The 56,601-nt window shown below is 71.5% G+C and carries 48 protein-coding genes and 2 pseudogenes (2 of these 50 cut by a window edge); 26 read left to right on the top strand and 24 right to left on the bottom strand.

Annotation, left to right across the window (positions count from 1 at the left end; translation table 11 throughout):
- The 6 genes from ACIHCL_RS17485 to ACIHCL_RS17510 form a co-directional block, all read right to left on the bottom strand.
- On the bottom strand, positions 1-523 hold the 5' portion of the coding sequence (locus ACIHCL_RS17485) for a transketolase family protein (protein ID WP_399862786.1). It extends 1,487 nt beyond the left edge of the window; 523 of the gene's 2,010 nt are visible here — the first part of the coding sequence; its start codon is at positions 521-523; the stop codon falls past the left edge of the window.
- Between the two features lie 95 nt (positions 524-618).
- Positions 619-1,386: an SDR family NAD(P)-dependent oxidoreductase gene (locus ACIHCL_RS17490; RefSeq protein ID WP_399862573.1), complete on the bottom strand. Its 768-nt coding sequence runs from the start codon at positions 1,384-1,386 to the stop codon at positions 619-621.
- Positions 1,383-2,090 (bottom strand): nucleoside/nucleotide kinase family protein, encoded by a 708-nt coding sequence (locus tag ACIHCL_RS17495; RefSeq protein ID WP_399862574.1) that lies wholly within the window; start codon positions 2,088-2,090, stop codon positions 1,383-1,385. Before ACIHCL_RS17495 ends, ACIHCL_RS17490 begins: the two co-directional genes overlap by 4 nt.
- Positions 2,087-2,941, bottom strand: coding sequence for an ATP-binding cassette domain-containing protein (locus tag ACIHCL_RS17500; protein ID WP_399862575.1), 855 nt, complete (start codon positions 2,939-2,941; stop codon positions 2,087-2,089). Before ACIHCL_RS17500 ends, ACIHCL_RS17495 begins: the two co-directional genes overlap by 4 nt.
- Entirely contained in the window at positions 2,938-3,951 is a 1,014-nt protein-coding gene (locus tag ACIHCL_RS17505; RefSeq protein WP_399862576.1) for an ABC transporter permease, read from the bottom strand. The genes ACIHCL_RS17500 and ACIHCL_RS17505 overlap by 4 nt, the downstream gene beginning before the upstream one ends.
- Positions 3,948-4,961: a substrate-binding domain-containing protein gene (locus tag ACIHCL_RS17510; RefSeq protein ID WP_399862577.1), complete on the bottom strand. Its 1,014-nt coding sequence runs from the start codon at positions 4,959-4,961 to the stop codon at positions 3,948-3,950. Before ACIHCL_RS17510 ends, ACIHCL_RS17505 begins: the two co-directional genes overlap by 4 nt.
- A 196-nt stretch (positions 4,962-5,157) precedes the next feature.
- Between ACIHCL_RS17510 and ACIHCL_RS17515 the strand changes: the two genes are divergently transcribed.
- The 6 genes and pseudogenes from ACIHCL_RS17515 (at position 5,158) to ACIHCL_RS17540 (ending at position 11,919) form a co-directional block, all read left to right on the top strand.
- Complete coding sequence (locus ACIHCL_RS17515) at positions 5,158-6,390, top strand: ROK family protein (RefSeq protein WP_399862578.1); 1,233 nt, start codon at positions 5,158-5,160, stop codon at positions 6,388-6,390.
- Positions 6,391-7,119: 729 nt separating this feature from the next.
- Positions 7,120-8,097, top strand: coding sequence for a peptidoglycan-binding protein (locus ACIHCL_RS17520; protein WP_399862579.1), 978 nt, complete (start codon positions 7,120-7,122; stop codon positions 8,095-8,097).
- A gap of 449 nt (positions 8,098-8,546) precedes the next feature.
- Positions 8,547-9,128: pseudogene (locus ACIHCL_RS17525) on the top strand (LysE family translocator).
- Between the two features lie 472 nt (positions 9,129-9,600).
- On the top strand, positions 9,601-9,846 hold the full coding sequence (locus ACIHCL_RS17530; protein ID WP_399862581.1) for a hypothetical protein: 246 nt from the start codon (positions 9,601-9,603) through the stop codon (positions 9,844-9,846).
- On the top strand, positions 9,846-11,189 hold the full coding sequence (locus tag ACIHCL_RS17535; RefSeq protein ID WP_399862583.1) for a nucleotide sugar dehydrogenase: 1,344 nt from the start codon (positions 9,846-9,848) through the stop codon (positions 11,187-11,189). Before ACIHCL_RS17530 ends, ACIHCL_RS17535 begins: the two co-directional genes overlap by 1 nt.
- A 196-nt stretch (positions 11,190-11,385) precedes the next feature.
- Positions 11,386-11,919: an EF-hand domain-containing protein gene (locus tag ACIHCL_RS17540; RefSeq protein ID WP_399862585.1), complete on the top strand. Its 534-nt coding sequence runs from the start codon at positions 11,386-11,388 to the stop codon at positions 11,917-11,919.
- Between the two features lie 134 nt (positions 11,920-12,053).
- On the opposite strand, the gene ACIHCL_RS17545 is transcribed toward ACIHCL_RS17540, so the two are convergent.
- Genes ACIHCL_RS17545 through ACIHCL_RS17570 form a run of 6 tightly spaced genes read right to left on the bottom strand, consistent with a single transcriptional unit; the run spans position 12,054 to position 18,294 of the window.
- Positions 12,054-12,479: a DUF6917 domain-containing protein gene (locus ACIHCL_RS17545; RefSeq protein ID WP_399862587.1), complete on the bottom strand. Its 426-nt coding sequence runs from the start codon at positions 12,477-12,479 to the stop codon at positions 12,054-12,056.
- A complete protein-coding gene (locus tag ACIHCL_RS17550) occupies positions 12,476-13,534 on the bottom strand; it encodes a Gfo/Idh/MocA family protein (RefSeq protein ID WP_399862589.1) in 1,059 nt (352 codons plus the stop codon). Before ACIHCL_RS17550 ends, ACIHCL_RS17545 begins: the two co-directional genes overlap by 4 nt.
- Entirely contained in the window at positions 13,531-14,793 is a 1,263-nt protein-coding gene (locus tag ACIHCL_RS17555) for an Ldh family oxidoreductase (protein ID WP_399862591.1), read from the bottom strand. The genes ACIHCL_RS17550 and ACIHCL_RS17555 overlap by 4 nt, the downstream gene beginning before the upstream one ends.
- Positions 14,793-16,316, bottom strand: coding sequence for a M20/M25/M40 family metallo-hydrolase (locus ACIHCL_RS17560; RefSeq protein WP_399862593.1), 1,524 nt, complete (start codon positions 16,314-16,316; stop codon positions 14,793-14,795). Before ACIHCL_RS17560 ends, ACIHCL_RS17555 begins: the two co-directional genes overlap by 1 nt.
- Positions 16,313-17,326, bottom strand: a complete 1,014-nt coding sequence (locus tag ACIHCL_RS17565) for a sugar phosphate isomerase/epimerase family protein (protein ID WP_399862595.1) — start codon at positions 17,324-17,326, stop codon at positions 16,313-16,315. Before ACIHCL_RS17565 ends, ACIHCL_RS17560 begins: the two co-directional genes overlap by 4 nt.
- A complete protein-coding gene (locus ACIHCL_RS17570; RefSeq protein ID WP_399862596.1) occupies positions 17,323-18,294 on the bottom strand; it encodes a Gfo/Idh/MocA family oxidoreductase in 972 nt (323 codons plus the stop codon). Before ACIHCL_RS17570 ends, ACIHCL_RS17565 begins: the two co-directional genes overlap by 4 nt.
- Positions 18,295-18,992: 698 nt before the next feature.
- Between ACIHCL_RS17570 and ACIHCL_RS17575 the strand changes: the two genes are divergently transcribed.
- From ACIHCL_RS17575 to ACIHCL_RS17605, 7 genes are all read left to right on the top strand, one after another.
- Positions 18,993-21,443: a DegT/DnrJ/EryC1/StrS family aminotransferase gene (locus tag ACIHCL_RS17575; RefSeq protein WP_399862598.1), complete on the top strand. Its 2,451-nt coding sequence runs from the start codon at positions 18,993-18,995 to the stop codon at positions 21,441-21,443.
- Between the two features lie 337 nt (positions 21,444-21,780).
- A complete protein-coding gene (locus ACIHCL_RS17580) occupies positions 21,781-22,761 on the top strand; it encodes a UbiA family prenyltransferase (protein ID WP_399862600.1) in 981 nt (326 codons plus the stop codon).
- Entirely contained in the window at positions 22,758-24,137 is a 1,380-nt protein-coding gene (locus ACIHCL_RS17585) for a flavin monoamine oxidase family protein (protein ID WP_399862602.1), read from the top strand. Before ACIHCL_RS17580 ends, ACIHCL_RS17585 begins: the two co-directional genes overlap by 4 nt.
- Complete coding sequence (locus ACIHCL_RS17590) at positions 24,134-25,771, top strand: AMP-binding protein (protein ID WP_399862604.1); 1,638 nt, start codon at positions 24,134-24,136, stop codon at positions 25,769-25,771. The genes ACIHCL_RS17585 and ACIHCL_RS17590 overlap by 4 nt, the downstream gene beginning before the upstream one ends.
- 243 nt (positions 25,772-26,014) lie before the next feature.
- The gene (locus tag ACIHCL_RS17595; protein ID WP_399862606.1) at positions 26,015-26,950 is read left to right on the top strand and encodes a class I SAM-dependent methyltransferase; all 936 of its coding nucleotides are present in this window, start codon (positions 26,015-26,017) and stop codon (positions 26,948-26,950) included.
- Positions 26,947-28,785 (top strand): CoA transferase, encoded by a 1,839-nt coding sequence (locus ACIHCL_RS17600; protein WP_399862608.1) that lies wholly within the window; start codon positions 26,947-26,949, stop codon positions 28,783-28,785. Before ACIHCL_RS17595 ends, ACIHCL_RS17600 begins: the two co-directional genes overlap by 4 nt.
- Before the next feature lie 14 nt (positions 28,786-28,799).
- Complete coding sequence (locus tag ACIHCL_RS17605; protein ID WP_399862610.1) at positions 28,800-30,614, top strand: class I adenylate-forming enzyme family protein; 1,815 nt, start codon at positions 28,800-28,802, stop codon at positions 30,612-30,614.
- On the opposite strand, the pseudogene ACIHCL_RS17610 reads toward ACIHCL_RS17605, so the two are convergent.
- Positions 30,540-30,883: pseudogene (locus ACIHCL_RS17610) on the bottom strand (hypothetical protein); the annotation flags it as partial. The gene ACIHCL_RS17605 and the pseudogene ACIHCL_RS17610 overlap by 75 nt on opposite strands.
- Positions 30,884-31,271: 388 nt before the next feature.
- Here ACIHCL_RS17610 and uppS point away from each other — a divergent pair.
- The 4 genes from uppS (at position 31,272) to ACIHCL_RS17630 (ending at position 35,629) form a co-directional block, all read left to right on the top strand.
- Positions 31,272-32,285: a polyprenyl diphosphate synthase gene (gene uppS, locus ACIHCL_RS17615; RefSeq protein ID WP_399862612.1), complete on the top strand. Its 1,014-nt coding sequence runs from the start codon at positions 31,272-31,274 to the stop codon at positions 32,283-32,285.
- A complete protein-coding gene (locus ACIHCL_RS17620) occupies positions 32,282-33,250 on the top strand; it encodes a hypothetical protein (RefSeq protein WP_399862614.1) in 969 nt (322 codons plus the stop codon). The genes uppS and ACIHCL_RS17620 overlap by 4 nt, the downstream gene beginning before the upstream one ends.
- Positions 33,251-33,267: 17 nt before the next feature.
- The gene (locus tag ACIHCL_RS17625; protein WP_399862616.1) at positions 33,268-34,623 is read left to right on the top strand and encodes a protoporphyrinogen/coproporphyrinogen oxidase; all 1,356 of its coding nucleotides are present in this window, start codon (positions 33,268-33,270) and stop codon (positions 34,621-34,623) included.
- A 733-nt stretch (positions 34,624-35,356) separates the two neighbouring features.
- Positions 35,357-35,629 carry a hypothetical protein gene (locus tag ACIHCL_RS17630; protein WP_399862618.1) on the top strand — a complete coding sequence of 91 codons (273 nt, stop codon included), beginning with the start codon at positions 35,357-35,359 and terminating at the stop codon, positions 35,627-35,629.
- 184 nt (positions 35,630-35,813) lie between these two features.
- Here the strand turns inward: ACIHCL_RS17630 and ACIHCL_RS17635 are convergent, their stop codons facing one another.
- From ACIHCL_RS17635 to ACIHCL_RS17655, 5 genes are all read right to left on the bottom strand, one after another.
- On the bottom strand, positions 35,814-38,636 hold the full coding sequence (locus ACIHCL_RS17635) for a hypothetical protein (protein ID WP_399862619.1): 2,823 nt from the start codon (positions 38,634-38,636) through the stop codon (positions 35,814-35,816).
- Positions 38,633-39,745 carry an AAA family ATPase gene (locus ACIHCL_RS17640; RefSeq protein WP_399862621.1) on the bottom strand — a complete coding sequence of 371 codons (1,113 nt, stop codon included), beginning with the start codon at positions 39,743-39,745 and terminating at the stop codon, positions 38,633-38,635. The genes ACIHCL_RS17635 and ACIHCL_RS17640 overlap by 4 nt, the downstream gene beginning before the upstream one ends.
- Positions 39,746-40,073: 328 nt before the next feature.
- Positions 40,074-41,699 (bottom strand): VWA domain-containing protein, encoded by a 1,626-nt coding sequence (locus tag ACIHCL_RS17645; protein ID WP_399862624.1) that lies wholly within the window; start codon positions 41,697-41,699, stop codon positions 40,074-40,076.
- Positions 41,696-43,114, bottom strand: coding sequence for a hypothetical protein (locus tag ACIHCL_RS17650; RefSeq protein ID WP_399862626.1), 1,419 nt, complete (start codon positions 43,112-43,114; stop codon positions 41,696-41,698). Before ACIHCL_RS17650 ends, ACIHCL_RS17645 begins: the two co-directional genes overlap by 4 nt.
- Positions 43,084-43,587: a hypothetical protein gene (locus ACIHCL_RS17655; RefSeq protein ID WP_399862628.1), complete on the bottom strand. Its 504-nt coding sequence runs from the start codon at positions 43,585-43,587 to the stop codon at positions 43,084-43,086. Before ACIHCL_RS17655 ends, ACIHCL_RS17650 begins: the two co-directional genes overlap by 31 nt.
- A gap of 167 nt (positions 43,588-43,754) precedes the next feature.
- Here ACIHCL_RS17655 and ACIHCL_RS17660 point away from each other — a divergent pair, with 167 nt between their 5' ends.
- The 4 genes from ACIHCL_RS17660 (at position 43,755) to ACIHCL_RS17675 (ending at position 46,766) form a co-directional block, all read left to right on the top strand.
- Positions 43,755-43,952 carry a hypothetical protein gene (locus ACIHCL_RS17660; protein WP_399862629.1) on the top strand — a complete coding sequence of 66 codons (198 nt, stop codon included), beginning with the start codon at positions 43,755-43,757 and terminating at the stop codon, positions 43,950-43,952.
- A gap of 19 nt (positions 43,953-43,971) precedes the next feature.
- Positions 43,972-44,556 (top strand): TetR/AcrR family transcriptional regulator, encoded by a 585-nt coding sequence (locus tag ACIHCL_RS17665; RefSeq protein ID WP_399862632.1) that lies wholly within the window; start codon positions 43,972-43,974, stop codon positions 44,554-44,556.
- Between the two features lie 79 nt (positions 44,557-44,635).
- Positions 44,636-45,982: an MFS transporter gene (locus tag ACIHCL_RS17670; protein WP_399862634.1), complete on the top strand. Its 1,347-nt coding sequence runs from the start codon at positions 44,636-44,638 to the stop codon at positions 45,980-45,982.
- Positions 45,983-46,007: 25 nt separating this feature from the next.
- Positions 46,008-46,766, top strand: a complete 759-nt coding sequence (locus ACIHCL_RS17675) for an SDR family NAD(P)-dependent oxidoreductase (protein ID WP_399862636.1) — start codon at positions 46,008-46,010, stop codon at positions 46,764-46,766.
- A 19-nt stretch (positions 46,767-46,785) separates the two neighbouring features.
- Here the strand turns inward: ACIHCL_RS17675 and ACIHCL_RS17680 are convergent, their stop codons facing one another.
- The 3 genes from ACIHCL_RS17680 to ACIHCL_RS17690 form a co-directional block, all read right to left on the bottom strand.
- Entirely contained in the window at positions 46,786-48,003 is a 1,218-nt protein-coding gene (locus tag ACIHCL_RS17680; protein ID WP_399862637.1) for a PQQ-binding-like beta-propeller repeat protein, read from the bottom strand.
- 436 nt (positions 48,004-48,439) lie between these two features.
- The gene (locus ACIHCL_RS17685; protein WP_399862639.1) at positions 48,440-48,667 is read right to left on the bottom strand and encodes a helix-turn-helix domain-containing protein; all 228 of its coding nucleotides are present in this window, start codon (positions 48,665-48,667) and stop codon (positions 48,440-48,442) included.
- Positions 48,664-49,278, bottom strand: coding sequence for a DUF2975 domain-containing protein (locus ACIHCL_RS17690; RefSeq protein ID WP_399862641.1), 615 nt, complete (start codon positions 49,276-49,278; stop codon positions 48,664-48,666). Before ACIHCL_RS17690 ends, ACIHCL_RS17685 begins: the two co-directional genes overlap by 4 nt.
- Positions 49,279-49,712: 434 nt before the next feature.
- Between ACIHCL_RS17690 and ACIHCL_RS17695 the strand changes: the two genes are divergently transcribed.
- Complete coding sequence (locus ACIHCL_RS17695; protein ID WP_399862643.1) at positions 49,713-51,410, top strand: ABC-F family ATP-binding cassette domain-containing protein; 1,698 nt, start codon at positions 49,713-49,715, stop codon at positions 51,408-51,410.
- A gap of 264 nt (positions 51,411-51,674) precedes the next feature.
- Here ACIHCL_RS17695 and ACIHCL_RS17700 read toward each other — a convergent pair whose 3' ends face one another.
- Together ACIHCL_RS17700 and ACIHCL_RS17705 are read right to left on the bottom strand one after the other, a co-directional pair.
- On the bottom strand, positions 51,675-52,316 hold the full coding sequence (locus ACIHCL_RS17700) for a nucleotidyltransferase domain-containing protein (RefSeq protein ID WP_399862645.1): 642 nt from the start codon (positions 52,314-52,316) through the stop codon (positions 51,675-51,677).
- A 35-nt stretch (positions 52,317-52,351) separates the two neighbouring features.
- Complete coding sequence (locus ACIHCL_RS17705) at positions 52,352-52,780, bottom strand: hypothetical protein (protein ID WP_399862647.1); 429 nt, start codon at positions 52,778-52,780, stop codon at positions 52,352-52,354.
- A 63-nt stretch (positions 52,781-52,843) separates the two neighbouring features.
- Here ACIHCL_RS17705 and ACIHCL_RS17710 point away from each other — a divergent pair, with 63 nt between their 5' ends.
- The 4 genes from ACIHCL_RS17710 (at position 52,844) to ACIHCL_RS17725 (ending at position 56,359) form a co-directional block, all read left to right on the top strand.
- Positions 52,844-53,515, top strand: a complete 672-nt coding sequence (locus tag ACIHCL_RS17710) for a nuclear transport factor 2 family protein (RefSeq protein WP_399862649.1) — start codon at positions 52,844-52,846, stop codon at positions 53,513-53,515.
- Positions 53,512-53,709, top strand: coding sequence for a ferredoxin (locus ACIHCL_RS17715; RefSeq protein WP_399862651.1), 198 nt, complete (start codon positions 53,512-53,514; stop codon positions 53,707-53,709). Before ACIHCL_RS17710 ends, ACIHCL_RS17715 begins: the two co-directional genes overlap by 4 nt.
- 2 nt (positions 53,710-53,711) lie before the next feature.
- Positions 53,712-54,908: an NAD(P)/FAD-dependent oxidoreductase gene (locus ACIHCL_RS17720; protein WP_399862653.1), complete on the top strand. Its 1,197-nt coding sequence runs from the start codon at positions 53,712-53,714 to the stop codon at positions 54,906-54,908.
- Positions 54,909-55,009: 101 nt separating this feature from the next.
- The gene (locus ACIHCL_RS17725; RefSeq protein ID WP_399862655.1) at positions 55,010-56,359 is read left to right on the top strand and encodes a Rieske 2Fe-2S domain-containing protein; all 1,350 of its coding nucleotides are present in this window, start codon (positions 55,010-55,012) and stop codon (positions 56,357-56,359) included.
- A gap of 56 nt (positions 56,360-56,415) precedes the next feature.
- On the opposite strand, the gene ACIHCL_RS17730 is transcribed toward ACIHCL_RS17725, so the two are convergent.
- Positions 56,416-56,601, bottom strand: partial view of a hypothetical protein gene (locus tag ACIHCL_RS17730; protein WP_399862657.1) — the 3' portion only. Its footprint extends 72 nt past the window's final position; the window shows 186 of its 258 coding nt (coding positions 73-258); its start codon lies off the right edge, out of view; the stop codon is at positions 56,416-56,418.

Below are 56,601 nucleotides of genomic sequence, written 5' to 3' on the forward strand. Positions count from 1 at the left end.
TGCGATTGTCGTCGTAGACGACGACGAGGTTGCCGAGTTGCTGGTGACCGGCGAAGGCCGCGGCCTCCGCGCTGATGCCCTCCTGGATGTCGCCGTCGGAGCAGAGCACGAAGACACGGTGGTCGAAGGGGCTGGTGCCCTCCGGCGCGTCGGGGTCGAACAGCCCGCGTTCCCGCCGGGCGGACATGGCCATGCCTACCGCAGTGGCGATGCCCTGGCCGAGGGGTCCGGTGGTGGTCTCGACGCCGGGTGTGTGCCCCCACTCCGGGTGGGCCGGGGTGAGGCTGCCCTTCTTCCGGTAGTTCCTGAGGTCGTCGAGGGTGAGGGGGTAGCCGGTGAGGTGGAGCTGTATGTAGAGGGTGAGGCTGGAGTGGCCGCATGAAAGCACGAAGCGGTCACGGCCCGGCCATGCCGGGTCGGCGGGATCGTGCCGGAGGAAACGCTGGAAGATCAGGTGGGCGGCCGGGGCCAGGCTGATCGCGGTGCCGGGGTGGCCGTGTCCCGCTTCCTCGACGGCGTCCATGGCGAGGACTCGGGCGGCGACGACGGCACGCCTGTCCAGATCGGTCCACGGGAAGCGGGCGGGGGCGGCCGAGGTCCGCCCCTCGGATGTTCTCTCTACCACAGCGTGTAACCGCCATCCACGACAAGGACCTCGCCCGTGACGAAGGACGAGGCCGGGCTCGCCAGGTACAGCGCGGCCGGGGCGATCTCGGAGGCCTGCGCGTATCTCCGCATGGGCACTTCATCGATCCAGTAGTGCTTGTACTCGGGGCGGTCGATGTCGGAGATCTCGGTCTTGGTGTATCCCGGCGCGATCGCGTTCACCCGCACCGAGTGCGGCGCCCACTCCGCGGCAAGAGACCTCGTCATGTGATGCACACCGGCTTTGGAGACCGCGTACGGGGCGTGCCACTGCGGCCGGTTGATGATCATCCCTGACATGGATCCGACGTTGACGATCGCGCCGGCGCCGCGCTCGACCATGGAAGCGCCGAACACCTGGCTCGCCTTCCACACCGCGTTCAGGTTGGTGGCGAGCACCCGGTCCCAGTCCTCGTCGCTCAGGGACAGGGACTCGCCGTGGATGCCGATCCCGGCATTGTTGACGAGGATGTCGGCGGGGCCGAGCTGCCGGGCCACCTCATCGCGCAGGGCCGTCAAGTCGGCCCGGCTGGTGACATCGGTCCTCATCGCCACGGCCGTCGCTCCGGCGGCGACGAGTTCGGCCGCGGTCCGGCTGTTGCGCTCCTCGTCCCGGCCCGCGATGGCCACGGCGGCGCCCGCCTCGGCGAACGCCGTGGCGATGGCCTTGCCGATTCCGCGGTTCCCTCCTGTGACGACGGCGACCTTGCCGTCCAGGCGGAATCTGTCCAGTACGTTCATGTGGTGCGCTCCTTGATGGGGTGGGCCATGTCGTCCGACGCCACGACACATATGACACGGTCGGCACGGCGCCCGGTGCGTCCGATCAGCTCGGCATTGGTCTGGTCGGAACCGTGTGAACGGTCGTACGCCTCTTCGGCGGAGCGCCCGTACGACATGTGCCGCGCGATGAGCCGCTGCAGACGGGTCTCCTCCCCGGGCTCCAGGAACCAGCACGTGTCGAGCAGCCCGCGTACCTGGGCCCATGGCCCGTCCTCGACCAGCAGATAGTTGCCCTCGGTGATGACGAGGGGGACCTCACGGGGCACCGGTACGGCGCAGGCTATGGATTCCTCCAGGCTCCGGTCGAACAGGGAGGCGTACACGACCTCTTCGTCCCGCGCCCGGAGCCTGCGCAGAAGATTGACGTAGCCGGCGGCGTCGAATGTGTCGACCGCGCCCTTGCGAGGGCGCCTGTTCAGCCGGTCCAGTTCGGCGTTGGACAGGTGGAAACCGTCCAGGCCCACGAGAACCGCCTGTTCGCCGAGCGCGGACGCCAGGACCTCACCGAGCGTGGACTTGCCCGAGCCCGGTGCGCCGACGATGCCCAGAATGGTGCGGTGTCCGGGGACGATCAACGATCGCGCGGCGGCTACGAGGGCCGCCCGGTCGGTCTCCTCCACCATGGGCGGGGGGCTCCCGCCGGTACCGCTGCTCCGGCTCATCGCCGTTCTCCCTTCTTCTCCGCAGCGGCCTCCGCCGTCCTGCCGGTCGCTGGGGCGTGAGTGCCTCCGGTGTGGACGGGATCGGGCTGTTTGGCCCCGGTCATGATCGCGACGGCCTCCTCCATGGAGATGTTCTTCGGCTCGACGAGCGCGATGCGGCGCCCCAACCGATGGATGTGGATACGGTCGGAGACCTGGAACACATTGGGCATGTTGTGGCTGATGAGCACGACCGGCAGCCCGCGGTCCCGCACCCGCAGGATGAGGTCCAGGACCTGGTTGGTCTCGCGCACCCCCAGGGCCGCCGTCGGCTCGTCCATCACCACCACACGTCTCGCCCACGCGGCGACCCGCGCGACCGCGACGGCTTGGCGCTGCCCTCCGGACAGGGTCTCCACCTTCTGGGCGATGGACTGCACCCGGATGCCCAGGTCCGCCATCTGGCGGGCGGACTCGTGCCGCATACCGCGCCTGTCGAGTTGCCGGAAGACGGTGCCGAGCACTCCCTTGCGGCGCTGCTCCCGACCCAGGTACAGGTTCTGCGCGATGTCGAGGGCAGGGGCGACCCCCAGCTCTTGGTAGACGGTCTCGATGCCGGCCCGTCGCGCGTCCAGCGGGTTGCGGAACTGCACGGGCTCCCCGTCGAGGCGCAGGGTCCCCGAGTCGGGGACGACCGCGCCCGTCAGCGACTTGATAAGGGTGGACTTGCCGGCGCCGTTGTCGCCGATCACGGAGAGGATTTCGCCGGGACGCAGGTCGAAGTCGCAGTTGTCCATGGCGACGACGTGCCCGTAGCGCTTGGTCAGCCCGCGTGCCTCCAGCACGTGGGCTGTGGGATCGGTGCCGGTCATCGCACCTGCCTCCTTCGCGCGAGGCGGTCCACGCTCACCGCGACGATCACCAGGACGCCCGTCGCGACCTGCTGGTAGAGCGAGTCGATGCCCGCCTGGGTGAGTCCGTTCTGCAACACGGTCACGATCAGAGCCCCGATGAAGGTCCCCACGACGCCGCCCCGGCCCCCGAAGAGGCTGGTGCCGCCGATGACGACCGCGGTGATGCTGTCGAGATTGCCGTTCACGTACCCGCTGGGGTCGGCGGTCGGTGTGCGGCCCAGTGCCTGCCACGCCGCCAGGGCATAGATCATCCCGGCGACCACGTAGACGCTCAGCAGAACCCGCCGCACCTTGATTCCGGCGAGTTCGGCCGACCTCAAGTTGTCGCCGACGGCATAGACGCGCACGCCCCAGGAGGTCTGGGTGAGGGCGTATCCCAGAAACGCGGTGAGCCCGATCCAGAGCATCACCCCGTAGGTGATGGTGACCCCGCCGATCACCGGCCCGTTGTTCAGGGCGGTGAGGAAGTCGGAGGTGATGGGGAAGCTCTGCGAGTTGGTGTAGAGACGGGCCGCGGCCATGACCACCGACATGACGCCGAGGGTCACGATGAACGGAGGCAGCTTCAGCCACGACACCAGGGCCCCGTTGACCGCTCCGAGTGCCAGGCAGACGACCACGCCGAGCATGGCCGCGAGAACCGGGTCGTGGCCGACGGCCATCTTCCCGATGACCACCGAGCCCAGCACCATGATGGCGCCGTTGGCCAGGTCGATTCCCGATGTCAGGATGATCAGGGTCTGACCGAGCGCCAGGGTGCCGACCACGACGGACTGCTGGGCGATCAGCGCCAGGTTGTCGGGGTTGAAGAACGTGGTCGTCGTGAGGCTGAACACGATGATCGCCGTCACCAGGGCGAGCAGCGGTCCGAAGATCTGGTGAGCGACCAGGCCACGCAGGTCGCGTTGTGCCTGGAGCGGTGTTTCCAGCGCGGCGATCTCGGTCTCCCGCGTGGAGGACGTCGTCACTTCGGTCCCCAGCAGTGCTCAAGACCCCATTCCGAGGTCTGCGACGCGAGGCCCTTCACCGGGGTGTCGGTGACGAGCGCCGTACCGGAGTCGATGATCCCGCCCTGCGGCTTCGTCCCGTCCTTGAGGTAGGCGGCGACGGCCTCGACCGCCTTCTCACCCATCTTGTCGGGGAACTGCATCGCGGTGGCACCGATCACGCCCTTCTTGACGTCCTGTACGCCGCTGCACGCGCCGTCGACCGAGACCAGCAGGGTCTTGCCGCTCAGTCCCTTGTTCTTGATGGCGGTGTGGGCACCGCGCGCGACCGGCTCGTTGATGGTGTACACGACGTTGATGTCGGAGTGCGCCGACAGCAGGTTCTCCATTTCCTGCTGCCCGGTGTCCTCGGTGCCCTTGGTCAGGGCGCTGCCGGCCAGAGCCGACGCGGAGATGCCGTATCCGGCCAGGAATCCCTTGTGCCGGTCGGCCGCCGGCGCGTCCGACAGGTCGAAGTCCAGCATCGCGACGCGGGGCTTCGCCGGTGCGGACGCCTTGGCCCACTGCCCGATGAGCTTTCCGGCGGCGACGTTGTCGGTGGCGAACGTCGCGTCCGCGACGCTGTCGGGACTGAGCGGCGCGTTGACCGCCAGGACCAGGATGCCTTGGTCCTTGGCCCGCTTGAGGACTCCGTTGAGAGCGGTGGCGCTGGCCGGGGTGACCACGATCGCCTTCACCTTGTTGGCGATCATGTTCTCGATGGCCGTCACCTGCGTCGCGGAGTCGCCGGGCGTCTTGGCCTCCGCCTTCATGACCTTCCAGCCCTTGGCCTTGGCGGCATCCTCCGTCGCCTTCTCCAGCGTGCCGAAGAACGGGTTGCTGAGGTTCAGGGCGACGACGCCGATGGTCGGCTTTCCGTCGGCGTCGCCTCCACCGTTCCCGCCACAGGCCACGGCGGCGAGGGCACAGGTGAGGGTGAGGGCCGAAACTCTGAACCCGGTGGAGCGAGGAGCACATCTGATGTTCTTCATTGACCCGGTCCTCATCAATTGGGGCTGCCCGTTGGGCCCGAAGGGGCTCCCGATGTCCTGTGATCGGCGTGACGGGATGTAACGTCGATGCTGCGCATCATTAAGTTGACTGTCAAGCATAAGTATAGGATTTATGCGTGTTGGCCGACATAATAGGGTCGTTCACTGTGCCGATCGAATACGGAACGGGAGCACGATGACCGATAGAACGCCTGCGGCCTCCTCGGGTCCGGTGCCCTGGCACCCCCATGACGGACCAGGCCACATCCTGGAACTGATCACGACCGGTCGGGCACAGACGCGCAGCGGTATCGCACGGATCACGGGGCTCTCCCGGTCGACCGTGAGCCAGCGCCTCGACGCCCTGCTCGAGGCCGGTCTGGTTTGGGAGGGCGGCACCAGCGCGTCCTCGCGCGGGCGCCCCTCGCGCGCGCTCCATCTGAACGCTGCCGCAGGAATCATCATCGCCGTCGACATCGGCGAATCGCGTACGCGCGTGGCGGTCACCGACCTTGAGGCGAAGGTCCTCTCCGACAGTGTGGAGCCGCTCGTTCTGAGCGAGGGGCCCCGGACGCTGCTCGGCAGGATCACGGCCACGGTGCACGAGGTCATCCGGGACGCCGGCGCCGAGGGGAAGCCGGTCGCGGGCATCGGCCTCGGGCTGCCCGCCCCCGTCGACTACGAAGCCGGACACGTGCTCGGCTGGTCCATCATGACCGGCTGGGACAACTACGACATCCGTGCCCACCTTCGTGCCGACTGGCCGGTACCCATCCTCATCGACAACGACGTCAACCTGCTCACCCTCGCGGAGCACCGGCGGTTCTGGAGCGACCAGCGGAATCTGCTCTACATCAAGGCCGGGACGGGCGTGGGCAGCGGAATGGTGATCGACGGCCATGTCCATCGGGGAACCCAGGGGGCGGCGGGGGACATAGGGCACGCGCATGTGAGCGGATTCGGCGACCCTCAGTGCCGATGCGGCAACCAGGGGTGCCTGGAATCACTCGTCGGCGGCTGGGCGCTGGCCCGTGATCTGCGCGAGGGCCGGGATGCCCAGGGAGGGGACGCCCGTTATGTCGTGGACCGCGTCAGGCATGGTGACAGTCGTGCGCTCGCCGCGCTCAGGAGGGCCGGCCGGGTACTGGGCGAGTCCGCCGCCTACGCCACCAGCCTTCTCAACCCTGACGTCATCGTCCTGGGAGGACTCCTCGGCACCACGGGGGGCCATCTGATGGCTGGCGTCCGCGAGGTCGTGTACCAGCGCTCGCTGCCGCTGGCCACACGGCAACTGCAGATCGTCACCACCAGATACAAGTCCCACGCCGGGATCACCGGAGCCGCCTTCCTCGTGCGCGACCACGTACTGGCGCCCTCCACCCTCGACTCGGCGCTGGCGGCGGGGAGTTCGCCGTTCTCCGCGCCGTGATGCCGGCCTCGGCGCGGGCACGTCGCGGACCGGGGCCCTGCCCTCCGTGAGGCCGGCCCGCCGGCGACCGCAGGGCGGGGCGCCCGGAGGGCCCGGCGGGGATCGAGCACCGGCGGCGCCGGGGGCGCGGCCACGAGGCGGCGGGACTCAGGACACGGCTGTCCGCCGAGGTCGCCCGCCGCCCGAGCGGGTCCGGGCTCCAGGCCCAGGCGGTGTGAGTGATCCCGGGGAATGCTCCGGAGCTCGGCGCTCCTCCGCAGCAACGGCGCTACGTCTGGCCAGAGCCACGTAAGTGTGTGCGCCGACAGATCCCCGGATCAGCGGCGACCCGCCGGATCGTCGCCTCGGGCCGCGACGCGTACAACGCAACCGCGTCCGCCCTGAACTCCGACGGATGGTTCTTCATGACCACGAGATGTCCGTTCACAGTGTGAACCCCCGCACTTCTCAGGGTACTTGGTGCCTGCTTCTACGGTGGCGGCATGGCAGATCAGCGGGACGCGGAAGAGTCCGCCGCACAGGTCACCGCCGTCTGGGAGCGCATCGAGAAATGGCTGAACACCCATGCCCCGGCGCCCGCCGCACCGCTCCGTCCTACGGCCGGTGATCCGACTGCCGCCGACGTACCGGGCTCGTTACCCCACGCCTCTGGAGCACCACCTCGATCTCTGGCATGCTCTCGTCAACGCAACGCGCGTAGAGCTGATCAGACCTCAAGGAGGACAGAACATGTGCCAGCAATGCGGTCCGGCCGACTGCGCGTCCGGCGAGCGGGGGAACCAGCGGTCCACGGGACCGTCTCGCAGAAGCCTGCTGCTCGGCGCCGGGGCCGGGCTCGGGGTGGTGCTGACGGGGCTGCCGAGCCTGACCCCGGCGGCCTCGGCGGCAACGCTCAAGGACGGCCAGTGGTGCAACCCCGCCCAGGGCCGATTCCCCGCGGGCGGGCAGTACGGCGCGCCGCGCGGCGGAGTCCCGCACGCCGGCCAGGACGTCTCCAACCCGACGGGGACAGCCGTCTACGCCGCCGCGGCCGGAACCGTGATACGGCGCGGCTCCAACGTCCTCACCGGACGCACCGGGAACGGCCTGGTCATCTCGCACGGCGGTAATCGGTACACCTATTACGGGCATCTCAATGCGTTCCGGGTGGCCCTCAACGCCAAGGTCGCCGCCGGCCAGCGCATCGGCGACATGGGTGCCACGGGCAACGTGACCGGGCCTCACCTGCATTTCGAGACCCACACGGGAGCGCTCGGGTCCACGACCAACCCCGTCACCTTCCTCTCCGCACGCGGTGTGCGCCTGGGCGGCGGCTGGCCCACCCTCGACCCCGGAGCCGCGGGGGCGACCGTTCGGGTCGTCCAGTACCTGATCACCCAGCGCGGCACCGCGTTGACCGCCGATGGTGACTACGGCTCGCTGTCGGTCAACGCGGTCAAGAAGTTCCAGTCCTCCAAGGGTCTGGTGGCGGATGGTCAGGTCGGCCCCAAGACCTGGCCGGTGCTGGTCTATTCACTTCAGCGGGGCGGCTCGGGATCACACGTGCGCGCCCTTCAGACGGCGCTGAACAAGCACAGTGCGGGGCTGGCCATCGACGGCGACTTCGGGTCGGTGACCGACTCCGCCGTACGCTCCTACCAGAGCGTCAACCGCCTGACCGTCGACGGCCAGGCGGGCCCGAAGACCTGGGAGGCACTGGTCGGGTGACGGCCCGGCTGACAGGCACCGACGGATTGCGTCCTCCCGGCCGCGGACGACCGGCCCCGAACGACCAGCCGCGAACACCTTCCGCTCGGAAGGCCGGAACGCACAGGGGCCGGTGACACCTCGGCCCTGACGGGCCGGGGGCAAGGGAGAACGGCGCAGCCGCGGGGCCCACAGGGCCCGGCGGCACCACCCCGGCCGACCCCCTCGCGCAGCCGCGGGCAAAGCGCCTCATGGTTCGCGCGAGGGCGCGGAGAGCGAACGGGCCGGGCCACCGGGCACACCGACCGGCTCGGCCCCGACGGAACCGCCCTGGCCCAGTTCCTCCTCACCACCTGCCGAGGGCCGCTGCCGGAAGGCCGTACCGCCGCTTCCGCCACCGAGGGGCGTTCGACCCGATGATCAGCCCGGAGGCGACGGCCTCCTATGCCGGTGTGGCCCTGCTGGGAGCGATGTCTCCTGGTCCGGACTTCGCTCTGGTCAGCCGATTCGCGGCGCTCAACGGCCGGGCCGCGGGACTCGGTGCCGGCGCGGGGGTCGCAGCCGGTATGGCGGTGAACACGGTCGCAGCCGTGGTCGGCGTCGGCGCGGCGCTCGCGGCCTCGCCGTCCCTCTTCCGCGCCATTAGCCTGGCCGGCGCCGCATATCTCGTGTACCTGGGCGTCCGCTCGCTGCTCGCGATCCGCACGGTGGCAGGCGGTGCGCTCCAGGCAGCCGGTGCGCGGAACGCGGGCGCACATGTGCCGTGAGTCGCCTTCCGGCAGGGTCTGGTCACCAATGTGCTCAACCCCAAGTCCGTCGTGTTCCTGGTCGCACTGCTCCCGCAGTTCCTGACGGACCACTCGACCTGGACGGACAAGGCCGTGCTCGGCACGGTCACCGTCCTGGCGGTGCTTGTCTGGTTCACCGCGGTCGCCCTCGCCGTCGGCGCCTTCCAATCCGTATTCCGGTGCCCGGGTGCCCGGCGCGTCTTGAACGCCGCCACGGGTCTGGTTCTCATCGGACTCGCGGGGTACCTCGTCCTGTCCGCATAGCCCCATGCTCCGCCTGAACACGCTCCACATCGGAGCCGATGAGGAAGGTGCCGCGTCGTTGGCACGTCCGGTACCTTCCGGCCCTGCATCGCGGGACGATCCGCGGCCGGCTCCGCTGTCCCATGGCGCTTCCTTCCCACCCGCATGCGAACCTCCTGAGCGACGGCGCCGCGGCTGCAAGACCGCTGGGTATCCGCCGTCGAGAGCGATGGGTGGTATTTCGGCCACCGGACCCGGAACGGAAACGGGCGGAGCGTAGCCGCTGCCGTTCCCGTATTGATGTCACTACCGGATCTCGTCACCCATACGGGTGCATATTCCCAGCGGCGGCCATGAAATCCATCCGCGAGCCTCAAGATATTCATTGTCCACGAACTCTTCGCGGGCATCGCTACAGGAGGTTTGGAAATTGCATCGTTTCGGGGCCGCAACCGTACTCGCTGCCGCGGGTGCGCTTTCCGTATTCGCGCCAGTGGCCTATGCCGCTCCTGCGGACGGCGGTGACGTCGTCGTATTCCGGACCGAAGTCACTCCGGTCACCGCGTACGAGAATCCGCGGGGTTGCCACAAGCTCCCGATCGACTCCCATGTCCTGGTGAACCGGAGCGACCGCCCGGTGACCGTGCACGGGGACCCGTTCTGCCTCACGCCGGGGCTGGTCGTACAACCGGGGTACGGGGCCCACGTCGTGCCCGGCAGCGGCAGCTTCTCCGCCTGATGAACGACTCGACACGCGCGGCCCCCGCGAGTGACGAGGTGCGACTGCCTCGGCAGGCCCCGTCGCCGGGAGCGGGGGGCGGCCGGCCCGCCGAGCTGGTGGTCGTCGGACTGGGGCACGTCGGGCTGCCGCTGGCGCGCGCCGCCTGCACCGCCGGGATCCGGACCGTCGGACTCGATGTCTCCTCCCGGGTCGTGTCCGCTCTCGCCTCCGGTCGTTCACATGTCGGCGGTGTCGCGGACGACGAGGTCGCGGAGATGGTGGAGCGAGGCTTCCGCGCCACGGTCGATCCCGGTGTCCTGCGTGGAGCGCGCACCGTGGTCATCTGTGTGCCCACCGGGCTCACCTCGGACGGTGGACCGGACCTCTCAGCGATCGAGACGGCCACCGCGGAAGTGGGCCGCGCGCTCACCGCCGGAACTCTCGTGGTCCTGGAATCAACAAGCCACCCGGGTACCACGGAAGGCATCGTCAAACCACTGTTGGAAAGGGGGAGCGGACTTGTCGCGGGACAGGACTTCCAACTCGCCTACTCCCCCCAGCGCATTGACCCAGGAAATCTGGAATGGGGAGTGGAGAACACGCCGAAAATCGTCGGCGGATACACCCCGGAATGCGCGAGACGCGCGGTCGCCTTCTATTCCGGATTCATTCGAAATCTCGTTCTCGCAAAAGGTGTCGACGAGGCCGAGATGGCCAAACTCCTGGAGAACACCTACCGCTATGTCAATATCGCCCTGATCGACGAGGTGGCGCTTTACTGCCACCAGGTCGGGATCGATGTCTGGGACGTCCTGCACTGCGCTGGGACGAAACCTTTCGGTTTCGACCGATTCACCCCCGGGCCGGGCGTGGGAGGACACTGCATCCCCGTCGATCCGCGCTACCTGGCCGCCCAGGCCGAACGACAGGGCTACTCCTTCCGGTTGCTGGCCGCCGCCCGGGAAGTGCTCGACGCCATGCCGAGTCATGTCGCCGGGCGGGTGCTCGAACTGCTCGACGCCCACGGCATCAAGGCCGAGGGGGCCCGGGTGCTGCTCCTCGGTGTCACCTACAAACCGGACGTGGCCGACACCCGTGAGACACCGGCCCGCTCCATCGCGGCCCGCCTGCTGGAGGCCGGGGTCCAGGTCAGCTACCACGACCCGTACGTGGAGGACTTCCGCGTACGCGAGGACCCGCTCCCCCGGGCCACCGGACTGCGGGAGGCGGTCGGCACGGCCGACCTCGTCGTCCTCCTGCAACCCCACTCCTGCTACGACCCCCAGGCACTGAGCCGCTGCGGTCGGCCCGTGCTCGACACCCGGGGTGCACTCACCGGGCGGCTCGTCACCCCGCTCTGAACCCGCCGGCACGCCTACGTATCCACGTTCCTGTTTTCGCGACCCCACCCCTTGCAGCGGGTGGTGGCCCCCCTGCTCGCACGCCGGTCCGGCGTGCGCGGCCGGGCACCGTTCCTCCGGTCCGCCGGTGACCGGGCCCGGTTCTTCACCGCGACACCGCGCGCGGTTTCCGAGAAACATGAGAAGGAGTACAGACATGAGCAATGCCCTGGCCAAGGACCGACTGCGCAAGCGTTTCGCCCGCTGGGACGTGGACGGCAACGGCCTGCTGGAGCTGGAGGACTTCAAGCAGGAGGCCGCCCGCATCGCCGCCGGGTTCGGCGCGACGCCGGACTCCCCCGGGGTACAGGCGCTGCACGGCGCCTTCGAGGCCCTCTACACCCACCTCGCCGAGCAGTCCGGGAGCAGCGCCCAGGCGGGCATCTCCGAGCAGAGCTTCCTGCAGGTCACCGAGCAGCTCCTGTTCGCCGAGGGCGAGGCGGCGTTCAACCGCGCCCTCTCGCCGGTGGTGAAGGCCCTCGTCACCCTCTCCGACAGCGATGGCGACGGAATGCTCAACGCCTCCGAGTTCGAGGCGTGGCTCAGCGGGATCGGTCTGCCGCGCACCGAGGCCGCCGAGACCTTCCGCAAGATCGACGAGAACGGTGACGGGCAGCTGAGCGAGGACGAACTGCTGCGTGTGGTGCGCGAGTACCACTACGGGCGCCTCGACGTCGAGCTGCTGGGCTGAGCCGAGCCCGCCACAAGCCGGGGCCGGTGGCCGGACTTCTCGTCCGGCCACCGGCCCCGGTGCGTTCGCTCGGCCGTCGCGTTCTTCTCTGCCGTCGCGTCTTCTCTTCTCCCGGTTCCGGTTCCTCCAGGTCTTCAGTCCTTTCCGACCGTCGGCGCAGGGGCGAAGACCACCGGGAACTCGGGACGCAGATCGAGCGAAGCCCCGGTCAGCAGAACGGGGTTGTGGACCAGAATGTTGTAGTGGTTCGGGAAGTGGCAGCCGTCGAAGCCGAGTACCGGCCCCACCTCGGTGTCCCCGATCCGCAGCACGTCCCCGCGGTCCACCACCCCGCCGCACTCCATCTCGGCGAAGCCGAGAAAGCCGACACGGTCGATCCTGGCCCCCGCGACCGGGTCCCACTGGTCCGTCACCACCAGCTCGTGCACCTCCCCCGCGCTCACACAACGGCTGGCCCACTCCAGCAGGCTCATGCCTCGATCCGTCCGGCTGTGCAGCAGCACCTTGACCAGGGTGGCGCGCACCGCCCGCTTGGGACCGTCCTCGACGGTGTTCCTCATGCCCCGGCCTCCCGGGTGTCCGGGCACCGGACCGGCCGGGGTACGAACGGCGTGTCCCGGTGGGCCGCCTCGTGCGCGTACGCCGCGGCGACGAGGTCGAGGCAGGCGAGCCCCCCGCCCGCGGCTCCGTACCCGTTCCCGGCGCGGTTCGCGTGCCCGCCCGAAGGGCCGTTCCCCCTTCCGGCTCCGGTTCCGTCGCGGGCCGCGTCCACGGCGGCGCACAGCCCGGCGAACTCCGCGAGGATCCGCTCGTACTCGTGCCACAGCGAACCCTTGAAGCCCGGGTGCCCGGCGAGCAGGTCGGCGTGGAGTGCGCGTCCGTCCGCGAGGGTCACGGTGATGTCCTTGGCCTCCCCCGGGTACGACCAGTCGAGCAGCACCTCCGCCTCCGCGCCGTCGGCCGCCCGCAACCGCAGGTGGGCCGTGCGGTCCACCCCGGCGGCGTCACGACCGACGAACGCATGCGTCAGTGAGACGTCGCCGAGCAGTCCGCGTACGAGGTCGAAGGCGTTGGGTCCGTTGTCGGCGACACATCCGCCCCCGCAACGCTCGGGCTCCAGGTACCAGGACTCACCTCCGGTGTGTTCCTCGATGCGTTCCAGGTAGCGCACCCGGACCGTCCGCACGGGTGAGCCCGCGGCCGTGACGGCGGCGAGCAGGGTCCCGAAGGCGTCGTTGTGACGGCGGTGGAAGGCGGTGAGCAGCGGGGTGCCCGACTCGGCGGCCAGAGAGGCGAGTTCACGCCCCTGCTCGGCGGTGAGCGCGAGGGGCTTCTCGACGCAGACCGGTACGCCGGCGGTGAGTGCCGCCCGGCACACCTCGGTGTGGGCGTCGTTGGGAACGGCGACCACGACACCGTCGAGGGCGGCCTCCCGCACCATCGCGGCGGCGTCGGTCCATCCGGGCACCGCGCCGCCGTGTCGGCGCAGCGCCTCGGGGCGGGCGTCGCAGACCGCGGCGAGCCGCCAGTGCGGGGAGTGCTCCAGGGCGGCCAGATAGTAGCGGGAGATGGCGCCGAGGCCGATCACACCGAGGGCCGCACGTGGGGTCGTCACGGGCGTTCGCCTCCCGCGTGCTCGTCCCGCTGCCGGCGCTCTGCGTCCCGGGGGCGAGGGGCCTCTTGCGGGAGGGCCCCGGGCGCTTCCTCCCCGGGGGCGGAGTGACTGGGGGCGGAGTGACCGGGGAGGGGGTGGCCGGGCAGGGAGTGACCGGTGCCGAACAGTCCCAGTCCGGTGAGTTCGGCGTGGAGCCAGGCGGGCAGCGGGACGCCCTCGCTCCGCCGGTGCAGCGCTTGTTCGGCCTCCCGCCAGCCCGGGTAGCGGACCTCCTCGTCGGTACCGGGGGCAGGCGGGCCGGCGTTCACGGCGGAGAAGAGTTCCCGCATCGCCTCGGCGAAGCCGTCGCCGGGGCGCAGCCGTCCCGGGTCGACGGCGAGCAGCAGAAAGCCGATGCCGTCGTCGGTCCCCCGCGTGTCCTCGTCATCCGTCGGGACCTGTGGGGCGGGTCCGGTGGCGCTTCCGGAGAGTCCGGCGGCGAGCACTTCGACGGCCAGGGCGAGGCCGAAGCCCTTGTACGCCCCGGTCTCCGGGTCCCCGCCGAGCCAGCGCAGCCGGGCCTCGCCGCGGTCGTAGGCGCCGGGGTCGGTGACGGGGGCGCCGTGCTCGTCCTCCAGCCATCCGGGCGGTACCGGCTCTCCGCGCCGGGCGGCGAGCCGGAGCCGTCCCGTGGGTACGGCCGTGGTGCTCATGTCGAGGACGAAGGGGTGGCCGGGGAGGGCGGGGGCGGCCACGGCCAGGGGGTTGGTGCCGAGCAGCGGCAGCGCGCCGCCGGGGGGCGGGACGAGCCGTTGGCCGCCGCAGTTGCTCGCCACGAGACCGACCATGCCGGCCGCGGCGGCCCGGGCCGCGTGGAAGCCGGCACAGCCGAAGTGGGTGCCGCCGCGCACGGCGACGAGTCCGATGCCGTACTTCCGGGCCCGTGCCACGGCATCGTCCATCGACTCGGCCGCCGCCCACAGCCCGAGGGCGCGCCGGTGGTCGACGACGGCGCAGGCACCGAGGTCGGTCACGGTGGCGGGTTCGGCGTGCGGGTCGCAGCGCCCGGATTCCAGCAGCGGAAGGTAGAGCCGGGCGAGGTTGAACAGCCCGTGCGAGGCGAATCCACTCAACTCGCCGTGGCAGAGCGCCTCTGCGGCGGTGCGGGCGCGGGCGGCGGGAAGGCCGCGGCGGGTGAAGAGGCCGGTGAGGGCATCGAGCAGCCGTTCGTGGGCGACGAGGACGGGGGGTGCCTCGGCCGGTCGGACGGTGGTGGTCATCACGCGGTGGTACTGCCTTTCGGGTGAGTGCTCCCCGGGGCGGGGACGGGTGGTGCGGGCTCTTCGGTGAGTTCGCCCGTGGGTTCTCCGGAAGGTTCTCCGGAGAGTTCTCCGACGGGCTCACCCGCCCGTGCTCCGGCGGGCTCCGCGGAAAGCGTTTCGACGGGTTGTCCGGCGGGGTCTTCGACAGGTGCTTCGATGGGTTCCTCGGCGGGCTGCCGCGCAGGCGCTCGCGCGGGTTCCTCGGCGAAGGCCCCCAGCAGGCGGGCGACGATCCGGGCGAAGCGCTCCAGGTCTTCGAGGTCGATGAACTCCCCTCGCGCGTGCGCGTGGTTGGCCTCCAGGGAGCCCGGGCCGAGGACCGTGGTGTGGGTTCCGGGCAGTCCGCCCGCCCAGATCGCGTCGCAGGTGAAGCCCGGGTCGTCGGAGGGTGCGGGAAGGGCCCCGGCCGCGGCCAGCAGTGCCTCGGCCCACGGGTCGTCGTTGCGCAGGGCCGGCAGGTCCCGTTTGTCCCAGCGCAGCCGTACGAGCCGGGCGGCGTCCTCGGCGGTGCGGGCGAACGCGCGGGTGGCGCCGAACCGTTCGGCGAACGCGGTCAACCCGGAGTCGAGGGCGTCGGTGAGGGCTGCGGCGAGCCGCGCCCCGTCGGCCTCGGTGCCGTAGGAGAGGTTGAGGAGGAGGGTGCCGGTGCCGTAGACGCGGTTGTGGAGTTCGCCGGTGTGCAGCCCGGCGACGCAGACGCGTGTGCCGGGTACGGCCCCGTCGAGCCGGTGGGCCAGGTGCTGGGCGAGGTGGCCGAGCAGGACGGTGGCGTTGTGCCCGGCCTCGGGCCGGTCGTCGATGGCGTCCTCGCCCTCGACGGTGATGCGCGCGGTCATGGCGGCGGTCGCGCGGGGCAGCGAGCGCAGCCCGGTCGGCTCGCAGAAGACGTTGAGCCGTCCGTAGTGGCCGGAGGCGATCAGCGGGCGGGTGCCGTAGGTGCCCATCGCCCCGCCCTCCTCCCCCGCCACGGCCTGCACGAGGACGGCCACGTCCCGGCCGAGAGCCGGGTGCGCGACGGCCGCCGCGCGGATCCCGGCGAGCAGGGCCACGGCAGGGCCCTTGGCGTCGGCGGCTCCCCGGCCGTGGAAGCGGCGGCCGTCGAAGCGGACCGGTTCGGCGCCCGCCACGGTGTCGAGATGCACGTTGAACATGAGCGTGCGGGCGGGCGGCAGCGGGGGGCCCAGGCGCAGCAACAGGCTGGGCTGGGCGGCGAGGAAGCCCGGGTCGGCGCGGGCCGCCTCCCGCACCACTGCGGGGACGCCCGGTCGTTCCAGCCAGCATGGATCGGCGGGGGCGTGTCGTACGACGCTCAGCCCGCAGGGTGCGGCGGCCCCGGCGTAGAGCTCCTGGGCGGTGCGCAGGGGCCGTTCGTCGGTGGTGCCGCCCTCCAGGGGACCGACCGTGGGCAGCTCCAGCAGGCGCAGGAGGAGTTCGTGATCGCTCGCGCGCAGGAGGGGCGGGGGCGGGAAGGGCGTCGTCATGGGATGCCTCCTCCCAAGCCGCCACCCGTCGCTGCGCCTCCGGCCGAGGCTGCGCCCGGCTGCGTGCCACTGGTCCGGCCCTCTCCCCTCGGGGTGCCTCCTCCCGAGCCGTCGCCCGTCGGTGCGCCCAGGATCTCCGCCAGGCGGCGGCCGGCCCGGACGAAGAGGTCCGCCGCGTCCTCGCCCGCACGGGCCAGTCCCTCGTGGGGGCGCACCGCGAGGTGGGGTTCGATGGAGTACGCGCCGCCGTACGCTGCCTCCGCGAGCAGCCGCAGGCAGGTGCGGACCTCGGCCTCTCCGTCGCCGGGCAGCGTGTAGGCGATCCGGCCCTTCACGTCGCGCACGGCATCCTTGACGTGCACATGGTGCACGTATGGCAGGAGCGGGCGCAGCAGTTCGACGGCCCGGTAGCCGTACGGCACGCCGTTGCCGATGTCGAACAGCAGGCGCAGGGCGGGGCTGTCCACCTCCTCCAGGAGGTGCAGGGCGCGTTCCGCGTCGGCGCCCGCCCAGCCGGCGCAGTTCTCGTGGAGCAGGGTGAGTCCGGCCGTCTCGGCACGTTCCGTGAGGTGGTGCAGCCTTTCGACGGACCGGCGCCCCCATTCCACCTCCGGCAGCCCGTCGTTGGGGTACGACATCACCCTGATGCGTCGGCAGTCCAGGAGCTGCGCGTACTCCTCCAGGACGCGCAGTTCGCCGATGTCCAGGGCGAAGTCGGAGGTGATGGGGCGGGCCCAGTTGCCGATGCGGGAGGCGAGGCAGACCACGTGGACGCCCGCCTCGGCAAGGCGCCGGGCCATGGTGCGGACCTCGTCGCGAGGGAGGTCGGCCAGCGGGGTGCCGTCGACGGAACGGAGTTCGACGGCGGTCCAGCCGAGCGTCCGGACGGCGGCGAGCTGGCCGTCCAGGCTCGCGGCGGCCTCGTCGGTGAGACCGGCCAGGACCGGGCGCGTCGTCGGCCCGGAGGGCTCGGGGGCCGCAGGGGCGGAGGTGATGTGGTGGTGTGTCATAGCAGGGCCTTCGCCTCGCAGACCAGACGGGCCGCCTCCGTGGTGGTCGCGAAGTACCCCTGCGCCGAACCAGGGGAGCCGTCGGCGGCGAAACCCTGGTAGGCGGAGTGGAAGAAGGCGAGAAGGGCGTCGTCGCGGAAGATCTGGGGTGCACGGCCGGGGAGTTGGAGCTGGGCGTGGTTGTCGTCCTCGCCCACCGGATAGTGCGCGACGAGGGTGGCGTCCCGGAACTCCAGTTCCGCGCTGCGGCGGCGGACGGGCGAGGTCAGGTCCGAACGCAGCGTGGTGCGGACCCCGCTGCCGTGGTGCAGTTCCACCCGCGCCCCGCCGAGGTGCGGGCGCGCCTCCTGGTCGGTGCGCAGTTCGGTGCAGGAGGCCCGTACGACCTGGGCCGGGCCGCAGAGGTGTACGGCGAGGGCGAGGGCGTGCGGGATCTCCACTTCCAGCGCGGTGCGGTGGGAGCCCGAGGCGAGGGACCGGGTGAAGCGCGGTTTGTCCTGGTCGATGGCGAGCCGCCGCAGCGGACCGTACGGCTGTTCCGTGACCAACTTTCTCAGGCGTCTGGTGAGTTCGGCGGCCAGCCAGTGGGTGACGGCCATGAGGCCGAGGCCCGCCCGCTCGCGCAGCCGCAGCAGGGAGGCCAGTTCGTCCCGGGTGGTGGCGATCGGTTTCTCGATCAGCAGGTGTCTCACTCCGTGGTCGGCCAGTTGGCGCAGCAGCGGCAGCCGGTCGTGCGGCGGGGTACACACATGGGCGACGGTCGCCCGAGGGTCGCGTACGCGGCGCAGGGCCTGCTCCGGGGAGGTGGTGAGGTCCACGCCCGACAGGTCGCGTGCGAGATCGGGGCGCGGGTCGCAGCCGACCACCGGCCCCAGTGGGATCTGCCGGGAGCGCGCCAGATTCCGGAGCGCCTTGAGGTGAAGCCCGGCTCCCGAACGTCCGAGTCCTATGACCAGGGGTTGTAACAACGTGGCTCCTTCGAGGAGGGAGTGCGAGGAGGGAGGAAGTGCGGAGGGGAGCGGCGAGGTGGGTACGTGGTGGTCGTCGGGGCGTGGCGGCATGTCCCTGGCTGTGGTGGGTGGGGTCGGGCGGGTGGGGTCGGGTGCGCGCCGTCGCGCGGTGGAGGGTGCGACGGCGCGGAGAAGGTTCCAAGCGAACCGGGGCGGAAGGGCGGGTGCCCCGCCCTTCCGCCCCGGTTCGCTCGCCTTCACGCCTGCTCGCGCCGCCGCGTTCCGGTTCCGTTGCCGGTGTTCCGAGTACGCCCCGTTCCCGGTGGTCTCGGGTGTGGGCCATCCCCGGGGCCCGGTGCGTTTCGCTCCCGATGTGTTGCGTTCCCGGTGTGTTGTGTTCGCGAGGTGCTTCTACGCGGACCCTTTCGACACCTCCACGCCGTCGTCAAGCAGAGTTGGAAATGAGCACCGCAAAGTGTGAAAGCGGAAGGCTTCCGCTGTCGGCCGGGTTTCCCTTCGGACACGCTGATCCCACATGCACCGCAGATCGGGAAGGGCATCAGGTGGGGGCCGGTTTGGACATCAACAGCCTTACGGGCATAGGGAATCGAAGCGAGGAGCCGGATCCTGGAGGATGCTCGTCGCCCATCCCCTTCTTCTCCCAGGAGAAGGGATTCCAACGGCTGTGGCCGCTGGTCGAACGGAACCTTGAGCGCGTGTTCGACAGTGGGAAGTTCTCCCACGGCGCTCAGGTCGCGGAATGGGAAGAGGCGCTTTCCGCCCTCACCGGAGCCCGGTACGCCGTCGCGGTGAACAGCGGTACGGACGCGCTGGTGCTGCTGCTGCGCGCCTGCGGGCTGCGCCCCGGTGACGAGGTGCTGGTGCCGGCGTACTCGTTCTTCGCGACCGCGTCCGCCGTGGTCCTCGCGGGCGGTGTCCCCCGCTTCGTGGACATCGACCCCGCCACCTACGCCATGGACCCGGTGGCTCTGGCCGAGGCGGTCACCCCCGCCTGCCGCTTCGTGATGCCCGTGCACCTCTTCCACGGGATGGCGGACATGGCGGCGATCGGGGAGGTGGCGCGCGCCCACCGGCTGACGGTCGTGGAGGACAGCGCCGAGGCCATCGGGATGCGGCGGGGCGGCCGGCACGCCGGGCTCTTCGGGGCGGGCGGGGTGCTCTCGTTCTTCCCCAGCAAGACCCTCGGCGCCCTCGGCGATGCCGGGGCCGTCCTCACCGACGATCCCGAACTGGCTTGCGCGGTGGACGCGTTACGCCACCACGGACGGGCCGGGCGCACTCTCGACAACTTCCCGGCGATCGCCACGGAGAGCAGTCGGCCCGGGGTGAACAGCAAGATGGACGACCTCCAGGCCGCCGTGCTGCTGGCGAAGTCGACCACGCTGGAGGAGGACATCGCCCGCCGTGCCGCCCTGGCGGCCCGCTACACCGAGCGGTTGCACGGAATGCCTGGCGTGCTACGACTGCCGCGGTCCACCGCCCGCCCCGAGCGGGGCGACCGTGATGTCTTCTACGTCTATCTGATCGAGGCCGAGCGGCGCGACGCCCTCGTCGCCCACCTCGACAGCCGCGGGATCGGGACCGAGGTCTACTACCCGGTGCCCTTGCACCGGCAGCCGGCCTTCGCCGGTCTCGGCTGCCGGGACCGGCGGTTCCCGCACGCCGAGGCCGCAGCCGGGCGGGCCGTGGCGCTGCCGCTGTACCCGGACCTCGGCATCGAGGAGGTCGACCGGGTGTGCGAGGCGATCGCCGACTTCTCCATCCCGCGAAACCCCCGGGCGCCGCGTGCCGCAAAAGCCCCGCCCACCGGACGCGCGGCGGGTGGCGAGGCGGGGGCGGAACAGGCGGGGGCCGGAGACGCTCCCCACGGCACGCACGATGCGGACGCGGCCCCCGTGACACCGGACGCGGCTCCCGCAACACCCTACGCCGACGCGCCTCCCCCGAAACCTGGCACTCCCCCCGCAACACCCGACCCCGACACGGCTTCCCCGACACCGGCCGCCGACGCCACGTCCCGCACCGCCCCCGTCCCCTTCTTCCCCCGGCATCTCTTCGAAGCCGACCGGAAGGAACTGATCGGCCTCTTCCGCGAGGTGGCCCTGGACCCCTCCCAGCGCTTCATCCTCGGTTCGCGCACCGAGGAGTTCGAGCGGGTGCTGCGCGATTCCCTCGGTGCGTCCGACGTGGTGCTCTGCGGCAGTGGCACCTCGGCGCTCGAACTCGTCCTCACCGCGATGGAAGTGGGCCCCGGCGACGAGGTGGTGGTTCCCGCCTTCGGGTGCGCGCCGCTGGCCGCCGCCGTGGTCGACATCGGGGGCACCCCGGTCTTCGCGGACATCGACCCGCACACCATGGTCGTCGACCCGGATGACGTGGAGCGCCGCATCGGTCCCAGGACCGCCGCGCTGATGCCCGCCCACATGTTCTCCGTCATGGCCGACATGCCGCGCTTCACCGACCTCGCCCGGCGCCACGGACTGCGGCTCGTGGAGGATTCGGCCGTCGCCCAGGGAGCCGTCCTCGGCTCCACCCCGGCGGGGCTGTGGGGCGATGCCGGGGTCTTCTCGTTCGTACAGGTGAAGTCCTGCGGGATGCCGGGCGAGGGCGGAGCCGTGGTGACCCGCAATCCACGACTGGCCGAGCGGGTGCGGATGCTGCGCAACCACGGGCAGGACGGGCGGCAGCGCTTCGTGCACCATCTCGTCGGCCGCAACAGCCGCTTCGACGAGGTGCAGGCAGCCTTTCAACTGCACCGTTTCGACGGTTTCCCGGAACGGCTCGAACGGCGCGCACGGATCGCCGACTACTACACCGAACGCTTCGCCCCGCTCGCCGAACAGGGAATCGTTCCGCCCCCGGCGGGCCGCGACGGCCGCTGCTACTACGTCTACACCCTGCTCGTCGAGGAACGGGACGCGCTCCGTGCCCACCTCGGCCGCGCCGGGGTCGCCAGCCATGTCTACTACCCGTTGCCGCTGCCCGAGCAGTCCGCCTTCGCCCGGTACGCGCCGGCCAGCCAGGAGTGGCCCCGGGCCCGGGCCGCGGCTGCCCGCGCGCTGTCACTGCCGGTGCATCACCTGCTGACCGACGCCGAGGTGGAGCGCGTCGCCGACCGTGTGTGCGCCTTCGCGGCCGGGCGCTGAGCCGGGTCGGGCCCCGGTCTCCGGCGCCGAGACCACCGGGCCCCGATCCCAGGTTCCGGCCCCGGGCGTCGAGACCACCGGGCCCGGGCCCGCCATGTACGGCCGGTGCCACGAGCGGTCCGGCGCGGGGCTCATCCGGTCCCGTGCCGGCTCGGTCCGGACGAGCCGAGGCGTACTCCAGCCGCCCGGCCCGTACCCCGCACACCCGAAACACAACCGACCCTGACCGCCCGACCGTGTCCGCCCGACCCTGACCGCCCAACCCTGACCGCCCGACCCTGAGCGTCCGTCGCCTCGCGGGGCGACGGACGACGACACGAAGGACCGAGAAGAAGCCATGACACAGAGCGTCACGGCCGGCGCCGGGGCAGTGCCCGCCGCGTCCCGGCCGGAGAGCAAGCTGCGCAGTTATCGCAGGCTGGGCAAGCTCGACGTCTTCGACTACTACCTGAGCACCCCGGTGGTCCTCGCCGCCGTCCTGCTGCCGTTCTCCTCCGGAATCGACCGGCGGTCCGTCACCACACTCGTCCTCTTCCTGCTCGGGCAGGTACTCGTCATCATGGCGATGGTCGCGCTGGACGACGTGACCGGCTTCCGCGACGGGAGCGACATCGCCAACTACGGCCCCGACAACCCACTCCGCAACAAGCTGCGCAAACCCCTCGTCGCCGGAACCCTCACCGAGCGCGAAGCGCTCCGCTTCGCCTGGGTCTGCGCACTGGCCGGGGCGGTCGTCTGGGCGCTCACCGTCGCCCTCGCCCCGCACCGCCCGCTGTGGGCGGTGATCCTGCTCGGACTGCTCTACATCGTCTCGCTCCAGTACTCCTACGGGCTGAAGATCAGCTACCACGGCTTCCAGGAGGCGTTCCTCGCCGCCCTGGGCCTCGTGCTCGTCATCGCCCAGTACGGGCTGCTCACCGGGGAGTTCAGCGGCTTCCTGTTCGTGCAGGGCGTCCTGTTCGGCTTCGGACCGCTCATGTTCGGGGTGTACTCCAACACCAACGACGTCGAGGGCGACCGCGCCGTCGGCCGCCCCACCGTCGCGGTGCTCGTCTCTCCACGCGGCAACGCGCTCTTCATCGGCGCCCTGTCCGCCGCCGAGTACCTGCTCAGCGTCGCCGCGTCGGTGACCGGCATCGCCCCCTGGTGGTTCGCGCTCGTCATGCTCCCGGCCGGCTGCCTGCGGCTGCGGCAGTACCTCACCGGCTTCTGCGCCGGGAACATCATGGCCGCGCGGCGCACCGGCTTCCGCGTCCACCGGCTGAGCGTCGTCCTCCTCGTCGGAGCGAACCTCCTCGTCGGGGCGGGGGCCGCATGAGCCGGCACGCCTCCCCCGACCTGGACGTGGCGGTCGTCGGCGCGGGTCCCGCCGGGCTCACCGCCGCCCACGAGCTGAGCCGTGCCGGGCTGAGCGTGCGCGTCTACGAGAGCCACCCCGAGGTCGGCGGCCGGATGCGCAGCTTCCGCCACGAGGGCTGGACCGTCGACCAGGGCGCCGAGCAGGTCCCGTCCCGGGGCTACCGCGCCACCTGGGAACTCCTCGGCCGTCTCGGTGTCCGCCGCGACGAGGTGCCCCGCATCGGCGGCGAGGTCGCCGTGTGGCGCGAGGGCCGGCCCCGGCCCGGGGTCGGCGGTCCCGCCGCCCTCCTGGGCGGCGGGGCGGGACTGGGACCGGCCGCGCGCCTCGACCTCGTCCGGCTGCTCGGCCGGATCGCCCGTGACCACCGCAGCTACGACGGGGACCGGCCGGACGACACCCCCGTCGGCGCCGCCACCGTCCGCGCCATGGCCCGCCGTTACCACCGCGACCTGCACGACTACCTGCTCCAGCCGCTCGTCGGCTGCTGCTTCGGCTGGGACACCGCCCGCTCCGCCGCCGCCCCGATGCTGAGCCTGCTCGCCGAGGTCGGCCCGCCCTCCGGCTGGCGCACCTATCTGGACGGCATGGACCTGCTCACCCGGCGGCTCGCCGACACCGTCGAGGTCGAGACCGGCCGCGCCGTGCGCGAGGTCGTCCAGACCGAGAACGGAGCCCGGCTGCGTCTGGACGACGGCGAGGTGACCGCCCGGGCCGCCGTTCTCGCCGTACCGGCCCCGGTCGCCGCCGCGCTGCGGCCCGAACCGCCTCTCGACGAGGCCGAGTTCCTCGGTGCCTGCACCTTCAGCTCCGCGCTCAAGGTCAGCTGCCTGCTGGACCGGCCCCTCGCCCCCACCGCCGACGGCCGCCCCCTGTACCTCCTGCTCACCCCGGCCGTCGAGGAGGACGTCCTGTCCGCCGTCATCGCCGACCACGTCAAACACCCCGGCCGCGCCCCGCACGGCAGGGGGCTGCTGACCCTCATGGCCACGCCGGGAACCGTAGCGGGCCTGACCGAGTGCCCCGAGGAGGAGACGAAGGCCCGGCTGATCGCCGCCGCCGAACGCTATGTGCCCGGTCTCGGCCGCGCCACCCGCCACAGCTTCGTGCACACCTTCCCGCACGCGCTGCCCGAGGCCACCCCGCGCGCCCTGCACCTTCGCGAACGCTTCATGCGCCGCCCCGCGCGCCCCGTCGAGTACGCCGGCGACTGGGTGATGCTGCGGCCCGCCTCCGAAGGGGCGGTACGTTCCGGGAGCCTCGCCGCCTCCCGCGTCCTCAGCCGTCTCGGCGCTCAACGTCCTTGTTCTGCACGACAGTTGGAGGCTGTCCGGTGAAGCCGTACGACATGGGTGTGCTCTTCGACGAGGCCGCGGAGCGCGGCCACACCACCGTCGTCCACCTCGACCGCTCCTTGGACCTCGCGCCCGAGGGCGGCACCCGCTGGACCGTCCCGGCCCTCGCGGACCTGGTCGCCACCACCGCCGCGCGGCTCGCCGCGGCGGGGGCGCGCCCGGGCGACCGCGTGGCCGTCGTCAAGGAGAACCACTGGGACTACGACCTCCTCGCCTGCGCCGCGGTGCGTGTCGGGGCCGTGCCCGCCCAGCTCTCCGGTCAGCTCGAACCGCCGGTCCTGGCCACGCTCCTGGCCCGGCTCGAACCGGCCGTGCTCGTCACCTCCCCCGCCCTGCTGGAACGCTGCCGGGCCGCCGGGCACGCTCTCACCGGCCTCGCACGCATCACCCTCACGGTGGACGGGACCGGCCCGGACGACGCCGCGCCGGGCGCCGTACCGACGGCCGGCCCCGTAGCGGACGCCCTACCGCTGACCGAGGTCACACCGGGGCCCGGGGTACACCGCCGCCGCCACGACGACGAACCGCTCGTCATCAACCACACCTCCGGCACCACCGGAGTACCGAAGCTCGTCGTGCACTCCACGCGCACGATCATCCGCAAACTCGCCCGTTTCGAGGCCATTCCCTATCCCGGCATCGGCGTACGCCGCGACGACACCCTGCTCCATGCCGGTTCCTACGCGCACGGCCGCACCTTCTGCTGGACGGCCGTCGCCTTCTCGCGCGCCCCCGAGTCCATGGTCCTGCTGTCCGGCGCGGACCCGGACGCCGCCGACCCGCTGCTGCGCGCGCATCCGCCCACCATCGCCGAGGCCCTGCCGAGCACGTACGTCCGTCTCCAGGAGCTCACCAGCCGCCTCGACAACGCCTTCCGGCGGGTCCGCCTCTTCATCAGCACGTACGACGCCGTGCATCCGCCCACGATCCGCGCCTATCTGCGGGCCAGCCGTCGTCGGAGCCCGGTGTGGATGCAGGGCTGGGGCCAGACGGAGACGGGCCCGCTCACCTTCCGCTTCCACACCCGCCGTTCCCCGGGGGACGGCGACCGCGCCACCACCGCCCGCGACCTCGGCCGTCCCATCCCCGTCAAGACCCGGCTGCGCGTCGTCGACCCGCGCACCCAGTTGCCGCTGCCACGCGGCCGGACCGGGCTCCTCCAGGCCCGGACCGCCGCCCTCGCCCTCGGTTACGTCGGCGAGGAGGACCGCTGGGCCGACAAGCAGCACCAGGGCTGGTGGAACACCGGCGACATCGGACTGCTGCGCCGCGACGGCAGCGTCCGCCTGCTCGACCGCGAGGTCGACAGCCCCGGCCGGTTCAGCTGCCTGGAGGCCGAGGACCGGCTGGAGGAGCGACTTCCGGAGGCGCTGGAGTGCATCGTGCTCGGCCGCCCGGACGGCAAGGATCCGCTGCCCGTCGTCGTCACCGGGAACGGGCACCTCGATCCGCTGCGCTGGCAGACCGCCGTGGTGGGAATCCCGCCCCTCGCCGAGCCCGTCACGCTCACCTGGGACGAGGTGCCGCGCACCGGGACCGGGAAGGTGCGGCGCGCCGCCCTGCTGCGGCAGCTCACCGGCGACTCGGGCACCTGCGGCACCGGCCGCTGGACCTGATCGTCCGCCACCCCGCTTCGGCCCCAAGTCATCCTGCACCACCCCGCGTCGGGCCACCGGGCCATCGCCGGGGCCGCCGGTCGACCGCCAGGCCCTCGGGCCACGCGCGCCCCGGCACATCCCGCACGTCCCGCTCCAGCCCCCGCGCACGCCACCGGGCCGTGGAACCACCGGGCCACGGACCCCCGCCCCACACACCCCACCCACCGCGCCCCTGGTCAAGCCCCATCGGAGGACCTCACCGTGCCGCAACCGACGGCCGCCCGCCCCACCCCTGAGCACACCCGGACCACTGCCTTGAAGACTGCCCAGCCCACCACCCCGGACCACGCCCCGCCCGCGCCGGAGCACACCCGGCCGACCCCGGGACATGGCCGGCCCGCCGCCCCCGGGTACGCCTTCGACAACGCCACCCCGCACAGCACGGAGCAGCACCGCTGCCTCGCCGCCGCCTACGACCCCGTCACCCTGCCCCGGCTCGCCGCCACCGGTGTCGGGCCCGGCTGGGCGTGTCTGGAGGTCGGCGCGGGCGGCGGCAGCGTGGCCCGCTGGCTCGCCGGGCTCGTCGGCCCCAGTGGCGCCGTGACCGCCACCGACCTCGACCCGCGCCACATCGCCCCCGCACCGCACCTGGAGGTGCGCGCCCACGACATCGTGCGCGACCCGCTCCCCGAGAACCACTACGACCTGGTGGTGGCCCGTCTGGTCCTCCAGCACGTGCCGGAGCGTCGCGCGGTGCTCGCCCGGCTGGTCCGTGCGCTGCGGCCCGGCGGAGTGCTCCAGATCGACGAGTTCGACACCTCCTACGAACCCCCGCTGCTGGCCCCCGACCTGGAGTCCGCACAGCTCTACGCCGACTTCCTCGCGGCCAAGTCCGCGGCCCTGCGCGCCGCCGGCGGCGACCCCCACTGGGGGCGGCACGTCCCCGGGGCGCTGCGGGACACCGGACTCGTCGAGATCGACGTCCACCCGCACGTCGAGGTGCGGCACGCCGGATCGCCCAGTCTTCAGCTCCAGCTCCACCACACGCATCATCTGCGCGACCGGCTCCTCGCCCAGGGCCTGACGGACCATCAACTCGACCGGGTGCAGCGGCTGATGGCCGATCCGGGCTTCCGCGCGGCGTCCAGCGTCCTGTACTCCACCCAGGGCCGGAAACCCGGGGGCGCCTCCCGATGAGCACCGCCCTCTCCCTCCCCTCCCCCGTCTCCGCCGCCACTCCCCCGCCCACCGCCTCGCAGGTCGGCGCCTCACCGGTCGCCGACGAGGTGGCGGCACGGCTGCTGCGCGGCGTCGCCGAGGACACCGGGCCGTGCGCCGTGCGCCGTGCGACCGACTGGTCCGGACCCGTGGCCGAGAACCTCGACGGGGAGGCGGCCGTCCAGGCGGCCTGCGGGATCATGCACGTCCACGGCAGGGCGGACGGCAGGCCGCTCCCGCTCGCCGTCGAGTACGCGGCCACCGTGGCCGGGGTGCTCACAGCCCAGGGCGTGTCCGCCGTGCTGCTCGCCCGCCACCGGGGACTGGACCTGCGCGAGGTGCGGACCTCCGCCGCGCAGGGGGCGCTGCTCGCGCTCAGCCAGTACCTCGCCGAGGCCACCGCCCCACCGGACGAGACCGCCGCGCCACGGCCGCCCGTTCCGTCGGGTGGTGCGGCGCCCGATGCGGCTTTCGGCGGCGCGGCGACCGATTCGGCCGTCGGCAGCGCGACACTCGTGTCGGCGGAGGGCGCGGCCTTCGAGTTGGAGACGCTCGACCCCGAGGCGTGGCGGCTCTTCTGGTGCCGGATCGGCGTCGCCGCGCGGGTGGCGGGGCGCGGTTGGGCGCCGTTCCAACGGCGGTTCGCGACCGCCGTGTGCGCACTGCCCGGGGAGCTGCGGGACGCCACCCGTACCACTCCGCTCGACGCCCTGCGCGCGGCGGCCACGGCGAGCGGCGTCAGCCTGGTCGTGCTGTCGGACGACCCACTGCCGCCCGGCCTGCCGGAACCGGTACGTCTCGTACCGTCGCCGGGCGGACCCCGCGTCCCCCTGCCGGGCGGCGGCCCCGCGTCCCCGGACGCGCTCCCGCTCAGCGGCGTACGCGTCATCGAGTCCACCCGCCGGGTCCAGGGGCCGCTCGCCGGGCACGTCCTGCGACTGCTGGGCGCCGAGGTGGTCCGCGTGGAGCCCCCGGGCGGCGATCCGATGCGCGGTCTACCGCCGCTGGCCGACGGCTGCTCCGCCCGCTATGCGGCGCTCAACGCGGGCAAGCCCGTCGTGGAGGCAGATCTGCGTACCGCCGCAGGTCGTGCGACGGTACGCGAACTCGTCGCGGATGCTGACGCGTTCGTGCACAACTGGGCGCCCGGACGTGACGCACGGCTCGGTCTCGACTCCGAGGGGCTGTGGCGGGTGCGACCGGATCTGGTGTACGCGGGCGCCTCCGGATTCGGGGACGCCTGTCCGCCGGAGCGCACCCCGATCGGCACCGACTACCTCGCCCAAGCCCGCAGCGGGCTGGCCGCTGCCCTGCGCCCGGCCGGGGAGCCGCCCGCGCCGTCGCTCATGACGCTGACCGATGTCCTCGGCGGTCTCGTCTGCGCCCAGGCGGTCGTGGCCGGACTGCTGCGGCGGGCCCGGACCGGGAACGGCGTCCACGCCGAGACCTCGTTGCTGTCCGCCGCCGCCCTGGTGCCGCGTGCGCCCGTACGCCGCACGGGGTGGTCGCCGCTCGAACTGCCGCTGCGGACGGCGGACGGCTACCTGTACCTGGGCGAACGGGCCCGCACCGACGAAGCCGTGCTCGCCCGGCTCACCGAGTCGTCCCACGCCGCTCCGAAGTCCGTCGCCCCGCGCTTCGGCCGACGCACCACCGGGGAGTGGCGGGAACGGCTGCGCTCGGCCGGGTTCGACGCCACCGAGGTCCGCACCGATCTGAGCACCCTCCCCGCCGACCCCGCCTTCCGGGACGCCGTCGCCCCGGCGCCGCCCGGCGGGTACGCGACGGTGCGCAGCCCTTGGACGTTCTCGTGACAGGCGACATCCTCATGACGAGCGACACTCTCGCGACGGGCAAGACCCCCAGGACAGGCGATGTTCCCATGACGGGCGCGGTGCGGGAAGCCACGGCCCCCGCGCATGCCGCCCCCGCGCACCCGGCGCCCGTCGGTGCCGTACCGGTCGAAGCCGTCCCCGGAACCCATCGCGACGGTGTGTGGACCTCCCGGGCGGGGGTGGCCGTTCCCGACCTCGTTCCGCGCGCCGAACGCCGGGCCTGGGCCGAGGCGGGGCTGTGCCCTGACCGCGATCTCTACGCCCTGTTCCGGGAGCGGGTACGCCGCCACCCCCGGCGGCAGGCGCTCGTGGAGAGCGGCGACCCGGCCGGCGGCGGACTCGACTACGCCGGGCTCGACGCCGAAGTCCGCCGTATCGCGGCCCTGTTCACGGAGGCGGGGCTCGGGGCGGGGGACGTCGTGGCCTTGCGGCTGCCCGGCGGCAGGGACGCGGTGGCCGCCGAACTCGCGGTGTACGCGATCGGGGCGGTCGCCCTCCCGTACCCGCCGGGCGGGGGCAGCCGGGACACCCTGGCCCTGCTCGGGGGCTCCCACGCGCGGGCCGCCGTGCTCGCCGACCCCGCCGATGTCGCCGTGTGCGCGCGACTGCCCCACGTCGACGTGGTGTTCGGCACCGGACCCGGTCTCGCCGGTACCCGCCGGCTGGGGGCGCGGGCCCGGCGCCCCTGGCGGTCCGTCCCGGTGGACCCGCACGCCCCCGCCCGCGTCCTCGTCTCCTCCGGCACCGAGGCCGCGCCGAAGATGGTCGCGTACTCCCATCAGGCGATGGCCGGTGGCCGGGCCGCCTATCTGCGGGCGCTCGACCCGGACGCGGACGTGCGCCGCCACCTGGTGCTCGTACCGCTCGGTTCCTCCTTCGGGTCGTGCGGTGTCGTCACCCTCGTCGCGCTGGGCGGCACGCTCGTCGTCCCGCCGTCGTTCTCGGTCCCCGAGGCGCTGCGGGCGCTCACCGTCCACCGCCCCACCCATGTCTTCGGGGTGCCGACGATGCTGCGCCGCCTCGCCGAGAACTGCCCGGCGGAGGCCGGGGACCTCCCGGAGCTGCGGGCCCTCGTCTCCAGCGGTGCCGCGCTGCCGCACGGCACCGCGCGGGCGTGCGCGGAGCGTCTCGGCCGACCGGTGCTGACCGTGTACGGCTCCTCGGACGGCGTCAACTGCCATACGGCCTGGTCCCCCGGCGCCGACGACGGGTGCGTGGGGAGGCCGGACCCGGAGGTCGCCGCCATCCGTGTCACCGGCGCCGACGGCGCACCCGTCCCGCCGGGCACCACGGGCGAGATCCAGGCCAAGGGCCCCATGACCCCGCTCTGCTACCTGGCCGCCCCCGCGCTCGACGCCCGCTACCGCACCGCGGACGGGTGGGTGCGCACGGGTGACCTCGGTCGGATCGGTCCCGACGGCCGTCTGTACGTCCTGGGCCGCATCAAGGACGTGGTGATCCGCGGCGGCCTCAACATCAGCCCCGCCGAGGTCGAGAGCGAGCTCGCCCACCACCCGGACGTCGCCGAGGCGGTCTGCGTCCCGGTCCCCGACCCGGACCTGGGCGAACGGCTCTGCGTCTGCGTGCGCCCCGTACCGGGCGTCCCCGTCCCCGGCCTCGCCGACCTCAACGCCTTCCTGCTGCGCAGGGGCCTGGAGAGACGCAAACTGCCCGAACGGTTCCTCCACGTCCCCGTCATGCCGCTCGGCCCCACCGGCAAGGTCTGCCGCCGCTCACTGGCGGACCGTTCCCGGGACGCCTTCCCGGGAACGGTGGCCTCGGAGACGACGTGCGGCGACAATCGCTGAACCGTGGGTGTTGTGAGTACTTCAGTGGCGTCCAGAAATCTGTGAGTGAGGTAGAACAAGCGGAGTTCATCCACTTCACCACCGAAACGAGGCGGCCAGTCGGGCGATGGGGTGAAGTCGTCCAGGATGAGAAGGCCACCGGGGGCAAGCAGTTCGACGACCCCCTCGGGTTCGTCACGCTTGCCTCCACCGTCGCAGCAGAGGACGTCGAAGGGGGCGTGCTGCTCAAGCAGCCGCCAGTCCCCGGTGAGGACGCCGACGCGGTCGTCACCCGTATCGCTACCCCGAGAGGTGCCGCTGACACAGCCACGCCTGCGGCCAGATGCTTCGCATCTCAAGGTCCAGTGGCACGCGCGGTGAGCCGTTCGGTCTGACCGCGGGCACCGCACTCGCCGCAAATGGATCACGTGTCCTATTGGCGCTGAATCTTTCCACCGTCGGGGTGGTTTATCGATTCCGTCCTGGTGGGCTTCCCGCCCGATGCGGCTAAATCGGAAGCGTTGGTCGTGCCGTGGGGGGCGGGATGCGTGTGCTGGTGTCGACTGGGGCAGAGCCGTGGACGGTTCTGCCCTTCCCTGACGATGCTGCGAAGCTGCTGCGAGGGCTGGAGCGGCGTGTGATCTCGCGGGTGGATGCGGGTGGGGCGGTGCGGGACGGGTGCCGGGCACGCAGCAGTTGGTGGCTGCCGGGCTGGGCAAGGTGTTGGAACATCAGCGGGCGGACGGGGGGCTGCCGTTCGTGTCGGACGCCGACACCTGGTGCACCGCGACGGCCGGGGTGGCGCTGGCCTCAGTGGGCACGGTGCCGGAGGTGCTGCACCGGCTGGCCGGGCATCTGGTCAGGCAGCAGTTGCCGGCGGGCGGCGGCCTGTCGGCGCATGGCAGAGACCTTCACCCTGCTCTCCCTGGGGCACCTGCGCTCCCGCAGCATCGCAGCGGTCCGCACCGGGACGCTCGCGGCAGCAGCGGCGAGTGGGCCGTGAGTGAGCAAGCCCCAGGCGGGGCGCTGCCCCGCCATGTGGGCTTCGTCCCCGACGGCAACCGCCGCTGGGCACGCCAGCAGGGCCTGTCGGTTCTGGAGGGACACCGCCGGGGAGCCCGGGTGACAACGGCGGCGCTGCGCTGGTGCGCGGCGGCGGGCATCGACCGGGTCACAGTGTGGGCACTGTCCCTGGACAACGTGGTGCGGCGGCCGGAGGTCGCGGGCATGCTCACGGCGATCACCGAACTCGCCGACGCGGTGGCCGGCCAGCCGGGCTGGCGCCTGCACGTGATCGGTGACCTGGAGCAACTGCCCGATCCTGGCTGCGCCGAAGCTCTGCGTGGTGCGGAACGCGTCTCGGCAGGCGACGGTCCCGGTGCGGTCAGCCTGGCCGTGGCCTACGACGGGCGCCACGAAATCGTGGACGCGGCCCGCTCGCTGCTGGCCAAGGACCCCGCAGCCGTGCTGGATTCCCGCGCTGTGTCGCAGGAGCTGGAGCTGCGCCACCAGAGCGACTGTGATCTGATCATCCGTACGTCCGGGGAGTTCCGCCTGTCCGGGTTCCTGTTGTGGCAGAGCGTCCCGGCCGAGCTCTACTTCACCGATGAACTGTGGCCCGACTTCACCGAGCGGTCCTTCCAGCGAGCCCTGGCCTCTTACGCCCAGCGTGAGCGGAGGTTCGGCGCATGAGCCAGGAGAACGCACTACCGCGTGAGCTGACCGCCTACGCCTACCGCCACCTCACCCGCATCCTCCCGCCAAGTACCCCGCATCCGGCGGCCGATGAGGTGGAGGCCGATGTCCGCACCTGGGCACAGCGCACCGGGGTGTACGGACCGGACCAGGAGCACCAGCTGGCCCGGCGCAGGATCGGGCACCTGGCCGGCTGGTGCATGCCCCAGGCTCCCACCCCGGTGGTCCGCCTGGCCGCCCGTTACCTGGCCTGGGTCTTCGTCTTCGACGACACCGTCGGCGAAGACGCCAAGCGGCTGAACCGCGCCCTGGTCTGGGACCTGCCCGGCCTGCTGGAGGCGGGGGTGGCGCACCCGGCGGCGCCTGCGGGCGGGCTCACCGCCGCACTGGCCGCCGTGCGCCGGGACATCGTGGATGCCGGAGGAGAACCGCTCCTGCCCCAGCTCGCCGTCGCACTGCGCCACTACCTGGCCGGCTGTGCGCGCGAAGCCCCCTGGCGCGCGAGCCGGGTGCCACCCGCCCTGGGAACCTACCTGCACGACCGCGTCCACACCTCAGGGGGCCATCCCCTGTATCTGCACCGCCTGGCCCCCGGCATGCCCCCGCTCTCAGAGCCACTGCCGCCGCCCGTGACCGGCCTGGCCGAACTCGCCTTCCTCATCGGCGCGCTCGCCAACGATCTGATCGGCTTCACCGCCGAACAGCACCTGGGCGATCCCGTCAACGCCGTGACCGTCCTCGCCCACGAGTACTGCCTGCCGCTGCCCGACGCCTACCGGGCCACCGTCGTCCTCCACGCATCCCACAAACACCACTTCGACACCGGCCACGCCCGCCTGCTCGCCGACCCCGCCCTGACCGAGCCCCAGCGGCGCCTCGTGCACGCCATCGGCGGCTGGGTCGCCGGCAGCGCCGCCGCACTCGAGCCCTACTGGCAGCACGCCCTGGCCCACCAGCCCTAACGACGTGAGGACCCCGCATGCTTCAGACAACGCCCCGGACGGTTCACGTGATCGGCGGCGGCATCGCCGGACTCACCGCGGCCTGGCGTCTCCAACAGCAAGGCGTCACCGTCCGCGTCTTCGAGCGCGAAGGGCAAGCCGGGGGCCGGATGCGCACCATCACCCAGGACGGCTTCCGCATCGAACTGGGCGCCAGCATCCTCGCCATCAACTACACCGGCATGCTCCAACTGATCGAGGAACTCGGCATCAGCAGCCAGTACGGCCCATCCAGCTCGGTGTGCGGGTTCCTCCGCCACGGCCGTGTCCACCACCTGCGCACCGACTCCACACTCGACTTCCTGCGCTCGCCTCTGATCGGACCGCGCTCCAAGATCACCCTGGCCCGTGTGCTGCCCGACCTCGTCCGGCACCGTAAGCGCCTGGATTGGGACACCATGGACCAGAACACACACCTGGACCGCCTCAGCGCTACTCAGTACGCCCAACGCCACCTCACCCGCGAGATCCACGACCAGCTATGCGAACCGCTCTTCGGCGGCGGCATCGTCCTGGGCGACCCCGCCCATCTCACCGCCGCCGACATGCTCTTCTACGGTGCCAAATTCCTCGTCCCCCACTTCAACACCCCTCACGGAGTCGGCCTGCTCACCCAGACCCTCGCCGACCGCCTGCCCACCACCTGCAACGCCACCGTCACCGCTGTACGCACAGCGGGCCATGGCACCACCGTCTCCTGGACCCACCACGGCCGCCCCCAGCCCGACGAACACGCCGACGCCACGATCGTCGCCCTTCCCGCACCGCAGGTCCCAGACATCCTGCCCCAACTCAGCGCCGACGACGCCGCATACCTAAGCTCAATCCCCTACTCACGCGGCCTTGGCATCTCCTTCGGGCTCTCCCACCCACCGGAGGAGACATCCCCCAACGTCTTCATCTCCCGCGCTGCACAACCCGAGATCGCCGGAATCGAGCTTCACCACAACAAGATCCCCGGTCGCGTCGACGTCGGCCAAGCACTCATCACCGTCTATCCACGCAAGGACTTCACCGACCAGTGGTGGGACAAGGACAATGACGCGATCGCCGAACGGATCCTCCACATCACCTCGGCGATCCTGCCCGGCATCCGGAGCGCCGTCCTCACCACCTATGTCAACCGCCGCGACCCCGCCCTGGTCGTCCGCCCACCCGGCGGCTACGCCGCACTCCGTGCGTTCAACACCCGCCGCCGCACCGCCGATCCCCGCATCCAGCTTGCTGGCGACTACTTCGGCCCTTCCAGCACCTACGGCGCCCTCCGCTCCGGCGAACACGCCGCCACCCAGACCCTCCACCATCTGGCCAACACCGTTGCCGCATCTGAATGAGGCGTCAGTATCAAGAGGCCCGGACACTGTTCTCACAAATGAACATCTGTGAGAGTTCCGCGAGAGGCCCGGAGGCGATCGTGTTTCCGCAGGTCACCCGTTTGCCAAAGTCCTCTCGAAACCGGCGTGTTGTGCTGCGGGGCACTTCTGAGAGACTGCGCCATGGATGTGACGCCCGATCAGGCAGCATTGGCGGTAGAACGTCACGACCGCCCGAACTGCGACGCGCCGGCGGGCAGCGCCTGCCGCACCCGTGGCGGCAAGACCGCCCAGAAGTACCACAACCCCTCGCTTCGTCCTCGTCCCCCCGTTCCGCGAGCACCTCGACGTTCCCGCCCCCGCCGAACGGCTCCCTGGACGCGCCTGGAAGCAGGGCCCCACGCTCGCGGTGGTCCCGGCGCCCCGCACGGAGCGACCGGTACGGATCGGCTACGCCAGGGCATCGACCGCCCGCCAGGAGCTGGCGAGCCAGCTCGAAGCCCTGCGCCCGGCGGAGGGAGGCGTCCGACGGCGTACGTACACGGGGAATGCCGCGCCGAGGGCGCCGGCGGCGGTGTTCGGCAGCGGGCCGTCAGGCCGAGAAAGCCGGTCGTCGGACCGCCCCGCCGGGGACTCCCCCGTCCGGGGCTCTTCCGCCGGGGCGGCCCGCTGGCACACTGGAGTCGGCGCTGTCCTCCGGGTCGTCCCCGGTCGACGGGGCCGTCCCGGAGACCAGACATCCCGGAGGCCATGTATGACGTGCGGAAACTGCGGCGCTGCGGCGAACCAGGGGCCCGACGGTTCGTGGACCTGTACCAACCAGTGCGGCTGGTCCTCAGCCGCTCCGGCCGCCGCGATAACCCCCGAGATCACCACCACCCGCTGCCGAGGTTGTGACGCACAGGTGTACGGGCTAGACGGGCGGTACGCCTGCGGTCTGTGCTCCTGGTCCAACCACTGGGACGAGGGCCACCGCCCGCTCCCCACCGCGGACCGGACCGCCGGGGACTTCGACGTGCTGGAGTAGCCAGGCACAGAGGTCTGGAGTGAGCCCGGAGAACCGGAGACCTGGGTGAGCCTCGATTCTCCGGGCATCAACTCCGCCCCCCTCCCCCGCCGGAACCACGAGCCCGCCGGGACTCATGGGTCGGTCGGGACTCATGGGCCGGCCGGTGGCCACGGGGCCATCGGGCCCGTCGGCCTGCCGGAGGTCACGAACCTGTCAGCAGCACCTCCAGCGCCACCGCCGTGTCCGGATGGCGGCCGACGAGCGCCACGCCCGACGGGCCGGTTTCCGCCGTCTCCCAGCTCCCGTCGCAGCCCAGCAGGCCCGCCACCGCGTCGCAGGTCGCGGGGTGGGCGGCGAGCAGCGCGACGCCCCGGGCGGCGGCAGCGCCCCCTACCGGACGTACGGCCTCCGGCTCCGGGCGGGCCCGCCACGGCGGGACCCACGTGTCCAGGGCCGCGAGCCGGCCGGGGAACATCCGTCCGGCCTCGCGAATCAGCAGCGGGGCCAGCTCCGTTCCGCTCGCCCGCAAGGTGCTGATCAGGGTCGGCAGCCACGGCAGCAGCACCGGGTCCGGCAGCCGCCCGAACGCGTTCGACACCGCTTCCACGACGAAGTCGGTGAGGCCCGGAACGGGCTCCAGGGCGTGCACGAAGCCGCTGAGGTAGCGCGGATAGGCCGGCACCACCAGGGGGTTGGCGAGCAGTTCGTCGCACCGCTTCCGCAGCTCCGCACGGGTCAGGAGCCCGAGGTGCGTCCGGGCCGCCCACAGCAGCGCCGTCTTCGACGGGTCCTCCGGGTGCGACTGAGCGACCGCCAGTTCCAGCTGGGCCCGGTCGCAGCCCAGGGAAAGCGCCAGGCTCTCCATGCTGAACAGGAAACCCAGCGTCGCGGCCACCTGGCGGACGGTGGCGTCGTCGTCGGTGAACGCCGTCGGCAACAGGGTGCAGTAGTGCGCGTAGCCGGCCTTGACGAAGGACTCGATCCACGGCGGCAGCACCGGCTCACTGGTGCGGTAGTACGCCAGCAGTCGGCGTACCCGGCGCAACACCTCGGGCGCGTCGTCGACGCCGCGTTCGGCCGAGAGCACCTCCAGGGCATGGGTGCCCAACTCGTCGGCGAGGCGGCGGCTGCGCAGGTACAGCGTCGCGTCCTCGACGGTCCCCAGGACAGTCGCCGCGGTGGCCTGCGGACCGTATGCCGTGCGGCGCAGGCGCTGTTCCAGGACCTGTTCCAGGCTCACCCCCTCGTAGCCGAGCTCGATGAGGGCCCGCTGGTGGGTGCCGAGCGCCAGGTCCCACGATTCCTGGATCGGGCGTTCGCCGAGCCGCCGCTCGCCCATGATCGGCCGGGCGGCGCCGTGCGGCATCAGGCGGCGCAGCATCCACAGCACATCGGAACACCGCTCCAGTTCGGGCTGGGCGGCTATGTCGAGCAGGGCCCGTTGCACGCCGCGCTGCTGGAGCTTCAGGTTGAGCGGCGCGAGCCGGTCGTGCACGTCGCGCGCCAGGGGCGGCAGCGCGTCGTAGCCGACCTGTCCGACGCGGTCGCCGCCCATCATGATCTCGACGAGGCGGCGCACATCGCGCCGGCCCGGCACGGTGTCCTTCTCGATGCAGGTGACGGCCGCGTCCTGGAAGTCGTACGGCGTGGGCCTGGCCCGGTCGCGCATCCCGGCCAGCAGGATCGACGTCTCGAACACCGCGATGGCGTCGGCGGTGGAGGCGAGGTAGCCGTTGCGGCGGGCGGCGCGCACGATCTCCACCGACCAGCCGAGCAGTTCGGCCTCGTCCAGACGGTCCAGGACCGGCGGTTGCCGGAGGAAGCCGGTCAGCTTGTCGGAGGCCGGGACCGGCGGTGCGGGTGTGATCGGTGCGGGGGCCGCCGCGGCCACGGTCTTCTTGGACTTCGTCCTCTTCGTACCGTTCTGCCCTGCCAGGCGGTACGGCTTGACGCGGGTGCGCTTGAGGTTCTTCGCCCAGACCGTCGCGGCGATCGACACCGAGCCCGCGGCGAGGCCGAACTGCGCCTCGATCGCCGCGTTGCTGGACGGGATCAGGCCGTACTGCCATGTGGTGGCGGTGCGCGGACCGATCTCGAAGGTGTCGGTGCCGTGCACGCCGAACTCGGCGACGCGGCTGACCGCGTGGAAGGCTCCGCAGACGTAGAGGCAGTCGGCGGGGTCGGTGCCGGTCGCGGCCAGGTGCTCGCGCATCCTGGTCCACATGTGGCGTTCGCGGTCCTCGTCGACGCGTACCCGGCCGGAGTCGCCGGGGGCGAGCCGCCGGAACAGGCTGCCGATCAGCAGCATGACCTGGCGGTAGGTGTCGTGGTCGCCGTCGCCGAGCGGAAGCTCGACGTACTGGTGCCACCACTCCGACCAGTGCCGCACCTTGCCGTGGCGCAGCAGGTGTTCCTCCAGTTCGGCGAAGCGCGGTCGCAGGTCGCCCAGTTCCACGCCGACCGCGTCACCGTGGAGCTGGGCCTCGTCCTCGGTCGAGACCGGTGGTGCGTCCGGGTCGGCGGGTTCCGGGGTTTCCGCGCCGCGCGGGTCCCACTGGAAGACGTGGTCCGAGGAGCGGTCCACGAGGACCAGTTCGACGCCCGGTGTGTCCAGGGCGTAGGCGATCGCCTGGTACTCGGCCGACGCCTCCGTGACCGGTGCGACGACCGACAACGGTGACCAGTCGGCGGGGAAGCCGTCGACCTCGGTCGCGAACGCCTGGACCGCCACCGGGAGGCGGCAGTTGCGCAGCTCGGTCAGGAGCGGGGCCATGTCCTCGCACAGCTCCAGGTAGACGACCTTGGGCTGCTTCTCGCGCAGGCGGCGGGCCATCGCGGTCGCCGAGGCGGGCGAGTGGTGGCAGACGGGGAAGATCTCCAGCGGCTCGCGCACCGCGCGGTCGACGTCGTCGACGATGCCGAGGAGGATGCCCTCCAGTGCGTCGGGGCCGTCGGCGAACGTCGCGGCGGCTTCCTGGAGCTGCGCGCGCAGCTCCGCGAAAGTCCCCTCGTGGGTGGCGCTCATGACAGGGTGGCGATCGCGTCGCGGCCGCCCTCCAGGAACTCCGGCCAGGATCCGCCTTCCTCCTTGCTGCGGGGCTCGACGACGCCGTGCAGGTACTTGTTGAGGATGGCCAGGTCCTCGGGCTCGCGCCGGGCCAGCGATCCGACAAGCGAGGAGGCCAGGGTGCGGGCGGTCAGGGCGCGCTCACCGAAGAAGTTGCCGTGCAGGATCGCGTCTTCCAGCACGCCGATCTGTTCGGCGGTGGACAGCGCGGACTCCAGCTTCTCGTCGTCGCTGCCGGCCGCGGCCGACGAGGCACGCAGATCGGCGAAGCTCTGCAGCAGCACGTCGAGGAGGGTCGGCGGCACATCCAGCTCAATCTGGTGGCGGCGCAGCAGTTCCTCGGTGCGGAAGCGGACGATCTCCGCCTCGCTCTTCTTGTTCGTCACCACGGGGATGCGCACGAAGTTGAAGCGGCGCTTGAGCGCGGAGGAAAGGTCGTTGACGCCCCGGTCGCGGCTGTTGGCGGTGGCGATGATCGAGAATCCGGGCTTGGCGAAGACGATGCCGTCGCTGTCCAGTTCGGGGACCGAGATGTACTTCTCGGACAGGATCGAGATCAGCGCGTCCTGGACGTCGCTGGTGGAACGGGTGAGCTCCTCGAAGCGCCCGATCGCGCCGCCCTCCATCGCGGTCATGATCGGCGAGGGGATCATCGACTCGCGGGACTGGCCCTTGGCGATGACCATGGACACGTTCCAGGAGTACTTGATGTGGTCCTCGGTGGTGCCGGCCGTGCCCTGCACGACCAGGGTGGAGTTGCGGCAGATCGCCGCGGACAGCAGCTCGGCCAGCCAGCTCTTGCCCGTGCCGGGGTCGCCGATGAGCAGCAGGCCGCGGTCGGAGGCCAGGGTGACGATGGAGCGCTCGACGAAACTGCGGTCGCCGAACCACTTCTGGGAGATCTCCCGGTCCAGGCCGTCGGAGCGCTCGGAGCCCAGGATGAAGAGGCGGACCATCTTCGGGGACAGGCGCCAGGAGAACGGCTTGGGGTTGTCGTCGATGGACTCCAGCCAGTCCAGTTCCTCGGCGTACTTGATCTCGGCGGGGGCGCGCAACAGGTCGGACATGTCTGGGCCTTTCTCAGTGAATTCTCGGTATGTGGCGGATGCGGCCGGGTCGGCCGGTCCGGCAGAAGCCGGGCGAGCGAGTGGAGCCGACGGTTCCGGTGTGGTCGGCGACTTCGGTTCCGATGCGGTCGGCGACGGGCGGTTCTGAGGGCTGTCCCGTCATCCGTGGTGGATCAACGCGCTGCGTCGGATGTGGTGCGCTGCAAGGCGGAGCAGCGCGCGCGTACCGGATACATGCGGACGTATGAGGATGTATGAGGATGTTCCGACAATGCGGCGAGGTGCCACAACTGTCGGCGGACGCGCGCCGGTGATCACGGGACAGCCCTCAAGTGAGGAACGTCTTGAGTTCGTGGACGAGCTTGCGGATGTGACCGGAGATCACCGGGGTGCCGAGATCCTTGAAACGCTCCCGGAACCAGGGGTTGACGCTGGCGCGGCCGGAGCTGGTCACCGAACCGACCGGGATGAACTTGGCCCCGGAACGGTGAATGGCGGTCATGCTCTCGAACAGCGGCTCGCCCCGCCATTCGTAGAAGTCCGAGATCCACACCACGACGGTGTTGCGGGGCTCGGCGATCTTCGGCTGGGCCAGTGCCATGGCGACCGTTCCGTCGGTGCCACCGCCGAGGTTGGTGCGCAGCAGCGTCTCGAAGGGGTCGTGCACCCAGGGGGTGAGGTCGAGGGCCTGTGTGTCGTATGCGATCAGGTGGACGTCCACCTTGGGCAGTCCGGCGAAGATCGACGCCAGGATGGTGCAGTTCACCATGGAGTCGACCATCGAGCCCGACTGGTCCACGACGACGATCAGCCGCTGGGGCGTGGTCTTGCGCACGGTGTGCCGGTAGTAGAGGCGGTCGACGTAGAGGCGCTCCTCCTCCGGGCTCCAGTTGGTGAGGTTCTTCCAGATCGTGCGGTCGAGGTCGAGGTTGCGGAATACGCGTTTGGGCGGGATCGAGCGGTCCAGGGCACCGACCGTCGCCTTCGCCACCTGGGTGCGCAGCACTTCGGCGACCTCGTCGACGAAACGTCGGATCAGGGCCTTGGCATTGGCCAGGGCGACGCCGGAGAGGTTGTTCTTGTCCCGCAGCAGCTGTTCGATCAGCGACATGCTGGGGGTGAGCTGTGCGGCGAGCGCGGGGTCGGCGAGGACCTCGCGCAGGTGCATCCGCTTGACCAGGTCCGCTTCGAGGGCGCCCAGCTCCGGGCCGATGGCCGGGATCAGCCGGCTGAGGTCGGGGGTGGTACCCCGAGCGCCGGTACCGGTGGGGCTGACGCCGGGTCCTGCCACGCCTCCGCCGGTACGGCCGCCGCCGCGCCCGCCGCGCAGTTCGCCGGGCTTGCAGCCCAGCGCGCGCTCCAGCCAGCCCGCGTCGGACTGCCAGCGTGCCAACTGTCCGGCGGTGACCGTGCCGGAGCCGGTGGCGAAGACGTTGAGCAGCACCTTCGACACCAGTGCCGCACGCCGTACCTCGGCGGCCCGGTCGCGTATGCCGTCGTCCTCGCCCGTACCGTCGCCCTCGCCGTCCGGTACCGGGGCGGGCGCCATCAGGCCGTCGAACTCGTCGGCCAGCCCGGGGTGGCGCTGCACCACCGAGTCGACGGAAGCCTGCGGATCCAGCAGCGCGGACGGCAGCCCGATGTCCTCGACGACGGCGAGGCTCGCCGATTCCAGCGCCGGCTGCTCCTCATGGTCGAAGAGGCGGGCGAGGAGCCGCCAGTACAGGACCTGGCGCCGGTTGTCGTACGGGTCCGCCCCAGGGGGCCCGTCGAGGTCCGCCCCCGGGGCCTCGTCGGGGCGCGCCGTTCGGACCGCGCCGGTGCCGGCCGCAGTGGCCTCGGCCGCGACAGTCCCGGCCGCGATGGTCTGGTCCGTCTCCGCCCCGGTGGTCTCGTCGGTGCCCGGCCCGGCGATGTTCTCGGGTTGTTCCGTCTCGGGGGTCCGTCCGGTCATTTCCTCAACAGCCTTCCGGCGCGCTCCCGCAGCACCGACGTGGCATCGGTGGCGGCCTTCTCGGCCTTGGCGCCCGCCTTGTCGGTGGTGCCCCCGGCCCATCCCCCGGCGTGAACCGCGACGGACTTCTTCCGCACGGTGGTCTCGACGGCCAGCGGCTGAACGTTGAACGATCCGGCGTCCCAGCGCAGCAGTCCGATGCACGCCCCGGACGCCGCGACGGCCTCGGGGGTGAGCGGCCCGGCGGCCGGGATCCGGTCGGTGTCGACGGCGAGGGGGTGCCCGGCGACGGTGAACGTCAGTGTGCCGTCGTCCTTCCGCGCGGTGTAGCCCTCCAGGAACACGGGCACGGCGATGCGCACCGGGTGCCGGTCCAGCGGCGCGGTCACCGCGTCGGTGGCGGTGGGCAGGGCGACGCGGGCGGTGGCGAAGGCGTCGGCAGGCTCGCCAGGGCGGGCGTGCTCATCGCTCCAGATCAGATCGCCCTCGGTGGTGACCGGCATGTCGGTGATCTCCATCGAGAGGCCCTCGCCCGCGGCCTCCAGGAGGGACAGGTGCGGGCGGAGCAGCTGCCAGACACCGGCGCCGACCACGGTGTCCGGTTTCGGTACGGCGACACCGGCGCACACCAGGCGGGGTGCGGTGCCGTCGGCGGGCTCGAACACCGCGTGGACCTGGGCCTGTGCGGCGGTCGGATGTTCCTGGAGGTCGACGCCGAGCGGCAGGAGGCGCCCCGTGGCTGTACCGGTCGCGGGTGCGTCGGCCGCACCGGGCAGCGTCAGCAGCATTGCGCGGGACCACAGGTCGGCCCAGCGGCGTTCCGGGATGTGTTCCAGGGTGGCGCCCGGGCAGGACGCGGCAAGTTCGGCGGCGAAACCGTCGAGGAGCGCCGCCGGGCGGCGCAGGGCCGGGTCCGGGAGCATGGCGGAGACGACCTGGGCCGCCCCGGAGACGATCTCGTGATCGATACCCTGCCATCCGCTGCGCGCCAGGTCGGACAGCCAGGAGCGGGCGGCGGCGAGCAGGTTCGCCCCGTGCTCCCCGTCTGTCGGGGGGACGGTCTCCTCGGCGCGGGAACGGCCGGTCGCCTCATCGATACGGGCCGCCAGCGCGTCATGGACCGAGCCGAGGAGCGCGGTGCGGGCTGCGGCGAGGGCGATGAAGTGGTCCTCTCCGGCGGCTCCGGCCGCTGCCTTCTCGGCCGCCTCAGCGGTCCGGGCGGCGAGCGGCGACCCCGCGACGGCCTGGGCCAGCTCGGCCAGGCCGGCGGTCTGTGCGGGCTGGGGGCGGAGGAGCCCGGTGACGAGGACCCGGTCGAAGGCGTCGACGGCCGCCAGGGCTTCGTCGAGCCCGGGGATGCTCTCGGCGAGCAGGTCGGCACGCATCACGCCACCGCCCTGGTCGGCGGGAACCACTGCATCTCCGGCAGCGGCGCGGTGGTCGGGGCGAGTTCCAGGTACGCCAGGTGGCGCAGGAACCGGCTGAAGACCGGCGCGGCGGCCGTCGTGTCCCCCTGGGGCGGCCGTGTCGCGGTCATGTCGGCGGTGATGGTCTGGGCACTCGTCTCCCCTTCCGCCGTGTCGACCTTCAGGTAGCGGGCGACGCGCTCGGCGCCGTACTGGAGCACCGCCTCGTTGATCAGGGATCCGATGTGCTTGCAGAACGAGCCGCGCGCACCGCCGCAGGGGCGGTTGTTGTTGGTGCTGCACGCGAACGCGAACGTGCCGGCCGCGACCGACGAGACATAGACCCGTGCGATGTCCGAGCCGCTGGACACCACGCCCTGCAAGCGTCCGTCGGCCAGCTCGACGAACGGAACCTTGGCGAGCTTGCGCGGCCGGGCGGGCGGTATGACCCGTGCCGTGCTCGACCTCTCCCGAACTGACAACGCACCATCTCCTATGCACGAAGGGGGGTCCGCGCCACGTCGGCGGGACACTGCTGAACATACTTGCGGCCACTGACAACGCCGGATCGCGCACGCGCTGGTGGGCGGTCAGGAGGGGTTCATCGACTTCGTCAACGTCGGCGGACGAGGCCCGCTACCGGGCCCGGGTGCGCACGGTGCTGCGCTCGTCGTACTCCAAACACTGGCGGCGGATGCTCTCGCCGCTCCTGGACGTGCTGGAGCTGAAGCGCAACAACACCGCCTACCGGCCTGTGATGGACGCCAGCCGAACGATTCCCCGTCTCTCGTGCGGCGGTGTGCCGGGTCCCGCCGCGATGCAGAGTTATTTGACCGATCGTTCTTGATACGGCTACGGTCTTCAACATGGCCAGGACCAAGGAATTCGATCCGGACGCCGTGCTGCAGTCGGCCCTTGAGCTGTTCTGGCGGCGCGGCTACGAAGCGACGTCGTTGACGGATCTGGTCGAGCACCTCGGCATCGGCCGCGCCAGCATCTACGCGACCTTCGGCAGCAAGCACGAGCTGTATCTGAAGGCCATGGACCGGTACACCGAGACGCGCGATCCGGCCCTGCTTGCCGAGTTGTCCCAGCCGGGCCCCGCACTGCCTGCGGTGCGGGCGGTGGTGCGCCGCTTCGCCGCGGAGGCCGCCTCCCCCGAGGGTCGACTGAACGGCTGTTTCGTCACCAATACCGCGGCCGAGCTGGCGCCGCACGACCCCGCGGCGGCCCGCCGGGTCGAGATCAGCTGGGAGCATGTCGAGACCCTGCTGCACTCCGCGCTCGTACGGGCCCAGGCTCAGGGCGAGCTACCCGAAGGTCGCGATCCGCGCGCACTGGCCCGCATGCTGCTCGTACTGCTCCAGGGGATACGGGTCGTCGGCAAGGCGTCGAACGATCCCGCCCGGGTACGGGACGCGGCCGAACAGGCTCTAGCCCTGTTGGACTGACTCACATCCACCGAATCCACCGGGCCCCCTTCCGCACGCCCAAATACTGAACCGATCGGTCCAATATAAGGAGGAAGGCATGATCGCCACGGGCGCTGCCCGCGTCGCCACTACGCATCAGCGATACGCCTTCGTCCTCCTCGGTGGCGTCCAGACCACGCTGATCTTCACGCTCGCTGCGCTCGCCATACCGCTGCCCCTCATAGGGCGCGAATTCGACCTGGAGCGCGCAGACTTGATCCTGCTCAGCGCTGCCTACGGACTGACCTTCGCCGGGTTGCTGCTCTTTGGCGGACGCCTCGCGGACCGCTATGGGGGTCGGCGCGCCCTCAACGCGGGCCTGGTCCTCTTCGCCGCCGCCTCGGCCGCGGTCCCGCTGGCCCCCGGCATGGGAACATTGCTCGTCACGCGCTTCGCGCAGGGGGCGGGGGCGGCTCTGATCGCGCCCGCCGCCATGGCCGTGCTGCACGCCGTCTTTCCCTCCCCACCCGCGTACAGCAGGGCGATGGCCACCTGGGGCGGGCTCTCGGTACTCGGCGCGACCGCGGGCAATCTGCTCTCCGGCGTCATCTCAGCGCTGCTGTCATGGCGTTGGACCTTCGCCGTACCGCTCGTGGTGGCCCTCGCAGCCCTCGCCCTCACGCCCCGGCTGCTGCCGGACACCACGCCGAGCCGGAGCAGGACTCTCGACCTGCCGGGTGCTCTGCTCGCCACCACCGGGATCGCCCTCGCCAGTTACGGGCTCATCGTCACCGATACCCGCCCCTGGTCGTCGGTCGGCGTGCTCACGCCGCTGCTCTGCGGGGCCGCGCTGCTGGCCGCGTTCTGGTACGCCGAGCGCCACGCCCCTGACCCGCTGCTGCCGCCCGGCTTCCTGCTCGACCGGCGGCGGTTCCTCGCTCTCGCGGCCATCGCACTGAGCGCCTGCGGAACCACGATGACCTTCGTGTTCCTCTCGCTCCAACTCCAGCAGGCGCGCGACTGGTCACAGCTGCAGACCTCGGCGGCGTTCGTACCGTTCGCTGTTGCGCTGATCGCCTCGAACCGGGCAGCAGGACCGCTCATCGGCCGGTACGGGGCCCGAACCGTCACAGCCGCTGGGCTCGGCACTGGCGCGGCCGGGCTCACTCTCCTCGCGCTCACCGGGATCGACGCACACATCTCATACGGGTATGGACTGCTGCCGGGCCTCGTGCTGCTGCCGGCCGGCACAGCGGCCTCCTTCGCGGGAGCCGCCGTGCTCGCCACCGAAGGCGTGCCGCAGCGGCAGACCGGACTCGTGGGCGGCGTGCTGAACACCGCGATGGAATTCGGCCCGACCCTCCTGTTCGCGATCGTGCTCACGCTCGGCAGCGACGCCTCGTCCCTGGCCGCAACAGGGGCCGCTCTCGCCACCGTCGCCCTTCTGAACCACCGCACCAAGTAATCCATCACTCAAGGGAGCCACCGAAATGAACCGCTTCACCGGCAAGACTGTCCTCGTCACCGGCGCAGGCTCCGGCCTCGGCCGCGCAATCGCGCTCGCCTTCGCCGCCGAGGGCGCATCCGTGGTCGCCGCGGGACGCACCGCGGCCTCCCTGGACGAGACGGTCGGTCTCATCGAGGCCACCGGCGGCACGGCCACCGCCGTCACCGCCGATGTCACGGACTCCAGCCAGCTTCAGAACCTCATACGCGAGAGCGTTACCCGCTTCGGTGGACTGGACATCGCGGTCAACAACGCCGGAATACTCCGCGGCACTGTACCCGTCGGTGAGGTGAGCGAGGAGGACTGGGACGCGGTGCTGCGAACCAATGTCACCGGCGTCTGGCTGGCCATGAAGCACGAGATCGCGCACATGAAGGGAAACGGTGGCGGCGCCATCGTCAATATCTCCTCCAGCCTGGGCGCACACCTGCGGATCCCGAACGTCGCCGCGTACATCACCTCAAAGGCGGCGGTCTCCGCGCTGACCCGCGCCGCCGCTCTCGACCACATCCACCAGGGCATCCGCATCAACGCCGTCAGCCCCGGCGCCTCCGCTGCTCCCATGTCGCTGCGGCCCGGCGAGACCGAGGCCGACCGTGCCGAGCGGGTGAAGACAGAAAACCCGCTCGGCCGAGTCGCGGAAGCCGAAGAAGTGGCGGCCGCGGTGCTCTATCTCGCCTCGCCCGCAGCCGGCGCGGTGGTCGGCGCCGACCTGGTCATCGACAGCGGATCCTCGGCCTGACCGTTCGCAGGCTTCGGCGTCACACGGCCGGCAGGGCGGTCACCTTCTTTCCGTGCAGGGCCGCCAAGCGCTTCCCCTGGGCCGTCAGATACCACTTCTGGATGTCGCCCGTGCCGTCGTTGTACGTCCAGCGCAGTTTTCCGCTCGCGGCGTCGAAGGCATGGACACCGCCCTTCTCGTCGAACTCCGTCGCCCCGTAGAGGGTCTTGCCGACCTTGGCGAACTTCCAGGGGAACGCGGCCTCCAGGAGGTCGGTGTTGTGCCAGTTCTTCTTCCCGGTCGCCGGGTCGATGGCCCACAGGCCGTGGACGCTGTCGGACACGTAGAGAACGCCGTCGAGGACCGCCGGACCGTTGAACCGGCTGAACTCCTCGGCGGCGAGCGACCAGTGTTCCGTGCCGTCGGCCAGCTTGAAGGCGCGCAGCCGGCCCCCGTCGGCGAGGATGACCAGGTCCTCATGGACGGCGAACTCACTGTGGTTGGACCGGCCGATCTTCTTCGTCCAGATCTGCCGTCCGGTCCTGGTGTCGCGGACGGTGACGTTCTCTCGGTAGTCGGTGTAGACAAGGCGCCCGCCGACGGCCACGGCGGTGATGCCGGTCTCCTCCGTGCCGTGGTCGCGCTGCTCGCGCCAGACGACCTTGCCGGAGGTGGTGTCGATCGCCGCGACCACGTTGTCCGGAGTCCTGAAGTCCTTGTCCAGGATGCCGCCGGTGACGTAGATGTGGTCGTCGTCGACGGCGATCGGCCGGGGCTCCGCGTACTGGCTGCCGAGGCGGCTCCGCCAGGTCTCCTTGCCGGTGGCGGGATCCAGGCCGATGACGTTCCCGTCGTACTCGGCGCTGGCGAGGTACAGGGTGCCGGAGCCTATGAGCAGGGAGGCTCCGGGGGTGGTGACACCCTTGCGGGACCACGCCTCCTTTCCGGTGGCGATGTCACGTGCCACCAACGGGTCGCCGGACACGATGACCATGTCGCCCACCACGGCGATTGCGTCATTTCCGACCAGGCCGTCATTGGCCGCGGGAGCCTGCCACAGCGGTTGGGGGGCGGTGCCCGCGGGCGGCGTGGTGAAGGGGTCCTTGTTCCCTCCGCCTCCCGGTTCCCGCGTGGCGGTGCCTTCGCTGGGCTCGTCCTCCGGCGCGCATCCCCACACACCTGCCCCGAGCAGCGCCAGCCCCAGCCCCTTGCCCGCGAGTCTCATCACCCGACGGCGTGACAGGTCGTCTCGGCTCATGGTCTTGTTCCCCGTCTTCTGCGAAGTTCGTGTCCGGTGTGCCGGATGTGGCGCCCGGAGCCGGATCAGACTAACCAGCAAATTTCGACAGGCTGAGAGCATGGGACGCGCCCGGGACAGCCCTGTGACTCAGTCGTCACCACGAAACGAACGAGACCGTGGCGATGTGCTTCCCGGCTGCGGGGCGTCCGGGCGCACGGCTCCGGATGCGCCACGTCCGCACGCGCGGGCATGGGACACGCCAGCCGTGGACGCGCAAGCCTTGGACGCGCGGGGTTCGAACACGCGGCTCGGACACACGAGCCTTGGACCCGCCCGCCGTGGCACCAGCCCCGGACACGCCGGCCTGGCCGCCCACGCCGCACGCACGGCACAGGGCACGGCACAGGACTCAGGGCGCCCGCCGCCCGGACGCCCCCGCCCGTGCGACGGCCCGTCACTCGTCCCGGTAGCCGAGCAGATCCCCCGGCTGGCAGCGCAGTTCACGGCAGAGCGCGGTGAGCGTACTGAAGCGGATCGCCTTGGCGCGGTCGTTCTTCAACACGGAGAGATTGACGACCGAGACCCCGACCCGGGCCGCAAGCTGGGTCAGCGTCATCCCGCGCTCGGCCAGCAGCCGGTCCAGATGGACCTCGATACGGTGCTCCGGTGCCGGATCCGTCACACCAGCCCCTCGGTGTCGGCGCGCAGCCGGGTGCCCCGCCGGAAGACCTCGGCGACGGCGGCGATCAGAAGCGCGAGAAGCAAGTACGAGAAGGAGTAGGTGACGGAGAACGGAGCCAGCCCGTCGGAGTCCGTGCCGCGCAGCAGCAGGCTGGTCGTGACGGCTTCCAGCAGCGGCACGAGGAGGCTCATGAGAAACACCGTCGCCGCGACGGCGTGGAGCCTGCGAACGTTCCGCGCGGTGAACTCCTCCCCGCCGCGCAGGCTCCGGGCCATCCGGAACAGCAGGCCGAGTATCACGATCAGCAGCACACCACCGGCGATATCGGGCAGCGCGAGCAGCAGCCGCTCCCCGAAAGCGGGGTGGGCGAAGACGAGTCCGGCGCGATCGGTACCGATGAGGGCCGGCCCGTCGCTTCCGCCCAGCAGCGCGTGCGGGGCCGGTCCTCTCTCTTCGAGTCGTACCTCCCGGTGCGTGATCGGGTCGAGGACGCCGACCACCCCGAGGAGCGGTACGAGCACACCGAACAGTCCGACCAGGCCCACTCCCAGCACGCATCCCAGCTCAAGCGCCCGCTGGTCGCCACGGCTCCACCATGACTTCGTACCCACAGACGATCCTCCATATCGTTTATCGATATTATCGAATAACGATAAACCAAGGATGTACTCCGGGCACACCGGCCGCCGCGGACCTCGGGCTGCAGGACACGAGCCTGCGGCCCCAGCCCATGAACCCAGCCCCCGGGGAACGGCACCCTGGGCCGCAGGGCCGCAAGAGGCCCGCCCCGGGCCGTCGCGGCGGCCCGATAAATACCGAGCAGCCACCGCGACGCCGCTGTTAGACTCCGGGCGACGTTGATCGTGTATCGAGGAGACCGAACGTGGTAGGGGACGACGACATCTCGGGGTGAGATACCGCCCCGACCGGCCGCCGGCCGATGCCCAGAAGCATCGCGAGACCGTAGTGGCCCGTTTCGTCGTTCCCTTCATTCATGCTCCGGGCACCGGTGTCGGCCTGCCCGTGTTCCCCTTGAGGTCTTCCCATGTCAGACGCCTCCGTCATCTGCTCCAACCTGTCCTTCTCCTGGCCCGACGGCTCACCCGTCCTCCAGGACCTGTCCTTCACGCTGAACCGCGGCCGGACGGGCCTGGTCGCTCCCAACGGCTCCGGCAAGAGCACCCTGCTCAGGCTGATAGCCGGTGAGCTGCGGCCCCGAACCGGCTCCGTGTCCGTGGTCGGCACGCCCGGCTACCTCCCGCAGTCCCTCCCCCTGACCGGGGACCTCACGGTGGCCGAGGTCCTGGGCGTCGACGAGGTGATCCGGGCCTTGGACGCCGTGGAGTCCGGGGACGTGAGCGAGAAACACTTCACGACCATCGGTGACGACTGGGACATCGAAGAGCGCACCCGAGCCCAACTGGACCGGCTCGGTCTCGGCGATCTCGCCCTCGACCGGAGCCTGAGCACGCTCAGCGGCGGCCAGATCGTCTCGCTCGGCCTGGCGGCCCAGCTTCTGAAGCGGCCCGACGTACTGCTGCTCGACGAGCCGACCAACAACCTCGACCTCGACGCCCGTCACCGGCTCTACGACGCGCTCGACGACTTCGGCGGCTGCCTGCTGCTGGTCAGCCACGACCGGGCACTGCTCGACCGAATGGAACGCATCGCCGAGCTCGAAGAAGGTCAACTCCGCTTGTACGGAGGGAACTTCACCGAGTACGAAGCAGCCGTGCAAGCCGAGCAGGAGGTCGCCGAGAAGAACGTCCGCAACGCCGAGCAGGAACTGAAGCGCGAGAAGCGGGAGATGCAGCAGGCCCGCGAACGCGCCGAGCGCCGCGCGAACAACGCCGCCCGCAACCTCAAGAGCGCCGGTCTGCCGCGCATCGTCGCCGGAAACATGAAGCGGGGCGCCCAGGAGGCCGCAGGCCGGTCGGGGCAGATGCACGCCTCCCGGGTCGGCGAGGCCAAGGCCCGGCTGGACGAGGCGGGCCGCGCCTTGCGCGACGAGCAGCGGATCACCCTGGACCTGCCGGACACCGTCGTGCCCGCCGGGCGCACTCTCTTCCTGGGCGAGCGGATGCGGGTCGGGCACGGCGAACGGCCTCTGTTCGCCGGTGAGGGCATCGACCTGACCATTCGCGGCCCCGAGCGCATCGCGCTCACCGGCCCCAACGGCGCCGGCAAGACCACGCTCCTGCGGCTGATCCACGGCGATCTGGATCCGGCCGACGACACGCAGGACGGCGAGCGGAACGGCTCACCCGCACCCGCCCACGACCCCGGACCGAACAGCGGGTGGATCAAGCGGGCCGACGGCCGGGTCGCCTACCTCTCGCAGCGGTTGGACCTGCTGGACCCGGACCGCAGCGTCGCGGAGAACTTCACCGCGTTCGCCCCGCACCGGCCGGAGGCGGAGCGGATGAACCTGCTCGCACGCTTCCTCTTCCGGGGTTCCCGCGCCCATCTCCCCGTGGGCGTGCTGTCCGGCGGCGAACGGCTGCGCGCCACCCTGGCCTGCGTGCTGTGCGCCGAACCGGCCCCGCAACTACTGCTCCTCGACGAGCCGACGAACAACCTCGACCTGGTCAGCGCGGGTCAGTTGGAGAGCGCGCTGGGCTCCTACCGGGGAGCGTTCGTGGTGGTCAGCCACGACGAGCGTTTCCTCGCCCGGATCGGGGTGAACCGTTGGCTGCGGCTGGCCGACGGCGAGCTGAGGGAAACGGGGGCGCCCGAAGTGTGAGCCACCGACGTGTCGGCCGGGACCGCTCCCGAGGTGTGGCTCCCGGTCGCCGACGTGCCGTTGGCGCCCTGGGCGCGGTCCCGGCGCGATCGTCCTGGCCGGCCACGACCGGCGGCTGCGGAGGCGTCGGCGGGACCGCGGTGCTCCGGCTGCGCCCGCCCCGCTGAGCAGCCGGCGCCCCCGACCGCACGGGTCTTCGAGTGGCGAGGCCCGTTACGCCTGCTGCATCCTGACCGGTGATGCCTCCGGGTAGATCGCGCGGAGTTACAGGTTCCCGAGCCAGCGATGTCCTGGGTGTGCGCGGGCGAGGAGCTCGGCCAGTGTCGTGCGCTGAGCTGAAATCATGTGCGGGAGAGTTGCGTCGAAGTCTGCCTGATCCTTGGGACGTGCGTGCTTGGCCTTGAACAGCAGGACCAGTTCAGGCGCCAGGTACGGGATGCCGTCCGGGGTATGGTGGATGATCTCGCTGTAGGGAAGCCGGATCGTCTCGTCGCGTCGGCAGATCCAGGTCTTGCCGTCGTGGGGTTCGCGGAATACATCGAGTAGGTAGTTGCCGGTGGCTGGATCGCGTACCCAGGTCTGGTGTGTGGCGGCCAGCACGTCTGGTGTGGCGTTCTCCCAGATCCGGCCGCTGCTGACCGCGTCGAAGACGTATCCGGGGAAGCGGTTGCGAACCTCGGGGAAGTTTGCGGTGGGGATTGCGATTTCGATGTCCCCGTGCTCGCGCGTCTGCGTGCCGCGGAACAGATCCAGCGCCCAGCCTGCGGCCACACACCAGGGCGTGGCGATCCCGGCCAGGTGCTGTGCGACCTCGCACGGGGTCCAGCAGGATGACCATCTGGCGTCGAGGGCATCGAGCTCGGCGGGTGACAGTTCGATGCCGCCACTGGGGAGTTGCTCGCTCACCAGAGGGAATCTATCAGCGGGGACGAAGGTCGGGGTCAGGCCGATGCCCTCGGTCCAACCAACGACCAGCGGTGGTGAGCTGTCAGTGGGGCACGCCCCTGGGGGCGAAGGACCGGCATGCCGAGATTGACCGGCGCGAGGAGAGCCAGCCGCTGGCTCTCCTCGCGTTTCTGGCGGAGGAAGCTGAGCGTGAGGTCGATGTCCTCGATCTCTCCGAGCCGACCCGCCTGCTCCGCACGAGCCCGGCGAGCCAGCAGATCGGCCTCGATCCGTGCGGCCGTGTCGAGGGCGACGGTCGGCGTGGTGACGCAGGCCAGTGCCGCGCTGCCCGGCGCTGAGGTGCAGGCGACGATCCGCACGTCCCGTTTCAGCACCGGGCCGAATGAGAGAAGACTCATGAAGTCCGCCGCCCAGCAGCGGTTCGAAGCGCCGTCGACGTAGTCGCGGTCGACGGCTGTCAGCATGCCCCACTGTTCAGTGGTGGCCGGCGCTGGAGTGGTGCGGCGCCCCCGTCTCTAATGACCGCCATGGAACACACGACCCGGCTCGACGAGCTGGCCCAGCGGCTGAGCACCCTGGAAGACCAGGCGGCCATCCGGCGGCTGATGTCACGGAACCAGTGGCGGAGCGACGGCGGGGACGACAGTGACGACCGTGTGCCGTCCTGGCGGGCCGCGGGCGCCGTCCGCGCCCTCGGGCCGCCCTCCGTTGTCGGCACCGACCCCGCCAAGGGCCCCGGCTACTGGACCGCTCACGGTGGAACCTGGCGGAGCACCGGTCTGAGCGAGCGTTTCGACACCGCCCGCAGCGCCCGTGGCGAGGAGCGGGCGGCGTTCTCGGCCGCCCGGAGGCGGTGGATGCCGCAGGCGATGCACTTCCTCACCAACGAGGACATCGAGATCACCTCGTCGGGCTCCGCCCGCGGCCGCTGGTACTCGTGGGAGGCCGCCACCGTCGTCCTCGACGGCGTCCCGACCGCGGTCTGGATCGCCGGACGTTACGTCGTCGCCTTCACCAAGGAGAGCGGCTCGTGGCGCATCGCCGACATGCACTTCCAGGAGATCTTCTCCACCCCCGTCGACTCCGCGGGCTGGACCGTGACACCCCACGTGCCGTACGGCCCCGGCCAAACCGCCCTCGGATCCGGCCCCACCCCACAGGGCGCGCCGCGCGCCGGGAACCCCCAGGAGACAGAGTGAGAATCGAACTCGACGCCGAACTGTGTGAGGGGCACGCGCAGTGCGAGATCCTCGCCCCCGGTTACTTCGAAGTCCGCGACGACGGCACGGCGCATCTGCTGCGCGCCGTGGTCGCCCCCGGGGACGGGCCCCTGCTCGACGAGACCGTGGCCCGCTGCCCGGTCGCCGCGCTGCGGCTGTCGGCGCAGGAGTGAGCGTGTCGAACGAACGCGTGGTGGTGATCGGCGGTTCGGTGGCCGGGGCCTCGGTGGTGAACGCCCTGGCGCGTGGCGGCCGGGAGTGCGAGGTCACCCTGGTCTCGGCGGACCCGCAGTTCCCGCCGTACGATCCTCCGCCGTTGTCGAAAGAGATCCTGTCGGGGGCCTGGCCCCTGGAGCGGGCCCGGTTCCGTACGACACTCCCGCCCGGCGCGCGGGTCCGTACCGGCACCCGGGCGGTGGGCTTGGACCCGGACCGCCGGGAGGTGTTCACCGACGACGGCGCGGTCCTCGGCTACGACCGGCTGGTCCTGGCCACTGGCAGCCGCCCCCGGGAACTGCGCACCGGCGCGCCGCTGCCGCCGCGCGGGGTGCACCGGTTGCGGACGGTGGCCGACGCTCTCGCCCTGCGGGACGCGCTGCGGCCGGGTGGCTCGCTGCTGGTCGTCGGCGCGGGCCTGATCGGGTGCGAAGTGGCCGCGACCGCTGTCGGGTCGGGGATGGACGTCACCGTGGTCGACCCGGCGCCGCTTCCCCTCCTGCGGATGGGGGGCGAACCGCTGGGCGCGTTCATGGCCGCCCGCCACCGCGAGCACGGCGTACGGCTGTTCCTGGGTTCGCAGGTGCGGGAGATCATCGGGGAGGACCGGGTGACCGGTGCGGTACTGGACAACGGCACGCACATACCGTGCGACGCCGTCCTGATGGGCATCGGCGCGGTTCCGGAGACCGAATGGCTGGCCGGGTCCGGACTGCCTGTGGACGACGGCGTCGTGTGCGACGCGACGTGCACGGTGGCGGGCGTGCCCGAGGTGATGGCCGTCGGGGACGTGGCGCGCTGGCACAGCGGCCGGTTCGGTGGTCTGCTGCGCGTCGAGCACTGGACCAACGCCGTGGAGCAGGCGGCGCACGCGGGCCGGAACCTGTTCGAGGAGCCCGAGCGGCGCACCGCGTTCGACAGCGTGCCCTACGCGTGGTCCGTCCAGTACGGCCTGCGTGTCCAGGTTCTGGGCCTGGCCGACACCCCGGCCGCCGTCGTCCAGGAGGACCGGGCGAGCGGGCGGCTGCTCTGCCTGTACGGCGGGTCGGACGGGCTGCGCGGCGTCGTCGCCGTGGGCCGTCCCGAGATCGTGGCCCGGGCCCGACGCGCCATTGCGGACCGGACCCCCGTCGACGCCCTGTCCTGGGCGGCCTGAGCCCGTTCCGGGCACTCCCCTTCCCCCACTGTTCGCGCGGGTTGCGAGAGGGGGCCGACAGCGGTTCCCTCCCCGACGCATGGATCGAAAGGCGGCCCATCATGGCCAAGCTCTTCACAGAGGAAGAGAACACACTGCTCACCCGGACCGGTCCGGGCACCCCGATGGGGACCCTGATGCGGCGCTACTGGTTCCCGGCCTTCCTGTCGGAACGGCTGCCGTCCACGGACGCGGACCCGTTCGAGATCAACCTGCTCGGTGAACGGCTCGTCGCCTTCCGCGGGCGCAGCGGGCAGGTCGGCCTGATGGACGCGCGCTGCCCCCACCGGCGGGCCTCGCTGGTGCTCGCCCGGACGGAGGACGACTGCGCGCTGCGGTGCATCTACCACGGCTGGAAGATCAACGCGGACGGACGGGTTCTGGAGACCCCGCCGGAGCCGCCGAACAGCCGGTTCGCCCAGTCCGTCCGGCACACCGCGTACCCGACCCGGGAGGCGGGCGGGATCGTCTGGACGTACATGGGCCCGCCCGAACTGCGTCCCGAGTTCCCGATGTGGCCCTTCAACGCCCTTTCCGGCGACCAGGTCTGGGCCAATCACTTCTACCAGCCCAGCAACTGGCTCCAGGGGCTGGAAGGCGACCTCGACGCGGCGCACGGCGGCTATCTGCATTACTCCCGGGACGAATGGGAACGGCAGCGCAACAGCAACTCGCGGCTGGGCAAGTTCCTGTTCGATCCCCGGCCGCAGACGGCGGCCGAGCCGGCGTCCTGGGGGCTCCAGACCGCGTTCCGCTACCACCTGGAGGACGAGTCGGAGGCGGTCTTCTGGATCCACCCTCTCGTGTCGCCGTTCTTCACGATGTTCTCGCACGCCGAGGACGGTGTGGACGGCGGCCTGTTCCACGCCTGGGTACCCAGCGACGACACCTCGCACTACGTGTACTCGGTCGTCTGGCGGGCGGGCGGCCCGCTGACCGCGAGCGACCGGGCGCGTATCGACACCACCCAGGGATACACGGCGGTCGACAAGGGGAACGGGTATGTGTCGGCCAACTGGGACGGGTACCGGTACCGCCAGGACCGGGCCTCGATGACGGAGGGGCGCTCGTTCTCCGGTTTCGAGGGCGTGCACCTCCAGGACCTGGCCATCCAGCACAGCATGGGGCCGATCGTGGACCGTACCGGCGAGAACCTGTGCACGGAGGACTATCTCGTGATCCAGGCGCGGCGGTTCTTCCTGGAGACCCTGAAGAAGTTGGAGCGGGGTGAGGAGCTTCCCGGCCTGGCGCCGGACATGGACTACTCGGCCATCGAGCACCGGTGGGTGTTCGCCCCCGCCGACACCTCGCTGGCCGAGGTACTGGCCAGCAAGGACTGGGACTCCTCGGCGGAGGAGAACACCCGGGACGTGAGCACGGTCAAGGACGCATGGTCCGCGCTCGGGCACTGAGCCGGAACGGGGCGGCCCGGGGAAGATTCCCCGGGCCGCCCTCGGTTGCGTGGACGTCACCCGGTCCACTCGGCTTCCGCCGTCCAGTGGACGGCGCCACTGGGGCCGACCCGGCGCTCCCACTCCCCCGCTCTTGTCAGGGACGGCTCCTCGGCGGCGGTGGCGCGGTCGGCGGCCTCCGGACCATTTCCCGGCGCAGCCCAGTGCACCCAGTTGACCTCCCGTCCGTGCGCATCGTGCAC

The sequence above is a fragment of the Streptomyces sp. NPDC052042 genome, assembly GCF_044548345.1.
Lineage (GTDB): Bacteria > Actinomycetota > Actinomycetes > Streptomycetales > Streptomycetaceae > Streptomyces.

What these genes read in the sequence shown, in the direction of transcription:
- ACIHCL_RS17675 (WP_399862636.1), top strand. Translation starts at nt 46,008, where the DNA reads ATGAACCGCTTCACCGGCAAGACTGTCCTCGTCACCGGCGCAGGCTCC.
- ACIHCL_RS17705 (WP_399862647.1), bottom strand. Translation starts at nt 52,780, where the DNA reads ATGCTGACAGCCGTCGACCGCGACTACGTCGACGGCGCTTCGAACCGC.
- ACIHCL_RS17600 (WP_399862608.1), top strand. Translation starts at nt 26,947, where the DNA reads ATGAGCACCGCCCTCTCCCTCCCCTCCCCCGTCTCCGCCGCCACTCCC.
- ACIHCL_RS17620 (WP_399862614.1), top strand. Translation starts at nt 32,282, where the DNA reads ATGAGCCAGGAGAACGCACTACCGCGTGAGCTGACCGCCTACGCCTAC.
- ACIHCL_RS17510 (WP_399862577.1), bottom strand. Translation starts at nt 4,961, where the DNA reads ATGAAGAACATCAGATGTGCTCCTCGCTCCACCGGGTTCAGAGTTTCG.
- ACIHCL_RS17670 (WP_399862634.1), top strand. Translation starts at nt 44,636, where the DNA reads ATGATCGCCACGGGCGCTGCCCGCGTCGCCACTACGCATCAGCGATAC.
- ACIHCL_RS17540 (WP_399862585.1), top strand. Translation starts at nt 11,386, where the DNA reads ATGAGCAATGCCCTGGCCAAGGACCGACTGCGCAAGCGTTTCGCCCGC.
- ACIHCL_RS17725 (WP_399862655.1), top strand. Translation starts at nt 55,010, where the DNA reads ATGGCCAAGCTCTTCACAGAGGAAGAGAACACACTGCTCACCCGGACC.
- ACIHCL_RS17490 (WP_399862573.1), bottom strand. Translation starts at nt 1,386, where the DNA reads ATGAACGTACTGGACAGATTCCGCCTGGACGGCAAGGTCGCCGTCGTC.
- ACIHCL_RS17630 (WP_399862618.1), top strand. Translation starts at nt 35,357, where the DNA reads ATGACGTGCGGAAACTGCGGCGCTGCGGCGAACCAGGGGCCCGACGGT.
- ACIHCL_RS17535 (WP_399862583.1), top strand. Translation starts at nt 9,846, where the DNA reads ATGAACGACTCGACACGCGCGGCCCCCGCGAGTGACGAGGTGCGACTG.
- ACIHCL_RS17680 (WP_399862637.1), bottom strand. Translation starts at nt 48,003, where the DNA reads ATGAGCCGAGACGACCTGTCACGCCGTCGGGTGATGAGACTCGCGGGC.
- ACIHCL_RS17520 (WP_399862579.1), top strand. Translation starts at nt 7,120, where the DNA reads ATGTGCCAGCAATGCGGTCCGGCCGACTGCGCGTCCGGCGAGCGGGGG.
- ACIHCL_RS17665 (WP_399862632.1), top strand. Translation starts at nt 43,972, where the DNA reads ATGGCCAGGACCAAGGAATTCGATCCGGACGCCGTGCTGCAGTCGGCC.
- ACIHCL_RS17580 (WP_399862600.1), top strand. Translation starts at nt 21,781, where the DNA reads ATGACACAGAGCGTCACGGCCGGCGCCGGGGCAGTGCCCGCCGCGTCC.
- ACIHCL_RS17640 (WP_399862621.1), bottom strand. Translation starts at nt 39,745, where the DNA reads ATGTCCGACCTGTTGCGCGCCCCCGCCGAGATCAAGTACGCCGAGGAA.
- ACIHCL_RS17565 (WP_399862595.1), bottom strand. Translation starts at nt 17,326, where the DNA reads ATGACACACCACCACATCACCTCCGCCCCTGCGGCCCCCGAGCCCTCC.
- ACIHCL_RS17695 (WP_399862643.1), top strand. Translation starts at nt 49,713, where the DNA reads ATGTCAGACGCCTCCGTCATCTGCTCCAACCTGTCCTTCTCCTGGCCC.
- ACIHCL_RS17645 (WP_399862624.1), bottom strand. Translation starts at nt 41,699, where the DNA reads ATGACCGGACGGACCCCCGAGACGGAACAACCCGAGAACATCGCCGGG.
- ACIHCL_RS17625 (WP_399862616.1), top strand. Translation starts at nt 33,268, where the DNA reads ATGCTTCAGACAACGCCCCGGACGGTTCACGTGATCGGCGGCGGCATC.
- ACIHCL_RS17495 (WP_399862574.1), bottom strand. Translation starts at nt 2,090, where the DNA reads ATGAGCCGGAGCAGCGGTACCGGCGGGAGCCCCCCGCCCATGGTGGAG.
- ACIHCL_RS17515 (WP_399862578.1), top strand. Translation starts at nt 5,158, where the DNA reads ATGACCGATAGAACGCCTGCGGCCTCCTCGGGTCCGGTGCCCTGGCAC.
- ACIHCL_RS17560 (WP_399862593.1), bottom strand. Translation starts at nt 16,316, where the DNA reads ATGACGACGCCCTTCCCGCCCCCGCCCCTCCTGCGCGCGAGCGATCAC.
- ACIHCL_RS17555 (WP_399862591.1), bottom strand. Translation starts at nt 14,793, where the DNA reads ATGACCACCACCGTCCGACCGGCCGAGGCACCCCCCGTCCTCGTCGCC.
- ACIHCL_RS17710 (WP_399862649.1), top strand. Translation starts at nt 52,844, where the DNA reads ATGGAACACACGACCCGGCTCGACGAGCTGGCCCAGCGGCTGAGCACC.
- ACIHCL_RS17585 (WP_399862602.1), top strand. Translation starts at nt 22,758, where the DNA reads ATGAGCCGGCACGCCTCCCCCGACCTGGACGTGGCGGTCGTCGGCGCG.
- ACIHCL_RS17545 (WP_399862587.1), bottom strand. Translation starts at nt 12,479, where the DNA reads ATGAGGAACACCGTCGAGGACGGTCCCAAGCGGGCGGTGCGCGCCACC.
- ACIHCL_RS17500 (WP_399862575.1), bottom strand. Translation starts at nt 2,941, where the DNA reads ATGACCGGCACCGATCCCACAGCCCACGTGCTGGAGGCACGCGGGCTG.
- ACIHCL_RS17635 (WP_399862619.1), bottom strand. Translation starts at nt 38,636, where the DNA reads ATGAGCGCCACCCACGAGGGGACTTTCGCGGAGCTGCGCGCGCAGCTC.
- ACIHCL_RS17605 (WP_399862610.1), top strand. Translation starts at nt 28,800, where the DNA reads ATGACGAGCGACACTCTCGCGACGGGCAAGACCCCCAGGACAGGCGAT.